General features: G+C 57.1%; 52 protein-coding genes and 1 tRNA gene (1 of these 53 cut by a window edge). 23 read left to right on the top strand and 30 right to left on the bottom strand.

What is annotated here, in order from left to right:
• Positions 1–397, top strand: partial view of a nucleoside permease gene (locus tag AA74_RS0112030; protein WP_025912472.1) — the final stretch only. 860 nt of this gene lie to the left of the window's left edge; the window shows 397 of its 1257 coding nt (coding positions 861–1257); its start codon lies off the left edge, out of view; the stop codon is at positions 395–397.
• Positions 398–476: 79 nt separating this feature from the next.
• On the opposite strand, the gene citG is transcribed toward AA74_RS0112030, so the two are convergent.
• Genes citG through AA74_RS0112070 form a run of 8 tightly spaced genes read right to left on the bottom strand, consistent with a single transcriptional unit; the run spans position 477 to position 7788 of the window.
• Entirely contained in the window at positions 477–1280 is an 804-nt protein-coding gene (citG, locus tag AA74_RS0112035) for a triphosphoribosyl-dephospho-CoA synthase CitG (protein WP_025912473.1), read from the bottom strand.
• Positions 1258–1797: a citrate lyase holo-[acyl-carrier protein] synthase gene (gene citX / locus AA74_RS0112040; RefSeq protein WP_023618643.1), complete on the bottom strand. Its 540-nt coding sequence runs from the start codon at positions 1795–1797 to the stop codon at positions 1258–1260. Before citX ends, citG begins: the two co-directional genes overlap by 23 nt.
• Complete coding sequence (gene citF, locus AA74_RS0112045) at positions 1794–3317, bottom strand: citrate lyase subunit alpha (RefSeq protein WP_025912474.1); 1524 nt, start codon at positions 3315–3317, stop codon at positions 1794–1796. The genes citX and citF overlap by 4 nt, the downstream gene beginning before the upstream one ends.
• A gap of 10 nt (positions 3318–3327) precedes the next feature.
• Positions 3328–4203, bottom strand: a complete 876-nt coding sequence (gene citE / locus AA74_RS0112050) for a citrate (pro-3S)-lyase subunit beta (protein ID WP_021242086.1) — start codon at positions 4201–4203, stop codon at positions 3328–3330.
• Positions 4200–4493: a citrate lyase acyl carrier protein gene (gene citD / locus AA74_RS0112055; RefSeq protein WP_008499773.1), complete on the bottom strand. Its 294-nt coding sequence runs from the start codon at positions 4491–4493 to the stop codon at positions 4200–4202. Before citD ends, citE begins: the two co-directional genes overlap by 4 nt.
• A 16-nt stretch (positions 4494–4509) precedes the next feature.
• Complete coding sequence (gene citC, locus AA74_RS0112060; protein ID WP_025912475.1) at positions 4510–5532, bottom strand: [citrate (pro-3S)-lyase] ligase; 1023 nt, start codon at positions 5530–5532, stop codon at positions 4510–4512.
• A gap of 13 nt (positions 5533–5545) precedes the next feature.
• Positions 5546–6409 carry a fumarylacetoacetate hydrolase family protein gene (locus tag AA74_RS0112065; RefSeq protein WP_021242089.1) on the bottom strand — a complete coding sequence of 288 codons (864 nt, stop codon included), beginning with the start codon at positions 6407–6409 and terminating at the stop codon, positions 5546–5548.
• Between the two features lie 17 nt (positions 6410–6426).
• Positions 6427–7788, bottom strand: a complete 1362-nt coding sequence (locus AA74_RS0112070; RefSeq protein WP_021242090.1) for a 2-hydroxycarboxylate transporter family protein — start codon at positions 7786–7788, stop codon at positions 6427–6429.
• A 344-nt stretch (positions 7789–8132) separates the two neighbouring features.
• Here AA74_RS0112070 and AA74_RS0112075 point away from each other — a divergent pair, with 344 nt between their 5' ends.
• On the top strand, positions 8133–9758 hold the full coding sequence (locus AA74_RS0112075; RefSeq protein ID WP_025912476.1) for a sensor histidine kinase: 1626 nt from the start codon (positions 8133–8135) through the stop codon (positions 9756–9758).
• Positions 9748–10440, top strand: coding sequence for a response regulator (locus AA74_RS0112080; protein ID WP_008499779.1), 693 nt, complete (start codon positions 9748–9750; stop codon positions 10438–10440). Before AA74_RS0112075 ends, AA74_RS0112080 begins: the two co-directional genes overlap by 11 nt.
• Before the next feature lie 88 nt (positions 10441–10528).
• Here AA74_RS0112080 and AA74_RS0112085 read toward each other — a convergent pair whose 3' ends face one another.
• Positions 10529–12664 (bottom strand): ornithine decarboxylase, encoded by a 2136-nt coding sequence (locus AA74_RS0112085; RefSeq protein WP_025912477.1) that lies wholly within the window; start codon positions 12662–12664, stop codon positions 10529–10531.
• 182 nt (positions 12665–12846) lie between these two features.
• Here AA74_RS0112085 and AA74_RS0112090 point away from each other — a divergent pair, with 182 nt between their 5' ends.
• The 3 genes from AA74_RS0112090 to AA74_RS0112100 all read left to right on the top strand — a co-directional run bounded on the left by AA74_RS0112090 (position 12847) and on the right by AA74_RS0112100 (position 15093).
• Entirely contained in the window at positions 12847–13560 is a 714-nt protein-coding gene (locus tag AA74_RS0112090) for a DUF554 domain-containing protein (protein ID WP_008499781.1), read from the top strand.
• 95 nt (positions 13561–13655) lie between these two features.
• Positions 13656–13731: transfer RNA gene (locus AA74_RS0112095), tRNA-Phe, on the top strand.
• A 543-nt stretch (positions 13732–14274) separates the two neighbouring features.
• Complete coding sequence (locus AA74_RS0112100) at positions 14275–15093, top strand: DUF4225 domain-containing protein (RefSeq protein ID WP_023326053.1); 819 nt, start codon at positions 14275–14277, stop codon at positions 15091–15093.
• On the opposite strand, the gene AA74_RS1000000122905 is transcribed toward AA74_RS0112100, so the two are convergent.
• Both AA74_RS1000000122905 and AA74_RS0112105 read right to left on the bottom strand, forming a co-directional pair.
• Positions 15071–15397: a hypothetical protein gene (locus AA74_RS1000000122905; protein ID WP_039265473.1), complete on the bottom strand. Its 327-nt coding sequence runs from the start codon at positions 15395–15397 to the stop codon at positions 15071–15073. The two genes, AA74_RS0112100 and AA74_RS1000000122905, sit on opposite strands and share 23 nt — an antisense overlap.
• Before the next feature lie 257 nt (positions 15398–15654).
• On the bottom strand, positions 15655–16206 hold the full coding sequence (locus AA74_RS0112105) for a LuxR C-terminal-related transcriptional regulator (protein ID WP_050437743.1): 552 nt from the start codon (positions 16204–16206) through the stop codon (positions 15655–15657).
• Between the two features lie 672 nt (positions 16207–16878).
• Here AA74_RS0112105 and pgaA point away from each other — a divergent pair.
• The 4 genes from pgaA to pgaD are packed head-to-tail and all read left to right on the top strand — an operon-like array spanning position 16879 to position 23015.
• Positions 16879–19317, top strand: coding sequence for a poly-beta-1,6 N-acetyl-D-glucosamine export porin PgaA (pgaA, locus tag AA74_RS0112110; protein WP_025912479.1), 2439 nt, complete (start codon positions 16879–16881; stop codon positions 19315–19317).
• Positions 19318–19319: 2 nt separating this feature from the next.
• Positions 19320–21263: a poly-beta-1,6-N-acetyl-D-glucosamine N-deacetylase PgaB gene (gene pgaB / locus AA74_RS0112115; RefSeq protein ID WP_032667494.1), complete on the top strand. Its 1944-nt coding sequence runs from the start codon at positions 19320–19322 to the stop codon at positions 21261–21263.
• Positions 21256–22587: a poly-beta-1,6-N-acetyl-D-glucosamine synthase gene (gene pgaC, locus AA74_RS0112120; RefSeq protein ID WP_025912481.1), complete on the top strand. Its 1332-nt coding sequence runs from the start codon at positions 21256–21258 to the stop codon at positions 22585–22587. Before pgaB ends, pgaC begins: the two co-directional genes overlap by 8 nt.
• Entirely contained in the window at positions 22584–23015 is a 432-nt protein-coding gene (pgaD, locus tag AA74_RS0112125) for a poly-beta-1,6-N-acetyl-D-glucosamine biosynthesis protein PgaD (protein WP_008499789.1), read from the top strand. Before pgaC ends, pgaD begins: the two co-directional genes overlap by 4 nt.
• A 52-nt stretch (positions 23016–23067) precedes the next feature.
• Here pgaD and gss read toward each other — a convergent pair whose 3' ends face one another.
• The 6 genes from gss to AA74_RS0112155 form a co-directional block, all read right to left on the bottom strand.
• Positions 23068–24930 carry a bifunctional glutathionylspermidine amidase/synthase gene (gene gss, locus AA74_RS0112130; protein ID WP_025912482.1) on the bottom strand — a complete coding sequence of 621 codons (1863 nt, stop codon included), beginning with the start codon at positions 24928–24930 and terminating at the stop codon, positions 23068–23070.
• A 183-nt stretch (positions 24931–25113) separates the two neighbouring features.
• Positions 25114–26091, bottom strand: coding sequence for an ABC transporter ATP-binding protein (locus AA74_RS0112135; protein ID WP_025912483.1), 978 nt, complete (start codon positions 26089–26091; stop codon positions 25114–25116).
• On the bottom strand, positions 26088–27065 hold the full coding sequence (locus tag AA74_RS0112140; protein ID WP_025912484.1) for an ABC transporter ATP-binding protein: 978 nt from the start codon (positions 27063–27065) through the stop codon (positions 26088–26090). The genes AA74_RS0112135 and AA74_RS0112140 overlap by 4 nt, the downstream gene beginning before the upstream one ends.
• Positions 27058–27903 carry an ABC transporter permease gene (locus AA74_RS0112145; RefSeq protein ID WP_023294546.1) on the bottom strand — a complete coding sequence of 282 codons (846 nt, stop codon included), beginning with the start codon at positions 27901–27903 and terminating at the stop codon, positions 27058–27060. Before AA74_RS0112145 ends, AA74_RS0112140 begins: the two co-directional genes overlap by 8 nt.
• A 5-nt stretch (positions 27904–27908) precedes the next feature.
• Complete coding sequence (locus AA74_RS0112150) at positions 27909–28862, bottom strand: ABC transporter permease (protein ID WP_025912485.1); 954 nt, start codon at positions 28860–28862, stop codon at positions 27909–27911.
• Between the two features lie 45 nt (positions 28863–28907).
• Positions 28908–30497 (bottom strand): ABC transporter substrate-binding protein, encoded by a 1590-nt coding sequence (locus tag AA74_RS0112155; RefSeq protein WP_025912486.1) that lies wholly within the window; start codon positions 30495–30497, stop codon positions 28908–28910.
• Positions 30498–30742: 245 nt separating this feature from the next.
• Here AA74_RS0112155 and yghU point away from each other — a divergent pair, with 245 nt between their 5' ends.
• From yghU to AA74_RS0112175, 4 genes are all read left to right on the top strand, one after another.
• Positions 30743–31609, top strand: a complete 867-nt coding sequence (gene yghU, locus AA74_RS0112160) for a glutathione-dependent disulfide-bond oxidoreductase (protein ID WP_008499796.1) — start codon at positions 30743–30745, stop codon at positions 31607–31609.
• A 158-nt stretch (positions 31610–31767) separates the two neighbouring features.
• Complete coding sequence (locus AA74_RS0112165) at positions 31768–32100, top strand: glycine zipper domain-containing protein (RefSeq protein WP_008499797.1); 333 nt, start codon at positions 31768–31770, stop codon at positions 32098–32100.
• 192 nt (positions 32101–32292) lie between these two features.
• On the top strand, positions 32293–32625 hold the full coding sequence (locus AA74_RS0112170; RefSeq protein WP_008499798.1) for a type II toxin-antitoxin system RelE/ParE family toxin: 333 nt from the start codon (positions 32293–32295) through the stop codon (positions 32623–32625).
• A gap of 12 nt (positions 32626–32637) precedes the next feature.
• On the top strand, positions 32638–32964 hold the full coding sequence (locus AA74_RS0112175; protein ID WP_008499799.1) for a DNA-binding protein: 327 nt from the start codon (positions 32638–32640) through the stop codon (positions 32962–32964).
• A 44-nt stretch (positions 32965–33008) separates the two neighbouring features.
• On the opposite strand, the gene AA74_RS0112180 is transcribed toward AA74_RS0112175, so the two are convergent.
• The 3 genes from AA74_RS0112180 to AA74_RS0112190 form a co-directional block, all read right to left on the bottom strand.
• Entirely contained in the window at positions 33009–33281 is a 273-nt protein-coding gene (locus AA74_RS0112180; RefSeq protein ID WP_025912488.1) for a hypothetical protein, read from the bottom strand.
• Positions 33282–33483: 202 nt separating this feature from the next.
• Entirely contained in the window at positions 33484–33738 is a 255-nt protein-coding gene (locus AA74_RS0112185; RefSeq protein WP_025912489.1) for a hypothetical protein, read from the bottom strand.
• A gap of 126 nt (positions 33739–33864) precedes the next feature.
• Complete coding sequence (locus AA74_RS0112190) at positions 33865–35412, bottom strand: methyl-accepting chemotaxis protein (protein ID WP_025912490.1); 1548 nt, start codon at positions 35410–35412, stop codon at positions 33865–33867.
• Positions 35413–35962: 550 nt separating this feature from the next.
• Between AA74_RS0112190 and AA74_RS0112195 the strand changes: the two genes are divergently transcribed.
• Positions 35963–38509, top strand: coding sequence for an autotransporter outer membrane beta-barrel domain-containing protein (locus AA74_RS0112195; RefSeq protein ID WP_240186499.1), 2547 nt, complete (start codon positions 35963–35965; stop codon positions 38507–38509).
• 181 nt (positions 38510–38690) lie between these two features.
• Positions 38691–39731 carry an aldo/keto reductase gene (locus tag AA74_RS0112200; RefSeq protein WP_025912492.1) on the top strand — a complete coding sequence of 347 codons (1041 nt, stop codon included), beginning with the start codon at positions 38691–38693 and terminating at the stop codon, positions 39729–39731.
• A 64-nt stretch (positions 39732–39795) separates the two neighbouring features.
• On the opposite strand, the gene AA74_RS0112205 is transcribed toward AA74_RS0112200, so the two are convergent.
• Together AA74_RS0112205 and AA74_RS0112210 are read right to left on the bottom strand one after the other, a co-directional pair.
• Positions 39796–40284 carry a TIGR00645 family protein gene (locus AA74_RS0112205; RefSeq protein WP_008499805.1) on the bottom strand — a complete coding sequence of 163 codons (489 nt, stop codon included), beginning with the start codon at positions 40282–40284 and terminating at the stop codon, positions 39796–39798.
• 82 nt (positions 40285–40366) lie between these two features.
• On the bottom strand, positions 40367–40870 hold the full coding sequence (locus tag AA74_RS0112210; protein WP_008499806.1) for an ESA_00282 family adhesion-associated protein: 504 nt from the start codon (positions 40868–40870) through the stop codon (positions 40367–40369).
• 103 nt (positions 40871–40973) lie between these two features.
• Between AA74_RS0112210 and AA74_RS0112215 the strand changes: the two genes are divergently transcribed.
• Together AA74_RS0112215 and AA74_RS0112220 are read left to right on the top strand one after the other, a co-directional pair.
• Positions 40974–41378 (top strand): hypothetical protein, encoded by a 405-nt coding sequence (locus tag AA74_RS0112215; protein WP_025912493.1) that lies wholly within the window; start codon positions 40974–40976, stop codon positions 41376–41378.
• 1 nt (position 41379) lies between these two features.
• On the top strand, positions 41380–41829 hold the full coding sequence (locus tag AA74_RS0112220) for a hypothetical protein (RefSeq protein ID WP_023294557.1): 450 nt from the start codon (positions 41380–41382) through the stop codon (positions 41827–41829).
• A 43-nt stretch (positions 41830–41872) separates the two neighbouring features.
• Here AA74_RS0112220 and exbD read toward each other — a convergent pair whose 3' ends face one another.
• Together exbD and exbB are read right to left on the bottom strand one after the other, a co-directional pair.
• A complete protein-coding gene (exbD, locus tag AA74_RS0112225; protein ID WP_008499809.1) occupies positions 41873–42298 on the bottom strand; it encodes a TonB system transport protein ExbD in 426 nt (141 codons plus the stop codon).
• Between the two features lie 4 nt (positions 42299–42302).
• The gene (gene exbB / locus AA74_RS0112230; protein ID WP_021242115.1) at positions 42303–43034 is read right to left on the bottom strand and encodes a tol-pal system-associated acyl-CoA thioesterase; all 732 of its coding nucleotides are present in this window, start codon (positions 43032–43034) and stop codon (positions 42303–42305) included.
• Positions 43035–43285: 251 nt separating this feature from the next.
• Here exbB and metC point away from each other — a divergent pair, with 251 nt between their 5' ends.
• Both metC and yghB read left to right on the top strand, forming a co-directional pair.
• Complete coding sequence (gene metC, locus AA74_RS0112235; RefSeq protein ID WP_023344922.1) at positions 43286–44473, top strand: cystathionine beta-lyase; 1188 nt, start codon at positions 43286–43288, stop codon at positions 44471–44473.
• 143 nt (positions 44474–44616) lie between these two features.
• Positions 44617–45276, top strand: a complete 660-nt coding sequence (yghB, locus tag AA74_RS0112240; RefSeq protein WP_008499812.1) for a DedA family general envelope maintenance protein YghB — start codon at positions 44617–44619, stop codon at positions 45274–45276.
• Between the two features lie 48 nt (positions 45277–45324).
• Here the strand turns inward: yghB and AA74_RS0112245 are convergent, their stop codons facing one another.
• A complete protein-coding gene (locus AA74_RS0112245) occupies positions 45325–46224 on the bottom strand; it encodes an AraC family transcriptional regulator (protein WP_008502996.1) in 900 nt (299 codons plus the stop codon).
• Between the two features lie 194 nt (positions 46225–46418).
• Between AA74_RS0112245 and yqhD the strand changes: the two genes are divergently transcribed.
• Both yqhD and dkgA read left to right on the top strand, forming a co-directional pair.
• Positions 46419–47582 carry an alcohol dehydrogenase gene (gene yqhD / locus AA74_RS0112250; RefSeq protein WP_008502995.1) on the top strand — a complete coding sequence of 388 codons (1164 nt, stop codon included), beginning with the start codon at positions 46419–46421 and terminating at the stop codon, positions 47580–47582.
• A 106-nt stretch (positions 47583–47688) separates the two neighbouring features.
• On the top strand, positions 47689–48516 hold the full coding sequence (gene dkgA / locus AA74_RS0112255; RefSeq protein WP_021242117.1) for a 2,5-didehydrogluconate reductase DkgA: 828 nt from the start codon (positions 47689–47691) through the stop codon (positions 48514–48516).
• Between the two features lie 41 nt (positions 48517–48557).
• Here dkgA and AA74_RS0112260 read toward each other — a convergent pair whose 3' ends face one another.
• Together AA74_RS0112260 and AA74_RS0112265 are read right to left on the bottom strand one after the other, a co-directional pair.
• Positions 48558–48959 carry a carboxypeptidase-like regulatory domain-containing protein gene (locus AA74_RS0112260; RefSeq protein WP_025912494.1) on the bottom strand — a complete coding sequence of 134 codons (402 nt, stop codon included), beginning with the start codon at positions 48957–48959 and terminating at the stop codon, positions 48558–48560.
• Positions 48960–49074: 115 nt separating this feature from the next.
• Positions 49075–51249, bottom strand: coding sequence for a YgiQ family radical SAM protein (locus tag AA74_RS0112265; protein ID WP_023344923.1), 2175 nt, complete (start codon positions 51247–51249; stop codon positions 49075–49077).
• Between the two features lie 199 nt (positions 51250–51448).
• Between AA74_RS0112265 and AA74_RS0112270 the strand changes: the two genes are divergently transcribed.
• Positions 51449–52924, top strand: a complete 1476-nt coding sequence (locus AA74_RS0112270; protein WP_008502992.1) for a TrkH family potassium uptake protein — start codon at positions 51449–51451, stop codon at positions 52922–52924.
• Between the two features lie 31 nt (positions 52925–52955).
• Here the strand turns inward: AA74_RS0112270 and ftsP are convergent, their stop codons facing one another.
• From ftsP to parC, 3 genes are all read right to left on the bottom strand, one after another.
• Complete coding sequence (gene ftsP, locus AA74_RS0112275) at positions 52956–54368, bottom strand: cell division protein FtsP (protein ID WP_008502991.1); 1413 nt, start codon at positions 54366–54368, stop codon at positions 52956–52958.
• A 58-nt stretch (positions 54369–54426) separates the two neighbouring features.
• On the bottom strand, positions 54427–55164 hold the full coding sequence (gene plsC / locus AA74_RS0112280) for a 1-acylglycerol-3-phosphate O-acyltransferase (protein WP_008502990.1): 738 nt from the start codon (positions 55162–55164) through the stop codon (positions 54427–54429).
• Positions 55165–55327: 163 nt separating this feature from the next.
• Positions 55328–57586 carry a DNA topoisomerase IV subunit A gene (parC, locus tag AA74_RS0112285; protein WP_008502989.1) on the bottom strand — a complete coding sequence of 753 codons (2259 nt, stop codon included), beginning with the start codon at positions 57584–57586 and terminating at the stop codon, positions 55328–55330.
• Between the last annotated feature and the right edge of the window lie 85 nt (positions 57587–57671).

Here is a 57671-nt window from a genome sequence, read left to right on the forward strand (position 1 = left end):
TATCGCGGCGTGGATGCTGCGCTTCGGTCTGTTCGCCTACGGCGACCCAAGCCCGTTCGGCACGGTGCTGCTGGTGCTGTCGATGATTGTTTACGGCTGCGCCTTCGACTTCTTCAACATCTCCGGCTCGGTGTTTGTGGAAAAAGAGGTTAAACCTGAAATCCGCGCCAGCGCGCAGGGTATGTTCCTGATGATGACCAACGGCTTCGGCTGTATTCTGGGCGGCGTGGTGAGCGGTAAAGTGGTTGAGATGTACACCACCAACGGCATCACCAACTGGCAGCCGGTGTGGCTGATCTTCGCGGCGTACTCGCTGGTGCTGTTCTTCGCGTTCATCGCGCTGTTCAAGTACAAGCACGTGCGTGAGCCGCACGGTGCGCAGCCAATAGCGCATTGATTGTTGTGCCCGGTGGCGCTGCGCTTACCGGGCCTACAAAACCAGACCGTAGGCCGGGTAAGGCGAAGCCGCCACCCGGCTATTTTATTGCAGAAAGCACCCACCCCACCGACAGCAAATCCGCGCTGCCGCCCGGGCTCAGGTTCCGTTCAATCAGTGCGTTATCCATTCTGCTCAACGCCTCGCGGTCCCAGCCGTTATCCAGCAGTTCCCGCGCGTAGCCCTGAACGTAGCGCAACCCTTCCATGCCGGCGCGCGACACGAGATTACTGTCCTGATTGACGGCCATCAGGCGCAACAGCAGGCCGTGAAGCGACTGTCCGTTCCACGAATCTAAAGCCTTACGCACCGTCGCAAAGCCGCTCTCCGCCTCCCCGCGCGCGCCGGTTAAGCCGTACTGCTTAAACTGCCGCTCGCCCGCCGTCGCCTGTCCGCTGCGTGCGGCCAGCTCCCGCGACACCAGCCCGCGGCAGATGTTACTCACCTCACAGCAGAGGTTCTCTGCGGAGACATTTTTCACACGCCCGGCGGCGAAGCACAGTAACCCCAGGGCAAAAATGCCGCCCTTGTGGGTGTTCACTCCGTTCGTCGCGGCATACATCGCCTGCTCGCAGGCCAGCCCCATCGGGCGGAGAAGTCGTAGCTGTTCCCCAGCCGGTTTATCCGCATGCGCGCTGCCCAGCTCGGCAAAACGCGAAAACCACGGCGTAATCGCCGCAATGCTGCGGACAAACAGCGCGTGGTCCATATCGCGATGGGAACCGTTGTTGAGCCTGTCCACCAGCCCCGGCTTGGGCGTCAGCTCCAGCTCCTGCCACAGCGCCGCTTCGGCAAGCGCGGGCACGTCAGCCGGGCGCGGTTTAGTCGCGAGCAAACCAGTCATCGATCGTCTTCTCCACGCGGGAAACCACCTGCTCAACGGGGTGGTTGCGCGAACGGGAACAGGCGTGGGCGGGCGCGTCGCAGATCAGGCAGCGCCTGAGATTCGCCCCCAGCGACTGACGCCCGACGTGGCCGTGCTGAGGGCAAATCACGTCCAGATCCCACAGCCTGCCGAGCGGGTGCGTCTGCTCCAGATCCGCACAGTGCGCTTTGATTTCCACCGCCGGATGGGCCACGCACCACAGGGCTTCGGGCCCGGTCGGGAGCCACAGCACCTGGCGGTCCAGCACCTGCCAGCGGTTTTCCCACAGCAGCTGGTCGCACATCTGCAGCGCCACGCCCATGGTATTGCGGTAGCGCAGGCTGTCCTTGATTTCCCCCGGCGTGACCAGCGTGAGGGAGATCACCGGTTGTTGATAGTGCTCAAGCATGTCAGCCTGGCGCGCTGCGCGGCGCTCTTTCGCCGCCAGCAGTTCGTCAAGGCTGACACCCGCCCGCACGGGTGTCGCTAAAGTCATACGTCCTCCTTCACCTGTCGCACGGTGTCGATCACGCTGCCGTCGCGGTAGCGGATCACCCCGACGATTTTGTCGGTGAACTCAATCGGTTTCGGGACGCCGGTCAGGGAGATCGCCCGTTCATACAGCGCGTTGATATCCACAACCTTCAGCCCGGCTTCCAGCAGCCGCTCGCGGATTTCCGGGCGCGCCGGGTTGACCGCGATGCCGTGATCGGTAACCAGGACATCGATGCTCTCCCCCGGCGTAAGGCGCGTGGTAACGCGCTTCACCACCGTCGGAATGCGGCTGCGCAGCAGCGGCGCGACCACAATGGTCAGATTCGCCGCGGCGGCCACGTCGCAGTGCCCGCCGGACGCGCCGCGCATCACGCCGTCTGAGCCGGTGATGACGTTGACGTTGAACTCGACGTCGATCTCCAGGGCGCTGAGGATCACCACGTCGAGCTGGTCGCAGCTTGCCGCCTTGCTGCCGGGGTTGGCGTAGACGTTGGTGGAGATCTCCACGTGGTTCGGGTTACGCGCCAGCGAGGCCGCCGCCTGACCGTCAAAGCACTGGGTATCGAGCAGCTTTTCGATGAGCCCCTTCTCGTGCAGATCCACCAGGCTGCCGGTGATGCCGCCGAGCGCAAAGCGCGCCTTCACGCCGCTGCGCTCCATCTTCTCTTCCATAAAACGGGTGCAGGCCGTGGCCGCCGCGCCGGAGCCGGTCTGCATCGAGAAGCCCGGTTTAAAGTAGCCGGAATGCTCGATCACATCCGCCGCATAGCGGGCAATCATCAGCTCGCGCGGGTTGCTGGTGACGCGCGCCGCGCCGACGCTGATTTTCGCCGGGTCGCCCACGCTCTCCACCTGCACGATGTAGTCCACCTGGTCCTGCACCAGGCTGGCGGGCATATTGGGGAACGGCACCAGCTCTTCGGTCAGCAGCACCACTTTGCGGGCAAAGTGCGCGTCCACCATGGCGTAGCCCAGCGAGCCGCAGCACGATTTTCCGTGCGTCCCGTTGGCGTTGCCAAACGCATCGCTGCACGGCACGCCGAGAAACGCCACGTCGATATTCAGCTCGCCGTCCTGGAGCAGCTTCACGCGCCCGCCGTGGGAGTGAATTTGCACCGGCTCGTCCATCAGCCCGTGGGAGATGGCGTCTGCCAGCCTGCCGCGCATGCCCGAGGTGTAAATCCGGGTGATGACGCCGCTTTCGATATGCTCGATCAGCGCGTCGTTGCAGGTCATCAGCGAGCTGGAGGCCAGCGTCAGGTTTTTGAAGCCCATCCGCGCCAGCAGCGCCACGACGGTGTTGATCACCCGGTCGCCTTCGCGAAACGCATGGTGGAAGGAGATGGTCATCCCGTCCTGCAGGCCACAGCGTTTAACCGCCTCTTCAATGGAGGCGCAGAGCTTGCGGCTGTGCTTCGCATCGCTGTCCGCCAGCCACGGCGTGGCGCTGTGGGCGGTATCAAACGGTTTTAAGTCCCGCAGATGGGGAAAATTCACGTGAAGAAGTTCAGTCTGATTCATTGTCTTATCCTTACCGACGCACGCCGGAGGCCGCCGCGCGCTCCAGCACCACCTGCGCGTGGTTAATAATCGGTGCATCCACCATTTTGCCGTTGAGCGACACCACGCCCAGGCCGTTACGTTCGCCCTCTTCTGCCGCCTCAATCACCCTTCTGGCGTGATCCACCTCTTCCTGCGTCGGGGCGTAGGCGTTGTGCAACAGGTCAATCTGGCGCGGGTTAATCAGCGATTTGCCGTTGAAGCCCATCTTGCGGATCAGATCGACCTCGCGCAGGAACCCGGCCTCGTCGTTAACGTCTGACCACACCACGTCGAAGGCGTCGATACCCGCCGCGCGGGCGGCGTGCAGCACGGCGCAGCGGGCGTAGAACAGCTCGGTGCCGTCGCCGCGCTCGGTCTGCATATCCATCACGTAGTCAAAGGCGGCCAGCGCAATGCCGATGAGGCGCGGAGAGCTGCGGGCAATCGCCACGGCGTTGATGACGCCAATGGCCGATTCAATCGCCGCCATCACGCGGGTGGAGCCGACCTCGCGGCCGCACGCCTGCTCGATGCGCTCGAGGTGGCCCTCCAGCTCGTAAATGTCGTCCGGGGTATCGGTTTTCGGCAGACGGATCACGTCCACGCCGGCCCGCACGGCGGCTTCCAGATCCAGCAGACCAAACGGCGTGCTCAGCGGGTTAATGCGCACCACGGTTTCGATATCCTGATACATCGGGTGCGACAGCGCGTGGAACACCAGCATGCGCGCCGTATCCTTCTCGCGCAGGGCAACGGCGTCCTCAAGGTCAAACATGATAGAGTCGGGACGGTAGATAAAGGCGGTAGAGAGCATGGCGGCGTTAGCGCCCGGCAGGAACAGCATACTGCGGCGGAGTTTGCTCATTTCAGCGCCCCCCAGTTGATGGCCTGTTCATCGGCGGCACGCATCAGCGCGCTTTGCAGGCGGGCGCGGATCACACAGTCCAGCGCCCCTTTGTCTTCAATAATGATTAATCCCTGGTGCACGTTCATGGCGCGCAATGTGTCGTTGACCACCTGGCGTATTTGCTCGCCAAACTGCTTAATCACTTCGCTGTGGATGACGATCTCCAGCTCGCCGTGAGCGGGAGCGATTTTCACCATCAGGTCGCTGGACTCCTGCGTTCCGGCCAGCGCCTCCCTTACAATTTTCATGATAAATTCCTGGTAGTTAAGCGACTTCCGCACTCGCTCGGTAATGCGTTTCGAGATGCGCGAAGGTGGAGTCCGGGACAATCTCCCGGATCCGGGAAAACTGCTGTGTCTTCAGTAAGCGGCGCACTTCGGACGCCGATATGGCGTTACCGGTGGCCTTGATGCGCGGCATTTCCACCACCTCGATATGCGAGGCCAGCAGGTCGTGCAGCGTCTGGTTGTACTGGCGGGTGATATCGCAGAACGGCTCCGAGCCGATGAAGCGGTGCGTGATGCCGAGCGCCGGGGCGATGAAGTCCCGGAAGATCAGCACGTCGATCTCGCTCCACGCCTGCTGCACCTTGCCGGTCTCCTTCAGGAAGTAGGCCGGAAAGGTGGCGCGAGAGATGATGTACTGCGAGCCCTCATGCACCACCACGTTCGGCAGGTGCGCCACGCCCGCGCGCACCATCTCGAGACGCGCGCTGAACGGGAAGAACGACGCGTCTTCGCGCACCACGAACAGATGCAGGGCGTCACACCGCGCTGCCGCCTGCTCCACCAGATGGCGGTGGCCGAGGGTAAACGGATTGGCGTTCATCACGATGGCGCCAATATTCTCCCCACATTTGCGGCTCGTGCGCAGAGAACGGCAGTAGCGTTCGATCCCCTGCGGCGTGTTTTCCATCAGCACGGCGTTGTTCCCGCTCTGGGCAATCGGCCAGAAGCCGCTGCGGGCAAAGCGCTCCCGGTTGCACGGCCGGGTGCAGAGGAAGAGGTGAAAATGGCCGCGCTCCAGCGCCGCATTTTGCACCTCCGCCAGCAGCCGCGCGCTGAGGTTCTCGCCGCGAAGCTGCTCGTTGACCGCCACACACTTGATGACGTTGGCGGCAAGCCCTGCGCAACCCACCAGCTGCGGGCCGGACCAGGCTTCGACGAACAGCGTGATGTCGTTGTCCAGGCCAAGGCCGCTGTCTGCCAGCAGATAACGGATCTGACTCAAGCGTTCCGGGTGTTTCGCCACCAGCGTGTGGCGAAAATCGATGGGTTGCGATTGCATGCTGCCGCCTTACTTAATGTGCTGCCGCAAGCCCGACGGCTGGCGCTTCCACGATCACGTTGCTGAGATGACCGATATGCTCGATCTCCACCTCAATGCGATCGCCCTCTTTCATAAACAGCGGCGGATTGCGCTTTTTACCCACCCCGCCCGGGGATCCGGTGATGATCACATCGCCAGGACTTAAGCGGGTGAAGGTGCTGATGTACTCGATCAGCTCCGCCACCTTGTGGATCATGCTGCTGGTGTTGTCTTCCTGCACCATGCGGCCATTCAACCAGGTGCGGATTGCCAGTTGGTGCGGATCCGGGATCTCGTCCGCCGTCGCCATCCACGGGCCAAACGCGCCGGTTTTGCGCCAGTTTTTACCGGCGGTAAACCAGGTGTGCTGCCAGTCGCGGGCGGAGCCGTCCATGTAGCAGCTGTAGCCGGCCACGTGGCGCAGGGCGTCGTCGCGGCTGATGTTCTCCCCGCCTTTACCGATGATCACCGCCAGCTCGCCTTCGTAATCGAATTCGCTGGAGTGGCGCGGCTTCAGCACCGGCTCGTTGTGGCCGGTCTGTGAGTCCGGGAAGCGGACAAACAGCGTCGGGGCCGGGTTGTGCTGGTCAAACTCCTTGCGCTTGTCGGCGTAGTTCATGCCCACGCAGAGGATTTTTTCCGGCTGCTCAATCACCGGTAAGAAGGTGATGGCGCTCATCGGCACGTCCACGGCATCGTTCAGGTAGCGGGTGGCCTGCGCCAGCCCGTTGCCCTGCAGCAGCGCCTTAAGGTCGCTGTAGCGGTCGCCCAGACGGCGGCCCAAATCAATCACGCCGTCGGCCTGGACGATGCCGTAGCTGCGTTTTCCCTGGTATAAAAAGCTTGCGAGTTTCATTGTTCTTTCCTGAAAACTTAAACGAGGAAGTTGCCCAGAATCAGCAGAGAGATGGAGACGTTAATCGCCCCGCCGATACGGGTAGCAATCTGGGCGAACGGCATCAGGCTCATGCGGTTGCCTGCGGTCAGGATCGCCACGTCGCCGGTACCGCCCTGGCCGCTCTGGCAGCAGGAGACGATGGCGACATCAATCGGGTGCATGCCAATCTTTTTGCCGACGAAGAACCCGGTCGCCACCAGCGCGGAGACGGTGCTGATAATCACCAGCAGGTTGGTCAGCGTGAAGGCGGCCACCAGTTCATGCCATGGGGTGATGGCCACGCCAACGGCAAAGAGAATCGGGTAGGTCACGGAGGTCTGGAAGAACTTGTACACCACCTGCGAGCCTTCCAGCAGACGTGGAGAAGCACCGTTGCAGAGCTTCACCAGCACCGCCATAAACAGCATGCCGACCGGCGCAGGCAGGCCAATCAGCTTGTGGCCGAGCATGCCCAGCATGTAGAGCAGCACCGCCAGCAGCGCGCCGGAGGCGATGGTAGTGACGTCCGCCTTGCCGGAGAACGCAGGCTGAGAGACGGTGGCATCGGCATTGGCGCGGTTAGGCATCAGCTGACCTTCACCGGTCAGGTGTGGATAACGCTTGCCCAGCTGGTTCAGGCACCCGGAGATAATGATGGCAGTCAGACCGCCGAGCATGACCATCGGCAGCACGCGTCCGAGCGCCACGCCCTGGTCCATATGCAGCAGGGTGGCATAGCCGATGGAAAGCGGGATTGCCCCTTCCCCGACGCCGCCCGCCATGATCGGCAGGATGATAAAGAAGAAGATCTGGAATGGCTCAAGACCCAGCGCCAGGCCGACGCCCATCCCCACCAGCATGCCGACGATTTCGCCGCACAGCATCGGGAAGAAGATGCGCAGGAAGCCCTGAATCAGCACCGTGCGGTTCATGCTCATGATGCTGCCGACAATAATGCAGCAGATATAGAGGTAGAGAATGTTGGTGGATTTGTAGAACTTGGTCGTAGACTCGACCACCACGTCCGGCAGCAGGCCGTAATAGACCAGCGCGGAAGGGATAAAGGTGGCGCAAATCGCCGCCGCACCGAGCTTGCCGACAATCGGCAGGCGTTTGCCAAACTCACCGCAGGCAAAGCCGAAGAAGGCCAGCGTCGCCACCATCACCACGATATCGCTCGGCAGTTTTCCGCCCAGGCAATCAATGGCGATCAGCGCGCCCGCCAGAACGAACAGCGGCAGAGGAATAATCCCGATTTTCCAGGTATCCATAATATGCCACCAGCGCTCTTTAAGCGAAGGCCGCTGAATTTCAATCGGGTCGTGGGTAACAGAGAAAGAATCGTCAGTTGTGCTCATAATAAGCCCCTTGGTTATTTTGTGCGTTCAGCTTAGAGTCACAAAGGCTTACTTTATGTGAGGAATGGCATATTAAAAGCGAAGTTTTAATGGCAGCTATGGTTTTAATGGTTTCTTTTATTTAATGTGATTTACGCCTTATTTATGACCGTGGTTTTTATGGTTTCTTTTCTGAATTGAACAAACAAATAACATTTATTCGTGCAGCCAGAGGCCACCCGTCTTTGGGATAACGCTTTTACAACGCCCGCTGTGCAAGGGATCACAAGTTTTCGGCAAAGCGGACGTCCGCGCGAAAAAAGATGATATATTGGCGTTCTTTGTCGCTACCTTGCGTGAGAGTTATGAAAGTCTCTTTCCAGATAAAGCTGTTTATTTCGCTGGTTGCCTTTTTCTCAGTGCTTTTTGCGTTACTGGGCGGATATTATTATGCCGATGTCGGGAAACAGCTTTATCAGGAAATGAGTACGCGCGCCAAAATACAGGCTGAAGAGATTGCGCTTATTCCAACATTGCGATATGAAGTTGAACAAAAGAATATCGCCGCCATCCATGATTTTATGCAGAAGATTTCTGCGCACAGTGACGCCAGCTTTATTGTGATTGGTGATAATAAGGGCCAGCATCTTTTTCACTCCGTCTTCGCCGACAGAGTGGGCACCACGCTGGTAGGCGGTGACAACGAAGCCGTATTGCAGGGTAAAAGCACCACCACCATCCGCAAAGGCGGGTTGGGTATTTCGCTGCGCAGTAAGGCCCCCATCTTCAACGCTGCCGGACAGGTGGTCGGCATTGTTTCGGTCGGCTATCTCACCAGCTACCTGGACACCATTACCGTCAGTAAAGTGGTCAATATCCTGATTGCCGCGGTGCTGCTGCTGATTGCTCTCTTTATCTTCTCCTGGTTCTTTACCCGCAGTATTAAGAAGCAGATCTTCTCCCTCGAGCCGCGCGAGATCGGCCTGCTGGTGCGCCAGCAGAAGGCGTTGATGGAGTCTATTTATGAAGGCGTAATTGCCATTGACGATCAAAGGCGGATTGAAGTCATCAACCAGGCGGCGCGCAAGCTGCTGGGGCTGAGCCAGCCGGCCCGTGAGCTTCGCGGGCAGCTGATAAGCCAGGTGATCGATCCGGTCCCGTTCTTCGACACGCAGACGATGCTGGCGAAAGATACCCATGATGAGATTTGCCGTTTTAACGATCTCACGGTGATTGCCAGCCGGGTCCACATCATGCTTGAGGGATCGCTGCAGGGCTGGGTGATCACCTTCCGCGATCGCAACGAGATCGACTCGCTGAGCGCCCAGCTCAGCCAGGTCAAACGCTACGTCGATAACCTTCGCATCATGCGCCATGAGCAGTTAAACCGGATGACTACCCTCTCCGGTCTGCTGCATATGGGCCGCTATGAGGAGGCGATTGGCTACATTCAGGCGCAGTCTGAACACGCTCAGGAGCTGCTGGACTTTATCTCTTCGCGCTTCAGCTCCCCGACCCTGTGCGGCCTGCTGCTGGGGAAAGCCGCCCGCGCGCGGGAGAAAGGGGTCGAGCTGAGTTTCGACCCGGCCTGTCGGTTGGACAGGCCGTTCCTGCCGTTGGGGGAACAAGAGCTGATTTCGATTATTGGCAACCTGCTGGATAACGCTATCGAAGCGACGCAGCGGTCGCCGCTTCCCCACGCGCCGGTGGAGGTGCTGATAAAGCTCAGCGAACAGGAGCTGATTATTGAAGTGGCCGACCAGGGCGTTGGCATCAAGCCGGAGATCCGTGAGCGGATCTTTGAGCGCGGCATCACCACCAAAACGCGCGGCGATCATGGGATTGGTCTGTATCTGATCGAAAGCTATGTCACACAGGCTGGCGGCGCGATAGAAGTTGCCGATAATATCCCGCGCGGCGCCATTTTCTCCCTGTTTATCCCGGCCACGGGGACCGCCCGGCAACTGGAAGACACCGACTATGCAACATGAACTTATCGACGTACTGATTGTTGAAGACGAGAACGAGCTGGCGCAACTGCACGCGGAGCTGATAAGCAAGCATCCGCGTCTGAGGCTGGTGGGCATTGCCTCGTCGCTGGCTGCGGCCCAGGCAGAGCTTGCAAGCAAACAGCCGCAGCTGGTGCTGCTGGATAACTATCTGCCCGACGGCAAAGGGATCTCGCTGATCAATAACCCCATGCTGGCCCGCGCCAACTGCTCGGTCATTTTTATTACTGCCGCCAGCGATATGGACACCTGCAGCCAGGCGATCCGCAACGGCGCGTTCGACTACATCCTCAAACCCGTCTCCTGGAAGCGGCTCAGCCAGTCGCTGGAGCGGTTTGTGCAGTTTGCCGAACAGCAGCGCGTCTGGAAGATTGTCGACCAGCAGAACGTCGATTCGCTGTATCAGCTTCAGGCGAAAAACTACCGCCAGGACAACGGCAGCAAGGGCATTGAGGAAAATACCCTGGCGCGGGTGCAGTCGCTGTTTAACGACAAGGCAACGCACTGCTTTACCGTGGATGAGGTGGTGAGCGAGACGGGACTGAGTAAAACCACCACCCGTCGCTATCTGGAGCACTGCGTAGAGACCGGGTTTCTCAGCGTGGAGATGCTGTACGGCAAGATTGGGCACCCGAGGAGGATGTACCGGCGCGCAGAAGCCTGAAGCGATATTGTAGGCCCGGTAAGCTTGCGCCACCGGGCAAATCGCCGGGTGGCGCTGACGCTTACCCGGCCTACGTTCGGGGGAGAGTCTACTTCAACACATATCCATACAGCCGCTTAATCCCGTCGGCATCCTTCTCGCTGTACACGCCCTGCAGCTCCGGCGAAAAGCCCGGCAGCAGGTTGATGCCCTCCTCCAGCGCCAGGAAGTAACGCTGTACCGCCCCGCCCCAGATTTCACCCGGCACCACGCACAGCACGCCCGGCGGATAGGGCAGTGCCCCTTCGGCAGCAATCCGCCCTTCGGCATCCCGTATGCGAACCAGCTCCACGTTCCCGCGAATATACGCCTGATTGGCATCCTGCGGGTTCATCACCACCTCAGGCAGGCTCTCCTTGCGGAACATCGCCTTCTGCAAATCCTTCACGTCGAAGCTGACGTAGAGATCGTGCATCTCCTGGCACAGTTGACGGATCGTGTAGTCGCGGTAACGCACCGGGTATTTTTGGTAGATGGTCGGCAGCACGTCGGCGAGCGGCGTGTCGTCTTCAATATGCTGCTCAAACTGCCCCAGCATTGCCACCAGTTGCGCCAGCTTCTCGCTGCTTTCGGCAGGCGTCAGCAGGAACAGGATCGAGTTAAGGTCGCATTTTTCCGGCACGATGCCGTTTTCACGCAGGTAGTGCGCCAGAATCGTCGCCGGGATCCCGAAATCGGTGTACTCCCCGGTTTCGGCATCAATGCCCGGCGTGGTCAGCAGCAGCTTGCACGGGTCAACAAAGTACTGCTCGCTCGCATAGCCCTCAAATCCGTGCCATTTAGCCCCCGGCTCGAAGCTGAAGAAGCGCAGCTCGCTGGCAATGGCGTGCGTCGGATGATCCTGCCACGGCCGCCCCGCCACCACCGGTGGGATAAACGGCTTGATGATATGGCAGTTGGCGATGATGGCCTTGCGCGCCTCAATGCCCAGCTCCACGCACTCGGCCCACAGCCTGCGCCCGCTTTCCCCTTCGTGGATTTTCGCATTGACATCCAGCGCCGCGAACAGCGGGTAAAACGGGCTGGTGGAGGCATGCAGCATAAAGGCGTTGTTCAGCCGCTTGTGCGGGCAGAAACGCGCCTGGCCGCGAATGTGGTTATCCTTTTTATGGATCTGCGACGTTTGCGAGAACCCGGCCTGCTGTTTGTGCACCGACTGGGTCACGAAAATGCCCGGATCGTTCTCGTTCAGTTCCAGCAACAGCGGGGACGTTTCCGCCATCATTGGAATAAACTGCTCGTAGCCCACCCAGGCGGAGTCAAAGAGGATGTAGTCGCACAGATGACCGATCTTGTCGATCACCTGACGGGCGTTGTAGATCGTCCCGTCGTAGGTGCCAAGCTGAATGATCGCCAGGCGGAACGGACGCGGCTCGTCGGCCTTCTCCGGCGCCGCCTCGCGGATCAGGTCCCGCAGATACGCCTCGTCAAAGCAGTGGTCGTCAATCCCGCCAATAAAGCCAAACGGGTTACGTGCGGCCTCAAGGTAAACCGGCGTGGCGCCCGCCTGGATCAGCGCCCCGTGGTGGTTAGATTTATGGTTGTTGCGGTCGAACAGTACCAGATCGCCGCGGGTGAGCAGCGCGTTGGTCACCACCTTGTTGGCCGCCGACGTGCCGTTCAGCACGAAGTAGGTTTTATCCGCGTTGAAGACCTTCGCCGCGAATTTTTGCGCATGCTTGGCGGACCCTTCGTGGATCAGCAGATCGCCCAGCTTCACGTCGGCATTGCACATGTCGGCGCGGAACACGTTCTCACCGAAGAAATCATAGAACTGCCGCCCTGCCGGATGCTTTTTGAAAAACGCGCCGTGCTGGTGGCCCGGACAGGCGAAAGTGCTGTTGCCCATCTCCACATACTGACTCAGGGTGTCGAAAAACGGCGGCAGCAGGTTCTCTTCGTAACGGCTGGCAGCAGTCTCCAGTTCCAGAAACTCCTGAGCTTTACCCGAGATGACCGCGGTGGCGCCGTCAGGCACCTCCGTTGGCTCCTGAGAGAAAATAAACACCGGTAAATGAAAGCCCGTGCGTTTCAGCAAGGCAAGGATGCCGCTGCGACTCTCTGTCGTCGTCATGACGACGGCTGCCACATCGGTGAAATCCGTGCTGTCCAGCGTCACCTTTTCGCGATGCGTAGACACCGTTGAGAGCAGCTCGCGGCTGACGGCGATTTTCATGGTTTTCATAAGCGCAATTACCCTCACCGAACGGTGAGACAGGGAGGAGAAAATTCGCGCAATAATGTCACCTTTTATTTTGAGGTGCAAGAAGGAATCAGTATGCACTTATATCACCCAAAGCTAAGGCCCGCGCAGCGCTGACGTGCCATAATAATGCAATATCAATGATTAAATAACAGGAGTTAAGCGTGGTTATCGGGCCATTTATCAACGCAGGAGCCGTATTGCTGGGCGGCGTACTCGGCGCAGTGCTGAGCCAGCGGCTGCCGGAGCGTATCCGCTCATCCATGCCCTCGATATTCGGCCTGGCCTCGTTAGGGATCGGTATTCTGTTAGTGGTCAAATGCGCCAACCTGCCGGTGATGGTGTTGGCCACCCTGCTCGGCGCGCTGATTGGCGAGTTTTGCTATCTGGAAAAAGGCATCAATAATGCGGTAGGCAAAGCCAAAAACCTGATAGCCCGACCGGGCAAGGCGAAGCACGGCACGCACGAGACGTTTATTCAGAACTACGTCGCCATCATTATTCTGTTTTGCGCCAGCGGCACCGGGATTTTCGGTTCGATGCAGGAAGGGATGACGGGCGACCCGAGCATTTTGATTGCAAAAGCGTTTCTGGATTTCTTCACCGCCACCATTTTTGCCACCACGCTCGGCATTGCCGTCGCGGCGATTTGCGTGCCGATGCTGCTTATCCAGCTGGCACTGGCTACCTGCGCCACGTTAATTCTCCCGCTCACTACGCCGGCGATGATGGCAGACTTTACCGCCGTCGGCGGCCTGCTGCTGCTGGCAACAGGGCTGCGCATCTGTGGGATCAAGATGTTTGCCGTGGTGAACATGCTGCCCGCGCTGCTGCTCGCCATGCCGCTCTCCGCGCTCTGGACGCACTTTTTCGCTTAAGGATGCGGCGAAATGGTGAGAGATTGCGCAGTCCGTAACGAAAACAACATTTTTCGTTGACGACACCGGGCAGATCGGGTTTAATGCGCCCCGTTGCCCGGATAGCTCAGTCGGTAGAGCAGGGGATTGAAAATCCCCGTGTCCTTGGTTCGATTCCGAGTCCGGGCACCACTATTTAAAGAACCCGCCCTCGTGGCGGGTTTTTGCTTTCTGAGTCAACAACTTGTTGGTTTATAAGTAGTTACCCCTCTTATCTTTCCTCCGGCCCCGCTTCCCGGTGGTACAAAATGGGCATTATGATAAAGCCTACCAAAGACCGAAACGGCACCTACTATACAGTGGACACATGCCGGATTGCCCAGGGCCTCCGAAAACGTCCAGTCGTGCTGCACATCCGGCCTGATTGATGGTGAAATTCCCGACAAAAACGGCTGGCTTTCCGCTGGTGTTGCCCTTTCCCTACTACAGCGGCCACTCAAGCGAGAACGGGCTTCTCATTGATGCCATTGAGCAAAAATCTGGCCTGATACTTTCGGTGATGCCCGGTGAAAGCCGTCTAGTAGGCCGAGGTGTGTAGCTGCAAAAAGCGACTTCTGCTTCAGACCCCGTAACCACATTGCTACTATATTGTGCATGCGTTGGCACGCATGGCAGTCAGAGGGAGCCGTTTATCAGTCTAAACAGACGCCGGTAAAGCAATTGAGAGGAATTACAATGGATGCAGCATTGCTTAACATGATGCAATCAGGTGGAAGAAATAAAGCCTGGGCGGAAACGATGGTGAATATGGAAGCCAGGAAACTGGTAAATACAGCCAACACTCTGTCGGCTTTTCATCTCAGCGATGGTCTGACTCGAATGAAGTTCATTCAGGAAATTCGGGACCTCATAGAACAACAGTTTACGCTAGCTCGTCAGGCTAAATCAGATAAAGAATGCATGGACTGCGTTAAAATACTTCGAGAAGAAAACTATAACCTCCTGGAACAAGCTCGTTTATTACGAACGAAGGCAGCGAAGCTTTACGCGAAAGTCGAGTTCATCCGAGAGAATAACAAAATTGTTGGGTATGTTATCTCGGCAGTTAGTGTTGTCCTGGCCGGTGCTGAAATAGCCGCAGGATTTACACTGATTGGCACGATGACCCCTCTCGGAGTTCTTGCTGGTGCGATTCTGGTTACTGACGGGGCAAACAGCATCAGTAAAGAAGTGGCTCGCTACGCAACGAACAACACTACCAGTGAAGGGCTGGTCGCGAATGCCGCGATGTCTACAGCTGAGTTTATGGGCTTTAGTCGTGAGAATGGTTTAGGTGTCTACAAATCAATCTCACTGGCCGCTAATGCGTATACCATTTTTGGCTTGTTACGGCGACCTGGTACCTGGCGACTGTTTCGTTATCTACCCACAGACTATTACCGAAAGGTGAGCACATTGAGCCGCCCGCAGCTTACAATGAAAATAGCAGGTTACGGCGTGAAAGCTAAGATTATTTTTGATCTGTTGTCCGTCAGCGACCCGTCTCAGAATTAGTCAGCATTTTACGGTAACGCCAGGATTTGTAGCCAAGTTTTGCTGGCGTTATATACCAGATAAAAGGTAGTACAATCAATAACGTGAGCGCAAGTGTCAGACTTGTATCCCTGGATGCAAGTAAAAGAGTTAAAGCCAGTATGATAAAGGCAATAATAGTTATCCACTTCATTGCCTTAAAACGATTGGCCAGATCATGAGTTACGCTATCAAACGAACCACCGTAATTCTCGATATTGTTTTTTAGCTTTTGAAGATCTCGTTTACTAAAACCTGATTTTAAAAGTGCTTCTTCGCTGGTCATTCTACTAACCATCCCATAACTCACTGAAACATGTGACGAAGTTTAACTGAATTTGACGGATAAATCGCTACCTGTCGATATTTGTCAAATTTATATTTATATCAAATAGTTGAAGATATCTTACAGTGGCGGTGACCAGACTCTTCAATCGTGTCCATGACAACGTCCTTGTGTCGTTTTGAGCCAGAGTAAATCCAAACCCAAGGCCAGGAAGTTGTCCTCATCCAGCGTTCTCAAACCCAGAATACCGCCCGCAATTATGCTTTTGATCTCTCCCCAACCCAGGGATCGTTCCCACCTGCGCCCAGCAGTTTGTTTTTGAAGATAAACAAACACGCCTCGTTGAAGTTCTCCGCCCCCAGCCGTTCCGAGAGCGCCATTCGTTTGCGATAGAGACTTTTCACCGACGTATTCAGCTCGCCTGCAATCTCCTCCATTGACATCCCTGCTCTCAGCAACCGCAACATGATCGTTTCATGCGTGCTCAGCCGTAAATTCAGCAGCCACTTCGTGGTCAGGCGACGGCCCTTCATATTGAGCACCAGGTTAAACAGCGAGGCCATGTCCGGCGCCGTCAGCGACGTGTTCATAAACAGCTTCATACTGAGCAGATTCTCCTCGCGATGGCGCATATCAAGCATAACGCAGCAGATCGGTTTTTTCGTTCTGGCCGGATGGCGTATCAGATAATCATATAGACGGAGCGGCGCACGACTATCAATCAATACAGAATATTCATCTGCACCGTTATCAAATATGTTTCTGTCAATCGAATCGAGCAGGATAATATCCGGAAAAAATATCCGCATCCCCCTGACAAGGTAGCGGTCCTGAGTCACTAACACTATTGAAGTTGCCACTAACCATCCCTTTTAGATTAAAGCAAGAACGATCCTGCGAAAAGAAGACCGCCTTCGTTTTATAGCGCTGTTATATTAACGATAGATGTATTCTGGCTTTAGACATCCCTCAATACACACATTGATGAGTAAGACTTCCTGTAGACTATCATTCAATGTCTGTCTTTAATTATAAATAAAAAACAATCGCAGAAAAGTCACTTCTCTAAACATTAAGAATTTTTGTCATGAAACTTCCCAAACATGCACCAGAAAGTACTTTAATTGAGGCTGACAAGCGTCATTAAAAATATATACAAAACTGTCACAATAAAAATAAAACCATTATATTTCAATTAATTACAATTAATCACTCAATTCAAAATAAACACAAAAATCTGCTCATTACAGAATTATCTCAAAACGACACAGCCGCTTTTCAGCATATTTATCGGGCAACATATCGGGTGTACATTACCTCCCATCCAGTCCACTAAGATGAGGCGCCATAATTACCTTTAAGTAAGTACCCCTTAACGTTACTGCATTCAGATTTAATGTTCTCATTTATGGCCTTTAACGCAGAGTTAAAAGGCAGCCGTGTTATGCAATGGATTCATGATAAACAAATGGCAAATAGATATGGAAAGATCGCTTCGCTTCAGTACATTATTCTTTTATCGCACCCCAACATTATTGTTTCTGTTATTACTCTTTCCTGTTCTGGTTCAGGCGACGGAATCCGTTTATGAGCAACAGATTCAACAGGCGCGTAACGGTAATTACACGTCGTTTCTCGATTATCTTCAGCGTTATCAGCAGCAGCATGCCCTGACGCCTGAGCACGTTGCGGACTGGTTACAGGTGGCTGCCTGGGCAGGTCATGATGACGAGGTTATTCAGGTCTGGCAGCGCTACAGCATTTATATGCCGCTGCCCGCCCGCGGCGTTGCGGCTGTCGCGCAGGCCAGACGAAATCAGAAAGCGTGGGAGCCCGCTCTGGCGCTCTGGAAAGAAGCGCGCAGCCTTGCGCCGGATAACGACGATTATCGTATCGGCTACATCAAAACCCTGGCCGATGCCCGTAAAGATACGCTTGCCCTTCAGGAGGCCCGACGGCTGGTGGCGGAGGCCCCCTCTCAGGCGCATCTTCAGACGCTGGCATACGTCTGGCTACGCCAGGGAAAAAGCTGGGATCGGCTTTTAGCCGACACGCGCGCGCTGTATGTCGCGCCAGAAAATCACGCGCTTCTCCGCGAGCGGGTCGACGCGCTAACGGATAACCGGGTCAATACCCCCGCGCTCCTGCTTTCACAAAAGGTGGCGCTAGCCCCCGCGGAGCGTCGTCGTCTTGAGCTGAATGCCGCCGCCGAAAGCGTTCGCCTTGCAGACGTGCCGGGCAGAACAGAAAAGGAGCGCCTGCAGCTTGCGCAATCCGCGCTGAATCGTTACGACGCGCTGCTGTCTCGCTGGCAGAGCGAGCCGCAGGCCGCGGAAGACGTCGTGCTTGCGCGTATCGACCGGCTCGGCGCGCTGTATGCCCATGCCGATTACCCACAGGTCATCAGCGAATATCAGGATCTGACGGCAGCCCGGCATCCGGTGCCGGGCTGGGCAATCGGCTGGGTGATCTCCGCATATCTGCAGGAGAAAAACGCTTCCGCCGCCTTCGCGCTTCTGCAACGCTATCCGCAGTACGCATCCGATCCGCAGGACGAGGAGCACGCGCTTTTCTACGCCTGGCTGGATACGGGAGAGTATCCGTCCGCCCGCCGGTATGCAGAGCGCCACACCCGCAACGTTCCCTGGACCCGTTACGATTTCGGTTCCCCGACCCCTCAACCGAACGATCGGTGGCTTACCGGTCAGTCGCTCCGTTTTAACTATTTGCTGGCGACGAATGCCCTGCCGGAAGCCGAAAAGCTGGTGCGACGTCTGGCGACAACGGCACCGGGCAATCAGGGTTTGCAGATTGACTACGCTACCCTGCTGCAGGCGCGAGGTCTGCCGCGCGCGGCCGAGCAAACGCTGAAAATGGCGGAGGCGCTGGAGCCCTCGAATCTGGAGCTTGAGCAGCAGCAGGCTTACGTCGCCATGGATCTGCAGGAGTGGCGGCAGATGGATTTACTGGCCGACGACGTCGTTGCCCGCGCGCCGCGCGATCGCAGCGCAAGGCGTCTGGACAGGCTCCGCACCGTCCACCATATGTCCGAGCTGCGCCTCAACGCGAGCAAGGGTTTGCACTCCGATAACCCTGTCAGTGGGACGCACGACCTCAACTGGGACGCCACGCTCTATGGCCCGCCCGTAGCGGATAACTGGCGGCTGTTTGCCGGCACCCGCTATGCAGAGGGCAATTTCGATGAAGGCAAAGGCACCAGCCGTCACCTGTTGGGCGGCATCGAATGGCGGCCACGCGATCTCCAGCTCGAAGCCGAGCTCTCAAGCAACCGCTATCACGGCGCGAACAAGCCGGGCGCTCGCCTCTCAACGACGTACAGCCTCACCGATAGCTGGCAGGTCAGCGGCAGCCTTGAGCGCCTGTCGCGCAACACGCCCCTGCGGGCGTTACGCAACGGGATCAGCGCCAACCGGGGGGAAGGCGGCGTGCGCTGGTATCAAAACGAGCGCCGTGAGTATCAGTTCAGCGCCGCCCTCAGCCGCTTCTCGGACCATAACCGCCGACAGGAATACACCCTCACGGGCAAGGAGCGTCTCTGGCAGACCCCATCCCTGACGCTGGATCTCGAGCCGGGGATCGCTGCCAGCAAAAACAGCCTGCAGGACACCCTCTATTACAACCCGGCGCGGGATCTCTCCGTGACGGCCGCCCTGGCCGTTGACCATGAGATGTATCGCCATTACGACACCCTCTGGAGCCAGCAGTTCGTGGCGGGAGGCGGCCGCTACTGGCAGAAAAATCAGTCCGCTGGTGCCATCGCTCTGCTGGGTTACGGACAACGCGTTCAGTGGAACAACGTCATGGATACCGGCGTGATGCTGAACTGGGACAAGCGCCCTTACGACGGCAAACGCGAGAGCAACCTCTCCGTCACGTTTGATGCGACTTTACGCTTTTAAGGATGATGAAGATGAACACACGTTTTTCCACGAGCCTGATACTCATCGGCTGGCTCTGCCTCAGCGCGAGCGTCTGCGCGCAGGCACTCTCGTTTATTGCGCCCCGCGCGCGGCCGCAGCTGGAGGCGAGCAAACCCTGGCCGCAGAACCAGTTTCTGGTGCTGGCCTACCACGACGTCGAAGACGATGCCGCCGATCAGCGCTACCTCTCCGTGCGCACCAGCGCGCTAAACGAGCAGATCGGCTGGCTGCTGCACAACGGTTATCACGTCATCAGCGTGCAGGACATTCTGGATGCCCATGACGGAAAAAAAACGCTGCCGCCCAAAGCCGTTCTGCTCAGCTTTGACGACGGCTACAGCAGCTTTTACACCCGCGTCTGGCCACTGCTTCAGGCGTGGAACGTCCCTGCGCTCTGGGCGCCGGTGGGCAGCTGGGTGGATACGCCGGAAAATCAAAAAGTTAACTTCGGCGGCCTGATGACGCCCCGCGATCGCTTCGCGACGTGGGACATGGTGCGCGAGCTCAGCCGGTCTCCGCTGATTGAGATCGGGTCGCACACCTGGGCCTCGCATTACGGCATTGTTGCCAACCCGCAGGGCAGCCGCGAACCCGCCATCGCCAACCGCTTTTACGATAAAGCGACGGGCCGCTATGAAACCGATCGGCAGTTCAACCAGCGGATCGGCGATGACGTTCGCAAAGTGACTGAAAAAATCACGCAGGTGACGGGCAAGGCGCCGCGCGCCTGGGTCTGGCCCTATGGCGCCGCCAACGGCACGTCGCTCGCCATCGCCAGACAGCAGGGTTATCAGCTGGCCTTTACCCTTGAGGACGGGCTGGGGAACGTGCAGGAGCTGGGCAACATCCCCCGGCTGCTGATCGCCGGCAATCCCTCGCTCAAGGCGTTTGCCAGTACGGTCAGCCAGGTTCAGGAGCGCGAACCCGTGCGCGTCATGCACGTCGATCTCGACTACGTTTACGATCCCAATCCAGCCCAGCAGACGCAAAATATCAACAGGCTGATCCAGCGGGTCTACGACATGAAAATCAGCCATGTTTTCCTGCAGGCGTTTGCCGACCCGCAGGGCGACGGCAGGATCAAGGCGCTCTATTTCCCCAACCGCCAGCTGCCGGTCCGGGCCGATCTCTTTAATTTTGTCTCCTGGCAGCTGCAAACCCGGGCGGGCGTGAAAGTCTTCGCATGGATGCCGGTGCTCTCGTTCGATCTCGATCCTGCCCTGCCGCGCGTGCAGCGTCGGGACCGCTCGTCAGGCCAGCGACGCGAAGCCACCGATCCCTATATTCGGCTCTCCCCGTGGGACCCGCAGGTGCGCGAGCAGGTGACGGATCTCTATGAAGATCTGGCCCGCTATGCCAGCTTCAACGGGATCTTGTTCCATGACGATGCGGTGCTGACCGACGTGGACGATGGCCCTCAGAGCACAACACGTCAGAAAAGCCAGACGCTTATCGGGTTTACCCACGCCCTGAGCCTCGCGGTGAAGCATATCCGTGGCCCGCAGATAAAAACCGCGCGCAACATGTTCGCCTTGCCCATTCTGCAGCCCGAAAGCGAAGCGTGGTTCGCGCAGAATCTTGACGATTTTCTGGCGGAGTATGACTGGACGGTGCCGATGGCTATGCCGCTGATGGAGTCCGTCCCGGCAGACGAAAGTGATGCCTGGCTGACGCGTCTGGTTAACGCGGTCGCCGCGCGTCCCGGCGCGCTCGATAAAACCATTTTCGAGCTGCAGGCCCGGGACTGGGAGCGGAAACCGCAGCGCGCCGTCTCCGACAGCCAGCTGGCACAGTGGATGCGCGTGCTCCAGCTGAACGGCGTCAAAAACTATGCCTACTACCCCGACGATTTTATCAACAACCAACCTGATATCTCACACATCAGGCCTGTATTTTCTTCGTACTGGTACCCTGACAATGACTGATCGCATTATCGCCTTTTCCATTTTATGTCTGGTATTCGGGTTGCCGTTAGGCGTGGCCGCCCTCTTTACCGGCGAGCTGATTCTGGATTTTGTGTTCTTCTGGCCGCTGTTCATGTCGGTGCTCTGGATAACCGGCGGGCTCTATTTCTGGTTTCAGCTTGAACGCCACTGGTCGTGGGATAAAGAGACGCCCGCCCCGACGCTCGCCGGTGAGCCGCTTATCTCCATTCTGATCCCCTGCTTCAACGAGGAACGAAATGCCCGGGAGACGATTGGCGCCGCGCTGGATCAGCGGTATGAAAATATCGAGGTTATCGCCATCAACGACGGCTCGTCTGACAACACCGCGCAGGTGCTGCAGGCGCTGGCGCAGGAGCAGCCGCGCCTGCGGGTAATTAATCTCGCGGAAAACCAGGGGAAAGCGCTGGCGCTCAAAGCCGGGGCAGCGGCGGCCCGGGGCGATCTGCTGGTCTGCATTGACGGAGACGCCCTGCTCGACCGCGATACGGCAGCGTATCTGGTGGCCCCGCTGATTCAGTATCCCCACGTCGGGGCGGTCACCGGGAATCCGCGTATCCGCACGCGCTCCACGCTGATTGGCCGCATTCAGGTGGGCGAGTTCTCATCGATTATCGGGCTCATCAAGCGGACGCAGCGGATCTATGGCCGGGTCTTTACCGTCTCGGGCGTCATCGCCGCCTTTCGCCGACAGGCGCTGGCGGACGTCGGGTACTGGAGCCCGGACATGATCACCGAAGACATCGACATCAGCTGGAAGCTGCAGCTGCGCCACTGGGATATCTTTTTCGAGCCGCGGGCGCTGTGCTGGATCCTGATGCCGGAGACGCTGAAGGGCCTGTGGAAACAGCGTCTGCGCTGGGCCCAGGGCGGTGCGGAGGTGTTTCTGGTCAACCTTCGCAAGATAGTGCGCTGGGAGCATCACCGCATGTGGCCCCTGTTTCTCGAATATGCCCTGTCAACGCTGTGGGCCTTCGCGTACGCCATGACGGTGCTGCTGTTCATCCTCAGCCATATCACGCCGATTCCCGCCAGGCTGACCGTGGAGAGCCTCTTTCCACCGGAGTTTACCGGGCTGCTGCTGGGGGTGATGTGCCTGCTGCAGTTCCTTGTCAGCCTGTACATCGAGCGGCGCTATGAACGGCAGGTGGCCAGCTCGCTTTTCTGGGTGATCTGGTTCCCGATGGTGTACTGGATGATCGGCCTGTTCACCACCCTCGTCGCGTTTCCAAAAGTCATGCTTAAACGCCAGCGCTCCCGCGCGCGCTGGATCAGTCCGGACCGGGGAAAAGGAAGCCTTCAATGAACGAAAATACCTTAATTCTGACCGAACATCGGCTGTTGCCACGTCTTTTCGATGCCGCGTTAACGCTGGTGGCGTGGGGAGGCTTTCTGTTTTTCCTGTATGCCCGGCTCTGGATGCAGCTCACCGAGGAGAGCGACCACCGCTGGAGCGTGATTATTGCGTCCTTTAATACAGTGCTGCTCTACCTGCTCTTCGCCGCGCTCAACGGCTGGCTGCTGATTTTGTGGTATCAGTACAATCGCCGTCGGGCCCACGCGAGGCGGCGTCAGCCGGGCTATTTTCATCAGGAGGAGCTGGCCCGCAGCTTTAATGTTTCACCGCAGATCATCTCTGAGATGAGCCAGTACAACCTGCTGACGGTCTATCATGACCAGATTGGCCGCATCATCGATCTGAAGATCAACGGGCAGGAAGAGGAAGAACAGTAACGAAAAGCCCCCGCAGGATACCCTGCGGGGGCTTTTTTATTGCGGGTAAGAGCTACTTATCTTTAACCACGATCAGCGGCTCAATATCGCTCTCTTTCTTCACCACCAGCGAGTCATCGCCGCGCAGGCAGGTCCCACCGTAGTTCCCGCCCACGGTAAAGGTACAGACCTGTATGTACTTGCCGTCGACCTTCGGCAGGCACCACAGCTGCTGGTAGATGTTTTTACGGTCGACAAACTTGCCGCTGGATTTATCCAGCAGTTCGTCCTGGGCGCTGATCAGATCGATATTGCTGCCGCAGCGTCCGGCAATCGGCTTAACGGCGTATCCGGTCTGCTTCAGCAGATCGTTGACCTCAAAATCGGTGTCGAGCAGGTAACGGTGATTCGGGAACAGTTGCCACAGCACCGGAAGAATCGCCTTGTTGCCGGGAATAACGGTCCACAGGGGTTCAAAGACCAGCACCTCCGGGCGCAGCAGGACGTCAATCAGGCGCACTTCGCCTTCAGGATGCCCGGTGCGGATTGGCACCGCCGCGTATTCGGTTTCGCTGACCTCGCGGATCTGCTCAATCGCCGTCTCCCACGCCCAGGTTTTCCACACGCAGTTGACGTGGCGACCCTCGTCGTCAATCAGCTGTCCGGCGGCATCCCAGCTGAGCGCCCCCAGACCGTGGAGGATTTTGGTCTCGAACCCGGCCTGCAGCAGAGAACGCTGGATAAAGAGCGCGTGATAGTCCTCTTCGACATCGTTGTCCTGCATGATGTGCACGAACGGCCGGGCGTGGCTGTGCTTCCACGCGCCGGTCAGCTCTTCCAGCAGGCCTTCCGCCGGGTTATGCCCGTTGCCGCGATAGCCGTTTTTCACCCACTCCTCAAGGATAAGCCCGCCCTCGGTATGACAGGACGCGGAGTCCGCGTTGTACTCGTAGACCTTGATGCCGCGCTCATCCATGCAGAAATCCATACGACCGGTGATCATATGGTGACGACGCCACTGCCAGGAGAGGCGCAGGCGCGGCCAGAGGATTTTCGGGATGTCGAAAAGCGCCAGCAGGCTGTCGTCTTTCAGCACCTTATCCGTGGCGTGCAGGTACATCAGGTGCAGCTCGTTGGTGGCTTTGATCAGCTCCTGCTCGGCGCTTTCGGTAATGGTGAAGTACTGGCAGGGATCTTTGTTGATCACGTGACCGTTGGCGCGAATATACGCCTGCTGCAGCGCGTCATTTTCGTTGAGCCATTTCCCGTCGAACTGACGTGTGTTTTTCAGCCGCGCGCCGCTGATTTTCAGCAGTTCGCCGTCGATTTCCGGCTGCGGAATGCTGTGTTCTGTGTCGTCGGTCTGGATCATCCAGCCGAGAATTTCCGTGTCGCTGAAGGTGTCGTGGAGGGTGTAACACCCGTTCTCCACGCTCAGGCGCAGCTCGCGCGTCCACTGCTGCCCGAGCGGCAGCGGGGAGTGAATCACGTTCTGCTCGGCGATACGCACCTTATCGTCCAGAAGCTGGGTGATCACCGCCACGTGGCCGGTCTCGTGAAACTCGCCGCCCTTTTGCCAGATCAGCAGCGCCCCGGCGCGCGGCGCGCGTTTTGAGCCGTTGGCAAACGCCTGAAGGGGCAAAATGTTATCGTTCACCACCTGACGCAAAAAGCGCAGAGAGAAAATTTCCCACGCCATACCGACGTCGGTAAACACGAAGCCATAGTTGAGGAACAGGAAACGGCGGGCAAACTCAACGCACTGCCACTTGTGGCCCATGTATTCGTTGCCGATGTAGCTGCGGAAATCCGCATCTTCCGGATAGTTTCGCGGGTCCAGACTGCCGTAATTTGAAGAGTAAATCGCCACGCCACCGGGCGCATAGCCTAACAACGTCCCGAATGGCGCATCACTGCTTAACGTTCCTTTACGCATGTATCCAACCTAAAACAGGCAGGCGGCAATTTTTATGGGTTGTCGTCGTCTGCACGTTGTAATTAACCTGACAGAGGAGCGTTTATCATACACCTGCGTGGTAAATAATTCGCCTTACCCGGCCGACAAAACGCAAAACCCTGTAGGTCGGGTAAGCGAAGCGCCACCCGACACGTTTAAGGCTCACATCTTAAACAGCCAGCACGCCGCGAAATGCCCTGGCGCGATCTCCTGCATCACTGGCTCCTGCGTCTGGCAAACCGGCATGGCGTGCGGGCAGCGGCTGCAGAACTTACAGCCCGGCAGCGCGGACGTAGGGCCGGGCATTTCGCCGCGCAGGGTGGCGTCTTCGAGGTTGCGAATCCGCGGGTCGGGCTGGGGAACCGCCGCCAGCAGCGCGCGGGTATAAGGGTGCGCCGGACGCTGATACAGCTCATTCGCCGGGGCTACCTCCACCAGCTTACCGAGATACATCACCCCAATGCGGCTGGAGATATGACGCACCATCGAGAGATCGTGGGCGATGAACAGATAGGTCAGCCCCAGCTCCTGCTGAAGATCCTGCAGAATATTCACCACCTGCGCCTGCACCGAGACGTCCAGCGCCGAGAGCGGCTCATCGCACAGCACAAATTCGGGACGCACGGACAACGCGCGGGCAATACTGATGCGCTGGCGCTGCCCGCCGCTGAACTCATGCGGAAACCGCTCAAGGTGTTCCTGCTTCAGCCCCACTTTGTAGAGCAGCGTTTCCGTCCGTTCGCGCTGTTCTTCACGGCTGTAGCCGTGGATCTGCATCGGCTCGGCCACCAGCTGTCGCACGGTCATACCGGGGTTGAGCGAGGAGTAAGGGTCCTGAAAAATCGCCTGCATCCGCTTACGCAGCGGCTTGAGCTCTTTTTCGCGGGCGTGGGCAATCGCCTGTCCGGCAAAGTGGATCTCGCCCGCGGTGATATCGAAAAGGCGCAGGATGGCGCGCCCGAGGGTGGATTTCCCGCAGCCGGACTCGCCCACCAGGCCAAACGTCTCGCCGGGCTGGATATCAAAGCTCACGCCATCAACCGCCTTCACCGCCGCGCCTTTACGCAGCAAACCGCCGCTAAGCGGGTAGTGCTTGCGCAGATCGCGCACGCTCACTAAGGGCACCTGTTGTTCACTCATGCCTGAATCTCCTTATCGGCCCATAGCCAGCAGGCGGCGCGATGGCCCTCTCCCATGGCGTAAAAGGCAGGCTGCCGCTCACACTGGGGCATGCGTTTCGGGCAGCGTTCGGCGAACGGACAGCCCGGCGGCGGGTTAAGCAGGCCAGGCGGCGCGCCTTCAATGGGCGATAAACGTTGATTGACCTCATCCGGGCGCGGCAGCGAGGCCAGCAGCCCCTGGGTGTAAGGATGCGCAGGGCGATAAAAAATGTCCTCCACGCTCCCCTCCTCCATCACCAGCCCGCCGTACATCACCACCACGCGGCTGCAGACCTGCGCCACCACGCCGAGATCGTGGGTGATCAGCAGAATCGCGGTTTGGGTCTGCTGTTGCAGGCTTTTCAGCAGACGCAGGATCTGCGCCTGAATGGTAACGTCCAGCGCGGTGGTCGGCTCATCGGCAATAAGAAGCTTCGGGTTGCAGGAGAGCGCAATGGCGATCATTACCCGCTGGCGCATCCCGCCGCTGAACTCGTGGGGATACTGGTCGTATCGGCGTTCCGCCTCGGCAATCCCCACCTGTTCCAGCATGGCGATCGCCGCCGCTTTGGCCGCTTTTTTGGTGAGTCCTTTGTTGCGCATCAGGATCTCGGTCATCTGTTTGCCGATGGTCAGCACCGGGTTCAGGGCAGTCATCGGATCCTGGAAAATCATCGCGATCTCGTTGCCGCGAATGGCGCGCATCTGCGCGGGCGTTTTCTGCGCCAGATCGTCATTCTGGAAGCGAATGCTGCCGCCGGTTATCCGTCCGTTGCTCCCCAGAAGCTGAATGATCGACTTACAGGTGACGCTTTTCCCGCAGCCCGACTCGCCGACGATGCCGACAAGTTCCCCCGGCTGTACCTGAAAGCTCACGCCACGCACCGCGTGAACCTCGCCCTCGCGGGTGCGGAAGGTGGTTTGCAGGTTCTCAAGCGCTAATAAGCTACTCATCGCGATTCGCTCCTGGCTCAAAGGCGGTACGGAACACATCGCCCAGCACGTTAAAGCTGAACACCGTCAGCAGGATAAGAATGCCGGGGAACATCGCCAGCCACGACGCTTCGCCAATATAAGACTGGGCGTTGTTAAGCATGCTTCCCCACGACGCCGCCGGTGCCTGCACGCCGAGCCCTAAGAAGCTGAGCGTCGACTCCATCAGAATGGCCGAGGCGATATTGAGCGTGGCGGCCACGATAATGGTCGGCAGCACGCCGGGAATAATGTGGCGAACGATAATGCGCAGCGGGTGCTCCCCCGACGCGCGGGCATAAAGCACATACTCGCGCTCTTTCACCGACAGGGTTTCTGCGCGCACCAGCCGCGACATGTTCATCCACGTCAGCAGGCTGATGATCAGAATGATGTTATCCACGCCCGGCTTGAGGTACGCATTCACCACCAGCAGCAGGAAGAAGGCCGGGATGGCCATCAGGATATCCACGGCGCGCATCATCAGGTTGTCCAGCCAGCCGCCAAAGTAGCCGCTCACCGTTCCCACCACCGTGCCGATAAGCGTGGAAAAGAGCATGGCGAGAAAACCGACCATCAGGGAGATCTGGCCGCCATACAGCGCGCGGGTGAAGTAGTCGCGCCCGTACTCGTCGGTGCCAAACCAGTGTGCGGCATCCGGCGGCAGCGTGCGTGCGCCGAGCGCCATCCGATCCGGATCGTACGGACTTAACCCCGCACAGAGCGCGGCGACAACGAAAATAAAAAGCACAAACAGGGAGAACTGCGCCGGACGGTTGCGGCGCAGCTGGTGACGAACCTGCTGCCAGCGTCTGCTCATGCGGGTTACCTCAGCGTACGAATGCGGGGATCGGCGAAGCGATAAAGCAGATCGGCGATCAGGTTACCGACGATCAGCATCATCGACGAGAGCATGATGATCGCCATGATCAGCGGGTAGTCCAGCGAAGCGATCGACTGGATCCCGAGCAGCCCCATCCCCGGCCAGGAGAAGACGCTTTCCGTCACGTAGGCCCCCACAATCAGCTCACCGAACGACAGCCCAAACAGGGTGATCACCGGCAGCAGCACGTTTTTCAGCACGTGGCGGAACAGAATGCTGGAACGCGTGGCGCCGTAAGCCAGCTGGGTCTGCACGTAGTCGGCCGAGAGCTGCGAGATGGTGTTGGAGCGGATGTAGCGCACGTAGCTGGAGAGGTTGTAGAACGTGAGGGCAATACACGGCAGCACGCCGTGGCGCAGCACGTCCAGCGTATTATCCTCCATGCCGATGGTGCGCATCCCCATGCTGGGGAACCAGTTAAGCTGCACGGCAAAGACCGTAATGAGTAAGATGCCGAACCAGAAAATCGGCACCGAGATGCCGATATAGGCGAACAGGTTCAGCAGGTGATCCAGCCAGCGGTGCTTAAATGCCCCCGCCAGCAGGCCCAGCGGGATCGCCAGCACGATCGCCAGCAGCAGCGACGCGCCCATCAGCCCCAGGGTGGCCGGAATGCGTTCGCCGATCATCTCCAGCACCGGGCGGTGGTAAATCAGCGAATAGCCGAGATCGCCCCGCAGGACGTTCTTCAGCCACAGAACGTACTGCGTGACCAGCGGCTTATCCAGCCCCAGGCTCTGGCGAATACGTTCGATATCTTCCGGAGCCATACGCGGCGTGATGTACGCCGCCACCGGATCGCCGGGCGCGAGCTTGACCAGCAAAAACGCCACCAGCGAAATGAAGAAAAGCATCGGCAGCAGCTGCAGCAGCCGACGCGTGAGGAGTGTGTTCACGACGTGCCCTTACCAAGGCCCCGACCCGACGGCCGGGGCAATCGCTTATTTCTGATAGATTTTTGACAGATCCTGGAACAGATAGACCGGTTTCGGCTCCGCTTCCTGGGTGCCGCCGAAACGCTTGTCTACCGCGACGGTCGCATTGGTATAGGCGATCGGGTAGTACGTCATGTCGTTCGCCACGATCTGCTGAATTTGCTTGTAGATATCGGCACGTTTCGCGGCGTCGGTTTCCACGGCGCCTTTATCCCACAGGGCATCAAACTGCGGATTTTTGTAGTGCGCGTAGTTATAGGCTTCGTTGCTCATGAACAGCGATTTGTAGCCGTCCGGCTCTGAGCCCATGATGTAGCCGCCCAGGTTCAGCTCCCACGCGGTGTTGTTCATATCGAGGCTGCGCTGGGACATGGCGTTGGAGTCCAGCGGCATCAGCTCCACGTTCACCCCAATGCCCTTCAGCGCCTGCTGAATGTAGAGCGCCATGCTCTCCTGGGTTTTGTTGGTATTCACATACGCCAGGCGCAGCTTGAGGTTGTCCGGCGCGCCGGACGCTTTAAGCCGCTCTTTAGCTTTTTGCAGGTCGAATGTGTATTGCTCGACGTCATCCGTCTTGTAAAGCGTATCGGGCGTCAGGAAGGACGTCGCGGGTTTGGCGTAGTCCAGCGAGGTAAAGGCGGTCTGGGTCAGCTCGTCTTTGTTGATGGCGTACGCAATGGCCTGACGCAATTCTTTGCTCTTCATTACCGGCACGTTCTGGTTGAACGTCATATAGGCCAGACGGCCTTCCGGATAGACCACGAAGTCAAACTTACCGGTATTTTTCAGGCGGTTCACATCCTGCGGGTCAACCATCTTGAGGTTGATTTCACCGTTTTGCAGCGCAAGGTTGGCGGCGTTACTGTCTTTGGCGAAACGGTAGGTCACCGAATCTAGCTTCGCTTTGCCGTTCCAGTAATCGTCAAAACGGGTCAGGGCGTAATATTGTCCGGCGCGGTACTCTTTAAATTTGAACGGCCCGGAGCCGACCGGTGCATCGTTTTTGCTGCTCTTTTCCAGGTCGCCTTCGCCGGCGAACACGTGCTGCGGGATCGGGTAGATCTGTACCAGCGTGCCGGTAAAGGCCGCGCTGACCTGCGGTAAGGTGAACTTAACGGTGCGGTCGTCAACCTTGCTCACCTGTACCGGCTTATCGCCGTAGGTGAACATGCTGCGGAAGAAGCTGTGCTGTTTGGCATCGAGCAACTTGTTGAACGTAAAGACCACGTCGTCCGCCGTCAGCGGCTGGCCGTCCTGCCATTTCAGGTTCGGTTTTAACGTCAGGGTGTAGCTGAGGTTGTCGGCAGAGGGCGTCAGGCTTTCCGCCAGGCCCCATTCGATCTTACCGTTGTTGAAGCTATAGAGCGGGGCATAGAGCGCCTGCATGATCGTCAACGTGGTACGGTCGCTGGCGTAGAGCGGATTTACAGCTAACGGGTCGCCGGAGGTAATACCGATAATCAGCGAACCGCCCGCTTTTGGCGCATCGCTTTTTGCCGCTGAGGGCGTATTTGTCTCTTTATTTTTCGCATCATCACAGCCCGCCAGGCCTAACGCGAGCGAAACAACCACTGCCGATAACAGAAGCTTGCGCATCTCACTAACTCCTTGCCTTATAAAGTGTTTATGACTGCATCTTTTATTTATGTTGAAGCATCATATGCAGCTTTATCCGTTTACGCATTAATTATGAAAATGCGATTTTCGATTAAGCTTATGCCGGATTTGATATATATAAGCGCCGGAAGGAATAGCGGCAGATCGATTACGCTCAGTTCGTTAAACGCTTCACAAATCTCCTGCTACACTGCCTCAACACATCACTCAAAAGGCAGGCCAACATGTCAGACAACACGTATCAGCCACCCAAAGTGTGGGAATGGAAAAAGAACAACGGCGGCGCGTTCGCCAATATCAACCGCCCGATTTCCGGCGCGACCCATGAGAAAGATCTTCCTGTCGGTTCGCACCCGCTGCAGCTTTACTCGCTCGGCACACCGAACGGCCAGAAGGTGACGATCATGCTCGAAGAGCTGCTGGCGCTGGGCGTAACGGGCGCGGAGTACGACGCGTGGTTGATCCGCATCGGCGAGGGCGATCAGTTCTCCAGCGGCTTCGTGGAGGTGAACCCGAACTCGAAAATACCGGCGCTGCGTGACCACTCCACGAACCCGCCAACGCGCGTCTTTGAATCCGGCAATATCCTGCTCTATCTGGCGGAGAAATTCGGCCACTTCCTGCCGAAAGATCCGGCGGGACGCACCGAGACGCTGAACTGGCTGTTCTGGCTGCAGGGCGCGGCGCCGTTCCTCGGCGGCGGCTTTGGCCACTTCTATAACTATGCCCCGGTGAAAATTGAGTACGCGATTGACCGCTTTACCATGGAAGCCAAACGCCTGTTCGACGTGCTGGATAAACAGCTGGCGCGCGGTCGCTACGTGGCGGGTGAGGAGTACACCATTGCCGATATCGCCATCTGGCCATGGTTCGGCTGCGTGGCGCTGGGCAGCGTGTACAACGCCGCTGAGTTCCTCGACGCAGAAAAGTACACCAACGTGCAGCGCTGGGCGAAAGACGTGGCGAACCGCCATGCCGTTAAGCGCGGACGCATCGTTAACCGCACCAGCGGCGAGCTGAACGAGCAGCTTCACGAACGCCACGCGGCGAGCGACTTCGAGACCAATACGGAAGATAAGCGTCAGGCGTAATGTTCTGCCGGGCGGATCGCCGCCCGGCAACCGAGATCCTTTCGCAGGGCATGATTGGCCTAAAGGTTGAGCCGGTATTGCTGGCACTATCTGTGCGTTTTTCTCACCTCAGAGTGAGAAGCGACGTATCAACCGACAGCAGTCACAAAGGATCTGTTATGAAACTGATTAAAACAACGCTGGTTATCAGCGCCCTCATTTTTTCCACCTCGGGAATGGCCATCGATAAAACCGCCGCTGGCGCGGTAGCAGGTGCTGCCATTGGCGCGGCCACGGGCAAAGATCTGAAATCCACCGTTGGCGGTGCCGTTGTTGGCGCAGGCACGGGTGCCATGTTCAAAAACGGCGACAAAGGTAAAGCCGCGCGTAAAGGCGGCGCCGTAGGGGCTGCCGTGGGCGCAGGCGCCGCGGCGGTTACCGGCAAGAGCGTGCTGAAAGGTGCAGCCGTTGGCGCGGGCACGGGCGCGCTGATTGGTGAAGCGACGCACTGATAAACTTCGCCGGGCGTCGCAGCGCGTGCCCGGCCTCATGGCTGTTCAGTAATAACCCCGCACCCAATCTCGCATTTTTGCGAGCCGCTTTCCGAAATAGCATTTCCCCTCTGTCGCAGCGATGTTAACAATTGCCAGTCGTAGCCTGAAGATTACAATGCATTTGCTTATCGTAAACTACAGGCTACAATAATGGCTAAGGTTAAACACTACATCACAGCTGATGGGTATGACCCTTTTGATGCATATCTAAGAAGTGTGAAAGATCCCATAGCAAAAGCCATGATTGCCACGCGTGTCGCCAGAATGTCAACGGGTAACTATGGTGATTGTAAACCATGCAGAGAGAGCGTTTCAGAGCTCAGAATTAACCAGGGGCCGGGTTACCGTGTCTATTTCAGCGAAGTCTCCGATCCGGCAGATGGCGCAGTGAGTCTGGTGCTACTGACTGGAACGAAAAAAAAGCAAAGTGCAGATATTGAAAGAGCCGTTGAGTACCTCAACGACTACAAGCGCAGGATATAAAAGGAAATCGCAATGGCTAAATCAGTACTCCATGATGACGCAATGGTACAACTCCTGAAAGATTCTCCGGATTTCGCGCCCGTATATCTTCATCAGGCTTTCATTGAAATTGACGAGCCCGGAGGCTATGAGGCATTCATGCTGGCTTTACGACATGTTATAGAAGCCTCCGGCGGGATGACTGTCATTGCAAAACGCGCAGGCATTTCTCGCGAATCACTCTACAAATCACTTTCACCAAACGGTAATCCCTCATTTAAGCGTATCGCCGAAGTGGCATCTGCAACGGGATACCCAATATCCCGAATTGCAACAGCAGGATTAAACACAACAGCGTGAGAGCCACTCCAAAATAGGCCCGGATATGCGACCCGGGCAATACATCAATGGTGATCGTCATACTGATGCTCAATCACCATTCCTTCCGCCACGCTCGCCACATGGCGTGCACGCGGATGATAGACCGGAGCAGGGGCGGCATACGTTGTTTGTACAGGTGCAGGCGCAACGCTTACCGCCTCAGGAACCGTGGCTGACTGCGGAACAATCACGACCTTATACCCGGCAGGAACATCGACCGTGACGCTCTGGGCCATCGCTATATTGACCACGGCAAAACCTGCCAGGGCAGCAAATAAAATAATACGGTTTTTCATAAATTGAATTATTTCCGGCTTCAAGTAGATAATTCATTATGTCGGCGAATCCTTAAGACAATATTAATTTTCATGTTCTGGAATGTGCAGAAAATGCCAAATATATTGTTACAAGCGAATATTTTAATATTTGAAATATATTGACTTACGCTTTTTAAAAAGGCGGCAAGAAACATGCTTGCATGCCGCCTCGCCTGTTATGTTAATACTTTATATCCCGCGCTTTTTGCCGCCCGGCCTGTTTCATCTGACGTTTATCCTGGCGGCAGTCGTGATTACTCTGGTTATTGTTCGCCACGCAGGTCTGTTTCACCTGCCGTGACGCGTCGCGGGTTTCCTGCCTGACATCACGCGCCACGCGCCGCTCCTGCGCCTGCTGGGTCGCGCTGGTGGAAACCGAGAAAAACGTCAGAAAAATGAGAGAAAGGACAGGGATAAAAGATAACGATCTGTTCATAGCAACACCTCGTAGAAGAGAGTCCAGAACGTCAGGGGTTAGCAAAAGAATAGCAGTTTCAGAGCACGCGGAATGGGGAAGGCGTTAATAATGTAAGGCCGCTCAAGGCGGCCTTATAACGTTGCGTTATGCCGTCAGGCGGAACTTCTGCACCGAGCGCTGAAGATCTTCGGTCTGACGCTCCAGCGCCGAAGCCGCCGCGGAAACCTCCTCCACCAGCGAGGCGTTTTGCTGGGTGACGCCGTCCATCTGCGTAATGGCGATACCGACCTGCGAAATGCCCTTACTCTGCTCCTCAGAGGCAGAGGCGATTTGCTTCATAATGGTCGTCACTTCCGTCACGTCCCGCAAAATCGCATCCATGGTCGTACCCGTGTCGCTTACCAGCTTTGCCCCCTGCTCGACGCGGGAAACGGAGTCGGTAATCAGCCCCTCAATCTCTTTCGCCGCGTTGGCGCTGCGGCTTGCCAGGTTGCGGACTTCGCCCGCGACGACGGCGAAGCCGCGCCCCTGTTCGCCCGCGCGTGCTGCTTCAACCGCCGCGTTAAGTGCCAGAATATTGGTCTGGAAGGCAATGCTGTTAATGACGTTGGTGATTTCAGCAATTTTCTTCGAGCTTTCCGAAATACCGCTCATGGTGCTTACCACCTCTTCCACCAGCGAACCGCCGCGGCTGGCGGTGGTTGAGGCCACATCGGCCAGCTGGCTTGCCTGACGGGCGCTCTCCGCGTTCAGTTTCACCGTAGCGGTCAGCTGTTCCATGCTGGCTGCCGTCTCTTCCAGTGCCGCCGCCTGCTCTTCGGTACGGGAGGAGAGATCGTTGTTACCGCTGGAAATCTCCGTCGCCCCGCGCCAGATATTTTCACTGCCGGAGCGGATCGTGCTGACCGCCTCGCGCAGGCTGTCCTGCATGGCACTCAGCAGCGGCACCAGCTGTCCCACGCAGTTGCGGCCGAACGGCTCAATGGGCTGGCTGAGATCGCCCTGAGCAATCTGGCGGAACTGCTGGCGAATGCGGTCCAGCGGTTTGACCAGCATCGCGACCAGGTAACGGTCGGTGAAGAGCAGGATCAGCAGACCGACGATCGTGGCGACGATAATCACCGTACGGGTCATGCTGGTCAGGCCGTCCACCACCACGCGGGTGCTGTCGAGCGATTTCGCGGCAGCACTGTTGAACTCTTCAGCCGCCGCGCCGAACGCGCGGCTCAGCGTTGGCGTGACGTTATTGGCCTGCTGACGATAGCCGTCCAGCGCGCCCAGTTTCGCCTGCTGCATTTGCGGCGTCACGCCCTGTTCGAGCAGCGCCTGCCAGGCACCGATCACCCGGGAAGAGACCTGGGGGTCCATTGGGCCTGGGGAGATCGCTTTCATCTCGGCCAGCTTCTTGCCCATGTTATCCAGCGCCTGCTGGGCAGACGCCAGATCCGGCGTGCCGCCTGCGGCTTTGACTTCCATTGCGCGGCTCAGACGGGTCACAAAGCGGAAATACTGATCGTTGCCCTGGCTGAGCACCGTCATCTGCTTGACCAGCTGGCGGTCCACCTCGTTGCCATCAGAAACGCGAGACAGAGACCAGGTGCTGTACAGCCCAACACCCGCCCACATTAAACAAAAGATCCCGAGAATCGCCAGCATGACGAAACGGATCGTGAAATTACGGAGCATATTCATAAGTCTTCCTTGCCGTGAGGGTGAATTCGCCCAGAGGCGAGTCTTACCCTCGTTATCGGCAGAAACTGACGAAGTTATACTATTTCGCGCGTAATTTTATAAAAATCTTCACTACCCTGCCGTTCGCCGGAAAAGGATAATCACTGCGGGGAAAATCTTACTGCTCAATACATGTTTTCATATTTCAGCAGCCGTCTAAATGTAAAACAGACAAACAGTTAATTAACCTCACAACCCGAAAGGATGAATACCCTGATGAATAAGACGGTCAAAGAACCGCACGACCGGTCAAGAAACCCTTTAATTTGTATGCAAATCATTCCAAAGCATTTAGCTCATGAATTAAATTAAATTTATTAATCAGATTTAATTATTTAAACGCTAATTATTGTGCAGGATATTTTTTTAGATTTCATTACATCCTTACCTGCTGAGGAAGTTCTTATTTTAAATAAATTCATTTAAAAAGAGCCGGACAATTTTCGACTCATCCAGAGAACTTCAAATGCGCAAATTAATGAATCGCACATTGCTTTCGCAATGTGTATTAGTGGCTTTAACGTCATTTGGCGCCCAGGCTAACGTAACGCCCGCTACGCCCTGCCAGCCGGGCGTGACATCGCAGACCTGCGGCTTAACGAAATATGTAGATAATAGTTTTTATGAAGATCCCGGCGTGACTAATGCCATTATGGCCGACACCACCGCAAATAATATCTTTATGGATGGAAGCCGTGAATCAGGGGATACCCAGTCATTAACCGTTTCTGGTACCGACATGTCCGGCCATTATATTCAGGGCAGCAACGGGGGGACGGCTAATATTACGGTGAATAACGGCGCCACCGTCGATATGATCGAAGTGGGCAATACCGGTGCAACCACCAATACGACGGTGACCATCGATGACGCCACGCTGAATGGCGAAAATGACGCCGGAAGCTACGAGGGCAAGAAAGCCTATATGATGGGTTCCGCCATTTATCTCGACCCCATGGATAAAGGTTACCACACCGTCAACGTTGAGGACGGCAGCATGCTGCACGGCAGTATTCTCAGTGCGGGAGCCGGTGCACAAAATATTGCCATCAGCAACAGCACGATGGATAAAGGCGGTATTTACGCGGGTAGCGATAAATCTGATACCAATATTACGCTGACTAACGCTTCCGTGGATGCCTCGCAGAGCGAAATCGCGCAGAACATCGACACGCTGGCGGTAAAACTGAGCGAATACAAGCCCTTCAGCGACATCAACCTGGATGCCTTTGGCGATGTCGCCATCGCGATGTACGGAACGAAGGCTGATTCGCTGGCGCTGGATAACAGTACGGTCACCGGCGACATTGGGGCCTTTAACGAAAACGGCACCACGCTGATTTCATTGACCAATAACAGCGTGGTAAATGGCAATGTGACCGTCGATGGTAACGCCGCAAATTCCGTTCTGGTGGATAACAGCACCGTGAACGGCGAGATAAATACCAGCCAGAGTACGGGCAATAGCACAATTACGCTGCAGAACAACGCGACCGTCAACGGTGATATTACAACGGGTGCAGGTGATGATACGGTCGTGCTGACCAATGATTCACATGTCAATGGCAATGTTAACGGTGGTGACGGCAGCGATACTCTGTCAATGGATGCGGGCAGTTCCATATCCGGACAAATAAGCCAGTTTGAAACGGTAAATACCACCAGCGATAACAGCATTGACATTGATAAAATTAACGATGCAACCAGCTGGAGTTTGCAAAACGGTTCAACCCTGATTGCCAATACCACCGGCAGCAATGCGCTGGTTACCATGAGCACCGACAGCTACGTGAATTTCGGTAATATTACCGGCGCCAATAACGCCGTGGTGGTGAACAGCATTACGCCGTCTGCGCAAAATCAGCAGGGGATAGTCCTGGGGACCTTCACCACGTCGGGCAGCAGTGCGCCGCAGAATTATGCAGCAGCCACGTTTACCAACGGCGACCAGACCGTGGAGAATCGTAGCGGCGCGTATAACTACAACAACAGTCTGAATATTGTTGCGGCCGACAGCGCGCCTCAGGCTCAGCTGACTGCAGATAATAGCCAGAGCTGGAATATTGAATTTAACAGCCAGAAGGGCAACCTTGCGAGCGACGTTCAGGGGCTGGTAGCCGGCCTGGATGCAGCGGAACAGGCCGGGCATCAGGTAGCGGATGACATCAGCAACCACATGAACCAGGTGCATCTGGCAAACCTGCTGGGAGAACAGCAGGACGGTGCGCAGGTCTGGGGCGATTTCCTTTATCAGAACGGTAATTTCAGCAACGACGTCGACTACAAAAGCATCACTCAGGGTGCGCAGGGCGGCGTAGACTGGACGGCGCATCTGGACAACGGCGACAGCGTCACCGGCGGTATCGCGCTGGCGTGGACGCGCAGCCGCGTGCAGGACACCAGCGACGGCGCGGATAGCTTCAAAGACAGCGTTTACGGTAGCTACTACAGCCTTTATGGCGGCTGGCAGCAGGCGCTGAACGGCCGAACCTGGGGTCTGTTTGCTGACGGCAGCTTCAGCTACGGCGATATGCGTTACTCGCTGTCTGCCAACAACGTGACGGGCGATACCAGCGGCATGACGGAAGCGCTGCACGGCTCCACCGATGGCAGTCTGTATCTGGCGCAGGCCCGCACCGGGGTGAACGTGTTGCTGCCAGGCGAAACGCTGCTGCAACCCTACGCCACTCTTGGCTGGGATCAGACCAAAGCGAACGGCTTCTCTGACAGCGAAGTCACCTTTGCCGACAGCCAGGTCTCTTCCTGGAACGGCGGCGCGGGCGTGAGGCTCACCACCACCCTTCGCGATTTGAACAAGAACGTGAAGGTGATGCCGTGGATCGACGCGCGCTTCCAGAAAGAGTTCAGCGATGACACCGACATTCAGGCGGCGGATTATCACAACACCTCCGGTCACAACAACACCATGGGCATCTTTGGGGCAGGTATCAACGCCACCATCGCCCATAACTTCACCCTGACTACCGGCGTCTATGTCGGTACTGGCGATGTGGATAACGATGCCAGCGTACAGGCGGGGATGAGCTATAGCTTCTGATTGTCGTCTGATTGCCCGGTGACCTGCGTGTACCGGGCAGTGCGGGACTCAACGTCTGACGCATCCCGGGGAAAATTGCTGGCAGGGAGTTCTGCCATCGCTTCTCCCCGGGATTTGTGTTTTGATAAGGACAGAATGAAAACGCCGTTTCAAAAATTCATCGATAAGAAAAGGAGACATCATGTCCTGGTACCCTGCCCCTGACCGCTACGAGAACATGCAGTACCGCCACTGTGGCAAGAGCGGCCTTCGCCTGCCCGCGCTGTCGCTTGGGCTGTGGCATAGCTTCGGCCACGTTCAGCCTCTTGATGCCCAGCGGGCGCTGCTGCGTAAAGCCTTCGACCTCGGCATTACCCATTTCGACCTTGCCAACAACTACGGCCCGCCAGCAGGCAGCGCGGAAGAGAATTTTGGCCGTCTGCTGCGGGAGGACTTTGCCGCGTATCGCGACGAGCTGGTTATCTCCACCAAGGCGGGTTACGACATGTGGCCCGGGCCATACGGCTCAGGCGGATCGCGCAAATATCTGCTCGCCAGCCTCGATCAGAGCCTGAAACGACTGGGCGTCGACTACGTGGATATTTTCTATTCCCACCGCGTGGATGAAACCACGCCGATGGAAGAGACGGCCTCTGCGCTTGCCCACGCCGTGCAGAGCGGCAAGGCGCTGTATGTAGGCATTTCCTCCTATTCAACCGAGCGCACGCAAAAAATGGCCGAGCTGCTGCGCGAGTGGAAGATCCCCCTGCTGATCCACCAGCCGTCCTATAACCTGCTCAACCGCTGGGTCGATAAGACCGGTTTGCTGGATGCGCTGGCGGCCAACGGTACCGGGTGCATCGCCTTTACCCCGCTGGCGCAGGGGCTGCTGACCGGAAAATACCTGAACGGTATTCCTGAAGATTCACGCATGCAGCGTGAAGGCAAGAAAGTCCGCGGTCTGAACGAAAAAATGCTGACCGAAGCCAACCTGAACAGCCTGCGTCTGCTGAGTGAAATGGCGCAGGCGCGCGGTCAGACCATGGCGCAGATGGCGTTGAGCTGGCTGCTGAAAGATGCGCGCGTGACGTCAGTGCTGATTGGCGCAAGCCGCCCGGAACAGATTGAGGAGAACGTTCGGGCGCTGGATAACCTGCGCTTTACTGAGGACGAACTCAAGCGGATTGACCAGCATGTTGCGGATGGGGAGTTGAACCTGTGGCAGGCGTCGTCTGATAAATAATACCGCACCGAGCAGTCCCCTCTCCCCTTTGGGGAGAGGGTTGGGGTGAGGGGTAAGGCGTACTTTACTTCTTACTGATCTTATCCAGATACCCCATCACAAACGCAGACAGCACAAACGTCAGATGGATAATGACGTACCACATCAGTTTGTTATCCGGCACGTTCTTCGCGTCCATAAACACGCGTAGCAGGTGGATAGAAGAGATCGCCACAATCGACGCGGCCACTTTATTCTTCAGCGACGAGGCATCCATTTTGCCCAACCAGCTGAGCTTCTCTTTGCGCTCGTCGATATCCAGCTGAGAGACGAAATTCTCGTAGCCGGAGAACATCACCATTACCAGCAGCCCGCCCACCAGGGTCATATCCACCAGCGACAGCAGAACCAGAATCAAATCCGCCTCGGCAATGGAAAAGATATTCGGCAGAACGTGCAGGATTTCCTGAAAGAACTTAATCGTCAGCGCGATAAGCGCCAGCGAAAGGCCAAAATAGACGGGAGCCAGTATCCAGCGAGAGGCGTACATGGCATTTTCAAAAAAGCGTTCCATAAAGTCCTGTTTGCAAAAGAAACCAGCGCCCAGTATATCCCAATGGCGCTGACTGTTTGCAATAGCTTACCAGTATGGTCACTCAGACGTTGTCGGGGTTAACCTCGGGACGGGCGTATTCCGGCCAGACCAGCACCACCAGCTCCGGGTAGGCTTCAAGGCTGAACTCACGAAAACACTGACGCAAATTTAATACGTCCAGATCGGAATAAGAGACCTTCTCGCCGTTAAGGCAGCGTTTTTTGATATTGTCATAATATTTATACACGGCTGAATTGAGATCGCTACAGCGACGCTGTGCTTCAAACAGTCCGGGCGTGTCATTAATTTCCGACATTTTCATGCGTTTAATTGTCGCGTGTAAAAAGTCGATATATTCATGGTTCACCCGCCAGTACCAGACAGGCGTAACGGAGTTCATCAATACAGAGAAATGGTCTTCCCCTTCCTCTTTTGTCATGAGTTCCGGTTGCGGCGGTTCACTGGTGTCTTTCGACACTTTCGTTTTATTGAACTCCTGCATCAATAAAAGCACACCAGCGGTCAGTAATAGTAATGTGATGACCGTAAAAAAGATGCTGTTCATGGGTAGGCTCCATTTTTTTTGATTTTAAATTTGCCTCATGATATTGTCAACGAATCTCACGCCTTTACCAACCCCACCCTGTTGAAATTAAAGGAAATTAAAAATGCTGCCCGACTATCTCGTCCCGGCTAAGTACCACATTACGCCTGTGGAACAGCAACCGACGGAAGCAGAAAAAGAGGTCAGTTTCACTCAGGGGAAAAGAAAGCTCTCTGATTACGAGCCTGATATATTAATTGGTGTTTCCCGTACCGGCAAATCCCGTAATATGTTGCTGGAAGAGCACGATCGTCATATAAAAGACCGCTTATTTCGCGCCATAAAAATTGAAGCCTTTGTCCACCTGCTGAATGATCTGCAGGCCGAAGGTGAAATAGATGCCCAGAAACTAAGTCAAATATTGGCCGAAAAAACCAAAGAAATTAACGAAGCGGGCAATGAAATTTGGCTTAACTTAATTACGCGCGAAAAAAACAACCCAATTTTTTATAGCCTGGGGGAGGATTAACGTGAAGGAAGTTAAAAATAACGACGTTTATTTGACTTTGGATGATAAAAAAAGTGATGAATTTATCTTAAAGCAAAATCTCGACGCACTGCGAAACACAAAAAATGACGAGATGACGCGCATTACACAAGACCTGGTATCGATCCCGGCGACGCTGGTGCGGCTGAAATGGCAGAATCGCCGTGAGATTTATCCGCTGCAGGTCAAAGAAGAAATTTACGGTGCCGTGATGAACGCCATCATGGAACAGCGGCCAGAGCTAAAAGAGAAGCTTCTGGGACGCCTTGAGGCCAACTACCAGTACCTGCTTGCCAGAGAGATCGCCACCCTGCGTCTGACGCGCAAACTGTCAGACGGCGAGTACCGTACCTCAAACGTCACCTGCGTTGCGCTTGATGAGGACGCGCTGGCAACCCCCTCTACCGCACCGACGGAAAATAAGAACGCATAAACCCAACAGGCATAAAAAAAGCCGGCTTTCGCCAGCTTCTTTATCACTTCGCGGCCGCTTTCTCTTCGCCGACCAGCCCAATCTTCAGATAACCCGCCTGATGCAGCGTGTCCATTACCTTCATCATGGTTTCATAATCCACGGTTTTATCCGCACGGAAGAAGACCGTGGTGTCTTTTTTACCGCCGGTAAGCTGATCCAGCGCCGGGATAACAGAGTCGGCCGTTACCGGGTCGTTCCCGAGGAACATCGATTTATCGGCCTTCACGGACAGATAAACAGGCTTTTCCGGGCGCGGCTGCGGCTGGCTGGACGAGGCTGGCAGATTCACCTTCACGTCCACCGTCGCCAGCGGCGCGGCCACCATGAAGATGATCAGCAGAACCAGCATGACGTCGATAAACGGCGTCACGTTGATCTCATGCATTTCGCCGTTATCGTCCAGATTTTCGTTTAGACGCATCGCCATAATATCAACCTACGCGCAGTTTGGACGCCGCGTGCACCGGCTTAACGGCGCTGGCATTCAGGTCGAGATCGCGGCTCTGCAGCAGCAGAACCTGCGCGGCAACGTCACCGAGGGTGGCTTTGTAGCTGCCAATCATGCGCGCGAAGATGTTGTAGATAACCACCGCCGGAATCGCCGCGACCAGACCAATCGCCGTTGCCAGCAGCGCTTCGGCGATACCCGGCGCAACGACCGCCAGGTTGGTGGTTTGGGTCTGCGCGATACCGATAAAGCTGTTCATGATGCCCCAGACCGTACCGAAAAGACCGATGAACGGCGAAATCGCGCCGATGGTGGCCAGATAACCATTGCCACGCCCCATGTGTCGGCCAACTGCCGCCACGCGACGTTCCAGACGGAAACCGGTACGCTCTTTTATGCCTTCGTTATCTTCACTGCCCGCGGAGAGTTCCAGCTCGTTCTGTGCTTCATTCACGAGCAGGGTAGTCAGGCTTTTCGCGTGGAAGGATGAGGTCATATCTGAGGCCTGATCCAGAGAGCGGGCTTCTGCCAGCTGTTGCTGTTCCCGCTTGAGGCGACGCTTCTGCGAAAGCAGCTCGGCGCTCTTGCTGAAGAAGATAGCCCAGGTGACAACGGACGCCAGAATCAGGCCGATCATCACAATCTTAACCACGATGTCAGCATGCTGATACATGCCCCAAACGGAGAGATCCGCCTGCATCAAATTATTACCCACTCTGTATCTCCAGGACGCAAATCACAAAATCTGAACGTAATAATATCAAAACATCGTCGAATTGATAGTAGTTCTCATTAGTATTTGCATAGTGCCGCAATTTTCGTTCACTTTCCTTGCGCTTACGCAGTAAAAATTTCTTATGCGCTTTTTTGCTAATATTTTCTGCTTATTCGATAAGCCTGCGGGTGCAGTTTTTTCCAATCGTGGTAGTCTGGACGTCCAGACGTATAAAAACAGGGTTAGCGAACATGACAACGAAGCATCTTGATACCACGCTGGTACAGGCAGGACGCAGCAAAAAATATACTCAGGGATCGGTCAACAGCGTGATTCAACGCGCCTCCTCGCTGGTGTTTGACACCGTTGAGGAGAAAAAAAACGCCACGCGCAACCGCGCAAAAGGCGGGCTGTTTTATGGCCGTCGCGGCACGCTAACCCACTTTTCTCTGCAGGAAGCGATGTGCGAACTGGAAGGCGGCGCAGGCTGCGCGCTGTTCCCGTGCGGCGCGGCGGCGGTCGCCAACACCATTCTGGCGTTTGTGGAACAGGGCGACCATATCCTGATGACCAACACCGCCTATGAACCCAGCCAGGACTTCTGTACCAAAATCCTCAGCAAGCTTGGCGTGACGACCGGCTGGTTCGACCCGCTGATTGGTGAAGGTATTGCCGAACTTATTCAGCCAAACACGCGCATTGTGTTCCTGGAATCGCCGGGGTCACTCACCATGGAAGTTCACGACGTGCCGGCTATCGTCAAGGCCGTGCGCAGCAAAGCGCCAGAGGCGATCATTATGATCGACAACACCTGGGCGGCAGGCGTGCTGTTTAAAGCGCTGGAATTCGACATTGATATTTCCATCCAGGCGGCGACGAAATACCTGATTGGCCACTCTGACGGCATGATTGGTACTGCGGTTTCCAACGCGCGCTGCTGGGATCAGCTGCGTGAAAACGCCTATCTGATGGGCCAGATGGTGGATGCCGACACGGCGTACATGACCAGCCGCGGAATCCGCACGCTGGGCGTTCGCCTGCGTCAGCACCACGAAAGCAGCCTGAAGGTGGCCGAATGGCTGGCTCAGCATCCGCAGGTTGAGCGCGTAAACCATCCGGCGCTGCCGGGCAGTAAGGGGCATGAATTCTGGCAACGTGACTTTACGGGCAGCAGCGGTTTGTTCTCGTTTGTGCTGAAAAAACGGCTGAATAATGACGAGCTGGCAAGCTATCTGGATAATTTTAGCCTCTTCAGCATGGCCTACTCCTGGGGCGGTTTTGAATCCCTGATCCTGGCTAACCAGCCGGAGCAGATCGCGGCCCTGCGCCCCGGCGGTGAAGTGGACTTCAGCGGTACCCTAATACGACTGCATATCGGTTTAGAAAATGTTGACGATCTGATTGCGGATTTAGCAGCAGGGTTCGAGCGTATCGTGTAGAGTGCTGGCTTAAAATGTACTCTCTGGACGCTTTTGTGGACACCGCAAGCAGAAAAGTCTGCATGAGTTGCGCCCGGGATCAAACCCGACGGGCGAATTAGGGAGTACAATAGCGCTATATCTGCTGTTCCACAGGAAAGTCCATGGCTGTTATTCAAGATATTATCGCGGCGCTCTGGCAACATGATTTTGCCGCCCTGGCGGATCCTCACGTCATAGGCGTCGTCTATTTCGTGATGTTCGCAACGCTGTTTCTGGAAAATGGATTACTGCCAGCTTCGTTTTTACCCGGTGACAGTCTGCTTTTGCTTGCCGGGGCGTTGATCGGCAAAGGCGTCATGGACTTTACGCCCACGATGGTTATCCTCACTTCCGCAGCCAGCCTGGGCTGCTGGCTGAGCTATCTGCAGGGCCGCTGGCTCGGCAACACGCGCGTGGTCAAAAGCTGGCTGGCGCAGTTACCCCATAAATACCATCAGCGTGCAACCTGCATGTTTGACCGGCACGGCCTGCTTGCGCTGCTGGCCGGGCGTTTTCTGGCGTTCGTTCGCACCCTTCTGCCGACGATGGCGGGCATTTCCGGTTTGTCGAACCGCCGATTTCAGTTCTTCAACTGGCTGAGCGCCCTGCTTTGGGTTGGCGTGGTGACGACATTCGGCTACGCGCTGAATATGATCCCCTTCGTGAAACACCACGAAGATCAGGTGATGACCTTCCTGATGGTGCTGCCGATGTTCCTGCTGGTGGCGGGCCTGGTGGGAACCATCGCGGTAGTGATTAAGAAGAAGTACTGCAGCGCATAATTCAACAAAGCCGGGTGGCGCTATCGCTTACCCGGCCTACGTTTTTCGTCAGGCTCCCTGCATCGTTCTTATACGTGACGCATCCTCTCCCGGCGTGACGCCGAAATAGCGCTTAAACTCCCGACTGAACTGCGACGCACTTTCATAGCCCACCCGCATCGCCGCCGCGCTGGCCTTCATGCCGTCGTGGATCATCAGCATCCGCGCCTTATGCAGCCGGTAGGTTTTGAGGTACTGCAGCGGCGAAGTGCTGGTCACCGATTTAAAGTTATGGTGAAACGCCGAGACGCTCATATTGGCTTCCGCCGCCAGCTGGTCGACGCTGAGGTTTTCGGTGTACTGGCTTTCGATACGCTTGAGCACGCGGCTTATCAGGCTGAAGTGGGTCTGTCGGCTCACCAGGGCAAGTAACGCGCCGCCGCCCGGGCCCAGCAGCACGTGGTACAGAATTTCTCGGATAATCTGCTTGCCCAGTATGCGCGCGTCCAGCGGCCTCTCCATGACGTCCAGCAGACGCTCAATGGCGCAGAGGATCTCTTCCGACAGCGTTGCCGAGTTGATCCCGCTTGAGGCCATCGAAGGCTGGAAGAGTTCGTCTTCGCCAATCTCCATCAGCAACTCCTGCAGCTGGAGGATATCAACATTGACGCGGATCCCCGCCAGCGGAACCGCCTCTGTCGCGAAGGTTTCACATTCGAAGGGTAAAGGTACTGTCAGCAGCAGATATTCATTGGTGTCGTAGCGGAACACGCGCTCGTTGATATAGCCAATTTTATGGCCTGAAAAGAGAAAAACGATGCCCGGCTGGTACATGACCGGCGTACGCGTTCCGGGCTGCGTGCCGTAGAGCAGGCGAATGTCCGGCAGCAGATCGCTGGCACGATTTTCATTATCTATCAATCTCTTAATCTGCGCAGTGAGCTGCTGGCAGATAGCCTCACGGTTCATCTTGCGTTACTCCGGGTGCGGTTTTCGACGTTGACAGTGTGCGTTGTTTTCCGCGCTTTCTCCAGCGCTCTGTAGAAATGGGCAAGACATCGGCAGGAATGTGCATTGAGGGCGTAGCCCCGGACGGCCACAATGAGCAGCATCAGGTCGCCCTCTGCGCACCACGGTTTTTCACCCACTAAAGGGAACGAGCAATGAACAACTTTAATCTTCACACCCCAACCCGCATTCTGTTTGGTAAAGACGCTATCGCTGACCTGCGCGCACAGATCCCTGCTGACGCCCGCGTGCTGATCACCTACGGTGGCGGCAGCGTGAAAAAAACCGGCGTGCTGGATCAGGTTTACAGCGCGCTGGACGGTCTGGACGTGCGTGAGTTCGGCGGCATTGAGCCAAACCCGTCCTACGAAACGCTGATGAACGCGGTGAAAATCGCCCGCGAAGAAAACATCACCTTCCTGCTGGCGGTCGGCGGCGGCTCCGTGCTGGACGGCACCAAATTCATCGCGGCGGCAGCGCACTATGCTGACGGCATCGATCCGTGGCACATTCTGGAAACCCGCGGCAGCGACATCAAAAGCGCCATCCCGATGGGCTCCGTGCTGACCCTGCCGGCCACCGGTTCTGAATCCAACAAGGGCGCGGTGATCTCCCGCAAAACCACCGGCGACAAGCAGGCCTTCATGAACGAACACGTTCAGCCTGTCTTCGCCATCCTGGACCCGGTTTACACCTACACCCTGCCTGCGCGTCAGGTCGCGAACGGCGTGGTCGATGCCTTTGTTCATACCGTTGAGCAGTACGTCACGTATCCGGTGAATGCCAAAATTCAGGATCGTTTTGCGGAAGGCATTCTGCTGACGCTGATTGAAGAAGGTCCGAAAGCGCTGAAAGAGCCGGAAAACTATGACGTTCGCGCCAACGTGATGTGGGCCGCCACCCAGGCGCTGAATGGCCTGATCGGTGCTGGCGTGCCCCAGGACTGGGCGACCCACATGCTGGGCCACGAGCTGACGGCGATGCACGGTCTGGATCATGCGCAGACGCTGGCCGTTGTGCTGCCTGCGCTGTGGAATGAAAAACGTGATACCAAACGCGCCAAACTGCTGCAGTACGCTGAGCGCGTGTGGAACATCACCGAGGGTTCTGACGATGCGCGTATTGATGCCGCCATCGAAGCGACCCGCAGCTTCTTTGAAGGTCTGGGTGTGCCAACGCGTCTGTCTGGCTACGGTCTGGACGGCAGCTCTATCCCTGCCCTGCTGGCGAAACTCGAAGAGCACGGCATGACCCATCTGGGCGAGCACGGCGACATCACCCTGGACGTCAGCCGCCGTATTTACGAGGCGGCACGCTAAGCGTTTTTGTCCCCCCCGACTTTCGTTTTTTGACATTTCGTCCAGACTTAATGCACACCCCATCGCCGGAGTCTCCCTCCGGCGATGCGCACCTGAAGGAGGAAAAATGGCAAACCAAACCGTAATCAAGCTGCAGGACGGCAACGTGATGCCCCAGCTGGGGCTAGGTGTATGGAAAGCCGGTAACGACGAGGTCGTCTCCGCCATTCATAAAGCCCTGGAAGTCGGCTACCGGTCGATTGACACCGCCGCCGCGTACAAAAACGAGGACGGCGTGGGGACCGCTCTGGCCAGCGCCGGTGTCCCCCGCGATGAGTTATTCATCACCACGAAACTGTGGAATGACGATCAAAAGCGTCCCCGTGAGGCCCTGCAGGAGAGTCTGGAGAAGCTCCAGCTCGATTTCGTCGACCTTTATCTCATGCACTGGCCGGTTCCGGCCATCGACCATTACGTTGATGCCTGGAAAGGGATGATTGAGCTGCAAAAAGAGGGGCTGGTGAAAAGCATCGGCGTCTGCAACTTCCAGGTTCATCACCTGCAGCGGCTGATTGACGAGACGGGCGTCGCGCCTGTGATTAACCAGATCGAACTGCACCCGCTGTTGCAGCAGCGCCAGCTTCACGCGTGGAACGCCACGCATAAGATTCAGACCGAATCCTGGAGCCCGCTGGCTCAGGGTGGTGAAGGGGTATTCGATCAGAAAATTATCCGCGACCTGGCGGATAAATACGGCAAAACCCCGGCGCAGATCGTCATTCGCTGGCATCTGGACAACGGCCTGGTGGTGATCCCGAAATCGGTCACGCCATCGCGCATCGCCGAGAACTTCGACGTCTGGGATTTCCGTCTGGACAAAGATGAGCTGGGGGAAATTGCGAAGCTGGATAAGGGCAAGCGGCTTGGGCCAGACCCGGATCAGTTTGGCGGATAATACTTAAAACGAGCCCGGTCTTCCGCCGGGCTCGTTTTAATTTATAAACCGGACTGACATCTCGCTTCTCCGGGAAGATCAGGTAATGTGCAAATAACGTTGTACGCTTTCCCTTCCAGTTTATGTGGCCCACCGAGACCGCCGCCTACTTCTGCACCATATTCCTTTCCGTTGACGCTTATCTGGAGCGGGGTGTGATAAATCCAGTCCATCGGACCTATTGGCAGAAAAAAGATCCACTCATGCTGGCTCTGAAAAGCAAAACGACCGTTGTCGTCAGAAAGCGTTTGCTCCCTCTCTAATGTTATTTTAGCGCCCGGGACTGGCTTACCTGCGCTGTCGATTAGACGTCCTTCCACTTCTGGCTGTGTCTGGCGGTGCATTACACAACCGCATAACGTAAGGCCAATCAGCATCGCTCCTGTTAACTTCCTAATTTTCATTTTGGGCCTCCTACCCTTATGCAGAAAAAAGCCGGGTGGCGGCTGCGCCTTACCCGGCCTACGCGCTGGCCTGTAGGCCCGGTAAGCGCTAGCGCCACCGGGCTTTGTTACAGGTTTAACCGATCTTACGTTTTACGGTCTTCTTCGTTCCCGCTCCACCGTTCGAACGCTGATGCACAATCGGCGTGTGCTTCGTCAGCGCCGGGCGCGTATTGCGGTTCTGGCGACGCGCTTCGCGCATCTCCTCCAGCGTCGGGGCCGGTACCAGACAGTCGCGGCGCGAGCCGATCAGATGCTTTTTGCCCATCTCTTCCAGCGCCTGGCGGATCAGCGGCCAGTTGGCCGGATCGTGGTAGCGCAGCAGCGCTTTGTGCAGACGACGCTGTTTATCCCCTTTCGGCACCACCACGTCTTCACTCTTATAGCCAATCTTACTCAGCGGGTTCTTGCCGGTGTAGTACATGGTCGTCGAGTTGGCGAGCGGTGACGGATAGAAGTTCTGCACCTGATCCAGGCGGAAGCGGCGCTGCTTCAGCCACAGCGCCAGGTTCACCATGTCCTCATCACGCGTGCCCGGGTGGGCGGAGATGAAGTACGGGATCAGATACTGCTCTTTGCCCGCCTGCTTCGAGTAGGTGTCGAACAGCTGTTTAAAACGATCGTAGCTGCCCATGCCCGGCTTCATCATCTTCGACAGCGGGCCTTCTTCGGTGTGCTCCGGCGCAATCTTGAGATAGCCACCCACGTGGTGCGTCGCCAGCTCTTTGATGTAGCGCGGATCTTCCACGGCGATGTCATAACGCACCCCGGACGCGATGAGGATCTTCTTGATGCCTTTCAGATCGCGCGCGCGGCGGTAGAGGTTGATCGTCGGCTCGTGGTTGGTGTCCATGTGCTCACAAATGCTCGGATAGACGCAGGAGAGGCGACGACAGGTTTGTTCCGCGCGCGGTGATTTGCAGCGCAGCATATACATGTTGGCGGTTGGGCCGCCAAGATCGGAAATCACGCCGGTAAAGCCCGGCACGGAGTCGCGAATGGCTTCGATCTCATTGATGATTGAATCTTCAGAGCGGCTCTGAATAATGCGCCCTTCGTGCTCGGTAATGGAGCAGAAGGAACAGCCACCGAAGCAGCCGCGCATGATGTTGATCGAGAAGCGGATCATCTCATACGCCGGGATGCGGGCGTTGCCGTACGCCGGGTGCGGCACGCGCTTGTACGGCAGCGCAAAGACGCTGTCCATCTCTTCGGTGGAGAGCGGGATCGCTGGCGGGTTGATCCAGATAAAGCGCTCGCCGTGCTTCTGCATCAGCGCGCGGGCGCAGCCCGGGTTGGTTTCATGGTGCAGAATACGGGACGCGTGCGCGTAGAGCACCTTGTCGGCTTTCACCTTCTCGTAGGAGGGCAGCAGTACGTAGGTCTTTTCCCACGGCTTCGGGCGCGGCGGCTGCACGACAATCGCCTTCGCTTCCGCCTTCTTTGGCTCTACCGGTTTGTTATCGGCACACGGCAGATCGTCGCCGTACGGATGTGGGATCGGGTCGATTTTGCCCGGCATATCGATGATGCGGGAATCTACCCCGCGCCAGCCCGGCAGCGCCTCTTTCACCATGATCGCAGTATTGCGCACGTCGCGGATGCTGCTCACCGGCTCGCCCTGCGACAGGCGGTGCGCCACTTCCACCAGCGGACGCTCGCCGTTTCCGTAAATCAGCATGTCGGCCTTGGAATCCACCAGCACCGAGCGGCGCACGGTATCTGACCAGTAGTCGTAGTGTGCGGTACGGCGCAGGCTCGCCTCGATGCCGCCCAGGATCACCGGCACGTCTTTCCAGGCTTCTTTGCAGCGCTGGGTGTAGACGAGGGTTGCGCGGTCCGGACGTTTGCCCGCCACGTTATCCGGCGTGTAGGCGTCGTCATGGCGCAGCTTACGGTCGGCGGTATAGCGGTTGATCATCGAGTCCATGTTGCCTGCGGTCACGCCGAAGAACAGGTTCGGTTTACCCAGACGCATGAAGTCGTCTTTGCTGTTCCAGTCGGGCTGGGAGATGATCCCCACGCGGAAGCCCTGCGCTTCGAGCATACGGCCACAGATGGCCATGCCGAAGCTCGGGTGGTCAACGTAGGCATCGCCCGTGACCAGAATGATGTCGCAGCTGTCCCAGCCCAGTTGGTCCATCTCTTCCCGGGACATCGGCAGGAACGGCGCCGGTCCAAAGCAGGCCGCCCAGTACTGGGGCCAGGAGAAGAGGTCACGATCCGGCTGGATCAGGGAAATTGCGCTCATAATGCTTCCGAAGAAAAAATAAACAAAAGGAGCGGGATTATACGCTGTTCATCCGCCAGATTTGAAGAAAAGGATGCAGGAAGCAGGCAGATATTCACGGAAGTCGTTAAAATATGCCGCCCTGATAATTTTGGATCATAATATTCACTCTATTTTCCGGTGATTTGCCCCGGAATGCGTGTTTGTGCGGAGCTCAGTTGTGAAGCCCAACGATTCGTTACATGTCTCCCAGCTGCGGGTTGTCCTGCACCTCTGCGGTTTCCTTGTGCTGCTGTACAGCCTTTCCATGTTGCCGCCGATGGTTATCGCCCTGCTGAACAAAGAGCGGACCTACTTTGCCTTCCTGACCACTTTTTTAACCTTTTTTAGTCTCGGAGGCTTAACCTGGCGGGCAACCCGCCACGCCGGCATCCAGCTGCGCACCCGCGACGGTTTCGTGATTATCGTGCTGTTCTGGCTGCTTTTTTCATTGATTAGCGCCATGCCGCTCTGGATGGATGACGGGCTTCAGCTCTCCTTTGCCGACGCGCTCTTTGAGGGGGTTTCCGGGATCACCACTACCGGAGCGACGGTGATCGGGGACGTCAGCGCCCTGCCTAAGTCGTACCTGTATTACCGCGCTCAGCTGAATTTCATTGGCGGGTTAGGCGTCATCGTGCTGGCCGTCGCGGTCCTGCCGCTGCTGGGCATTGGCGGCATGAAGCTTTATCAGTCAGAGATGCCGGGGCCGTTCAAGGAGGAGCGTCTGACGCCCCGCCTTGCCGATACCGCGCGCACGCTGTGGGTGACCTACTTCGCGCTGGGCGTGGCCTGCACTCTGGCCTACTGGCTGGCGGGAATGTCCTTTTTTGACGCCGTCTGTCACGGGCTTTCGACCGTGTCACTGGGCGGCTTCTCCACCCGCAGCGAGAGCATTGGTTTTTATGACAGCCACGCAATCGAGCTGGTTGCCGGGGCGTTTTCGCTGCTCTCCGCGTTTAACTTCACCCTCTGGTACGTCGCCATTGTCCGACGCACCCTGAAGCCGATTCGTCGCAGCCCGGAGGTTAAATTCTTCCTGAGCGCCGCTGCGGCGATTATCCTCATCACCGCCTGGCAGGTCTGGCATGCAGGCATGTACAGCCCCACGGATAGCCTGGTGCACGCCTTCTTCCTTGCCAGTTCGATGATGACCGATAACGGCCTGTCGACCGCCGACTACGCCCAATGGCCCACGCACACCATCTTCCTGCTATTGAGCGCCAGCTTTTTTGGCGGCTGCGTAGGCTCGACCTGCGGCGGGATCAAAGCCCTGCGTTTTTTGATTATGTTCAAGCAGAGTATTCAGGAGATGAACCAGCTGGCGCATCCGCGCGCGCTGCTGAGCATTAAGGTGGGCAAAAGCGTGGTGAATGAACGCGTCCTGCGCTCGGTCTGGAGCTTCTTCTTTCTCTACGTGATGATCACGGGCTTTTTTGTCTGGGCGCTTAATCTGATGGGCTACGATCTGTTTACGTCATTCGCGACGGTCGCCGCCTGTATCAACAACATGGGGCTGGGATTTGGCGAGACGGCGTCGACGTTCGGCACGTTAACAGAAGGGGCTAAGCTGTTGATGTGCGCGGCGATGATCTTAGGGCGTCTGGAAATTTACCCGGTGCTGATTCTGTTCTCGCGCTTTTTCTGGCGGGCATAAACCATTCCCGGCGAACCGGGAATGTCAGAGGTTATGGCGCGGGGTTGATCAGCATTTGCCCTACGGACCCCCTGTCCATCATCTCCAGCGTCTGGCTGTGGAACAGGAACGGGAAGTGCGGCCACGAAGGCTGGCCGTAATAGACGAGCAGTTCAACCTGACCGTCCACCCAGACGGTATCTTTCCAGCCGCGATCTTCCGGGAACGGCATCGCGCCGTTAACGTTGCGGATCAGGAAGCTTACCCCTTCAATATGGAACGACTGCGGCATATCTGAACGCACCGTCCAGCGCTCCCAGGTGCCCTGTTGCGCGGTGATGTCGATGCGGTTGACGTCCCACAGCGCACCGTTGATGCCCGGATCGTCGCCCAGGCTGATATCACGGCTGCGCACCGGGGAGCCGCTCATGATCTCCTGCGGCAGCAGGCGCATGGGCAGGCTATCGGTCACCAGCGGCAGCAGGCCGGTTGGACGCAGGGTCAGCACCAGGGTCGAGACAAGAATGCTCGACGGTTCAAAGAACCCGCGAATACGGTCAACAATGCTTGCCGCTTCGCCGCAGGTCACAGAGACTTCATCCCCGTTGGTCATATCAATGAGAATTTCGCGACGCTCACCCGGCGCGAGCGCCAGCTGTTTGACGGACACCGGTGCCGGTAAAAAGCCCTGATCGCCGGAGATGACGTGCAGCGGACGGCCATCGCTCATCTGCAGCTGATAGCGGCGCGAGTTAGACGCGTTGAGCAGGCGCAGGCGCACCCAGCCACGGGACACTTCGACATACGGGCTCTGCGCGCCGTTAACCAGCAGCGTATCGCCAACGAAGCCACCGCTCCCCGGTTCGCTGTATTCCGGCGTACCGAAATTATCCAGACGTTTGTCCTGGATGATAATCGGGAAGTCATCCACGCCGTAGTGGTTTGGGATCGGCAGGGATTTGCTGACTTCATCTTCCACCAGCCACATGCCGGCCAGGCCGTTATAGACCTGCTGCGCCGTGCGGTTAGGGGTGTTGGCGTGATACCACAGGGTTGCCGCGCTCTGGCGAATCGGCAGAACGGGCGCCCAGTCGGCGCTGGGTGACATCATGCGCGCCGCGCCGCCAATCAGCGGGCCAGGGACCTGCAGGCCGCTGATGGTCATGGCGACATTTTCAGGGGTACGGTTACTGTAGATGAGCTTTACGTCATCGCCATTCCACACGCGTATGGTCGGCCCAAGGTAACGTCCGTTAATGCCCCAGACCGGCGCACGCGTCCCCTGGGTAAAGGACCAGTGGCTGCGCTGCAGCGTCAGGAAAAGCGGCTGGCCGCGACGGGATTCAATGAGTGGCGGAATAGGCAGCGGCTGTTGCTGCCCGGCGGCGCTGGCTGTCAGCGGCATCGCACCCGCACAAAGGGCGATCCCCGAAGCCTGAATAAACTGACGCCGACTGAGTGACATATAAGCTCCATCTGAAACGACTAACAACGCGGGAATTCGTTTTCCCTTCAACGCCGGGTTAGATCTTACCGGCGGCTTCTCTCTCTGCGACTTCTTTGTCGAGCAGCGCAATATGCTCAGCCATCAGATCACGGCAGTGCGCTGCCAGCTCGCGCACCTGATCTTTACCGTATTTGCTGGTATCGACGGGTGGCAGCATTTCGACAATCACCAGCCCGTTATTCAGGCGGTTAAGATTAATCTTATTCGAAGTATTGGAAACGCACACAGGAATAATTGGAACACCTGCCGCAATTGCGGCATGAAACGCACCGGTTTTAAACGGCAGCAGGCCGCGGCCGCGGCTGCGCGTCCCTTCCGGGAACATCCAGATTGAGATCCTGCGCTTTTTAAAATGATTCACCACTTCTGCAATGGTGCCGTGCGCTTTTGCACGGTTATTACGGTCAATCAGCAGGTTACCGGTAAGCCAGTACAGCTGACCAAAAAACGGGATCCACAGCAGGCTTTTTTTGCCCACCGTCACGGTCGGTGGAAGCACGATATTGGAGGCCGTCACCATATCGTAGTTGTTCTGATGGTTGGCGATATAGATGGCGTTACCGAAATTCTCCGCTCCTTCCGGCAGGCGTTTTTCAACTTTCAGACCAAACAGCGGCGCAAGACGCCCGAACATATGGCCAAAGGTGGCGACATGCTTCGGATTACGCGGGCTGAACAGGCAATAAATAGAGCCGAAAATACAGACCAGAATACAGTAGATAACGGTAAGAATAAGACGAACAATATATAGCATAGCGACCTCTGAAGCCCTGACAGCTGACAATTATACTTCACCTGTGGCCAGGTAAGGACTTTATTACGAGCGCGTATTGTTAATCGCAACGCACGAATTAACAACGATTTTACGGGAAATTTTATTGAAATTCCCCCTCCGGACAGAGGGGGATATCACGACATTACTCTTCGCTGTCACCCGCCGCGCTGCGTGCAGGAGAGTCAATCTCCACGCGGTCGATACGCTGCAGGCCGCGCATCAGCGAGCCGCGGCGACCGCGCTCGCCCACCACCTTCTGCAGCTCTTCCGGACGAAGCTTGATTTTGCGCTTGCCGACGTGAATGGTCAGCGTGCTCTGCGGCGGCAGCAGGAAGAGGTGCGCCAGGCCATCTTCGCCTTTCGCGGCCTCCGCCGACGGGATGTTGATGATCTTGTTGCCCTTGCCTTTTGACAGCTCCGGCAGATCGCTGACCGGGAACATCAGCATACGTCCGGCGGTGGTGATCGCCAGCAGCATGTCGCTTTCGTTCTCGATCACCAGCGGTGCCATTACGTGAGCGTTGTCCGGCAGGCTAATCAGCGCCTTACCGGCACGGTTGCGGGAAACCAGATCGTTGAAGGTACAGATAAAACCGTAGCCCGCGTCAGACGCCAGCAGCAGCTTCTGGTCATCGGCTTCCATCAGCATATGGTCAACCGTCGCGCCCGGCGGCAGCGTCAGCTTGCCGGTCAGCGGTTCACCCTGCCCGCGCGCGGAAGGCAGCGTGATCGGGTCAATGGCATAGCTGCGACCGGTGGAGTCGATAAACGCCACCGGCTGGTTGCTCTTGCCTTTCACCGCCGCTTTGAAGCTGTCGCCCGCTTTGTAGCTGAGCCCCGGCGCGTCGATATCGTGGCCTTTGGCGCTGCGCACCCAGCCGCTCTGCGACAGGACAATGGTCACCGGCTCGGACGGCTGCATGTCGTGCTCGTTCATCGCCTTCGCTTCTTCGCGCTCGTGCAGCGGAGAACGACGGTCGTCACCAAACGCGTCGGCATCAGCCTGCAGCTCTTTCTTCAGCAGGGTGTTCATCTTGCGTTCGGACGCGAGGATCGCCTGCAGCTGATCGCGCTCTTTTTCCAGCTCGTTCTGCTCGCCGCGGATCTTCATCTCTTCCAGTTTGGCGAGATGGCGCAGCTTCAGCTCGAGGATCGCTTCGGCCTGGGTTTCGCTGATGCCAAAGCGCGACATCAGGGCGGGCTTCGGCTCGTCCTCGGTACGGATGATCTCAATCACCTCGTCGATATTGAGGAACGCCACCAGCAAACCTTCGAGGATATGCAGGCGCTTAAGCACTTTCTCGAGACGATGGTTCAGACGACGGCGTACCGTATCGCGGCGGAACGTCAGCCATTCGGTGAGGATCTCCAGCAGGTTTTTCACCGCCGGGCGTCCGTCGAGGCCGATCATGTTCAGGTTAATGCGGTAGCTTTTTTCCAGATCGGTGGTGGCGAACAGGTGGTTCATCACCTGCTCCATGTCCACGCGGTTAGAACGCGGCACGATCACCAGACGGGTCGGGTTCTCGTGGTCAGATTCGTCACGCAGGTCGTCCACCATCGGCAGCTTTTTATTGCGCATCTGGGAGGCGATCTGCTCCAGCACTTTGGCACCGGATACCTGATGCGGCAGCGCGGTGATCACCACGGCGCCGTCTTCTTTATTCCACACCGCGCGCATGCGCACGGAGCCGCGACCGTTCTGGTAGATTTTGCGGATTTCCGCACGAGAAGTGATGATCTCAGCTTCGGTCGGGAAGTCCGGGCCCTGCACGATATCCAGCAGATCGTCGAGCGAGGTTTTCGGCTGCTCAATCAGGGTGATGGCGGCTTTCGCCACTTCACGCAGGTTGTGCGGCGGAATGTCCGTCGCCATACCGACCGCAATCCCGGTGGTGCCGTTCAGCAGGATGTTCGGCAGACGCGCGGGCAGCATCTTCGGCTCCTGCAGCGTACCGTCGAAGTTCGGTACCCAGTCAACGGTCCCCTGACCCAGCTCGCCCAGCAGCACTTCGGCATATTTAGAGAGGCGGGACTCGGTATAACGCATTGCCGCGAAGGATTTCGGGTCGTCCGGTGCCCCCCAGTTCCCCTGACCATCCACCAGCGGGTAACGGTAAGAGAACGGCTGCGCCATCAGCACCATCGCTTCATAACAGGCGCTGTCGCCGTGCGGATGGTATTTACCCAGCACGTCACCGACGGTACGGGCGGATTTCTTGAACTTGGCGGTGGCGTTCAGCCCCAGTTCGGACATCGCATACACGATGCGGCGCTGAACGGGCTTCAGGCCATCCCCGATAAACGGCAACGCCCTGTCCATGATGACGTACATGGAGTAGTTCAGGTAGGCGTTTTCCGTGAATTCATGTAGCGCGAGGCGCTCTGCCATATCGCTCATTACGTGTGATTCCTCAACTCAGAAACCGAAGGGTTTCAGGCAATATTGCCGCAGATACTACCCTATCTGACGAGTTGAGTCACAA

Origin of the sequence: Enterobacter sp. 5-4 (genome assembly GCF_000612205.1) — a bacterium.
In the GTDB taxonomy this organism is placed as follows: domain Bacteria; phylum Pseudomonadota; class Gammaproteobacteria; order Enterobacterales; family Enterobacteriaceae; genus Enterobacter; species Enterobacter roggenkampii.

What these genes read in the sequence shown, in the direction of transcription:
- exbD (WP_008499809.1), bottom strand. Translation starts at nt 42,298, where the DNA reads ATGGCGATGCGTCTAAACGAAAATCTGGACGATAACGGCGAAATGCAT.
- AA74_RS0112205 (WP_008499805.1), bottom strand. Translation starts at nt 40,284, where the DNA reads ATGGAACGCTTTTTTGAAAATGCCATGTACGCCTCTCGCTGGATACTG.
- yghB (WP_008499812.1), top strand. Translation starts at nt 44,617, where the DNA reads ATGGCTGTTATTCAAGATATTATCGCGGCGCTCTGGCAACATGATTTT.
- citG (WP_025912473.1), bottom strand. Translation starts at nt 1,280, where the DNA reads ATGACTGGTTTGCTCGCGACTAAACCGCGCCCGGCTGACGTGCCCGCG.
- AA74_RS0112170 (WP_008499798.1), top strand. Translation starts at nt 32,293, where the DNA reads ATGGCTAAGGTTAAACACTACATCACAGCTGATGGGTATGACCCTTTT.
- AA74_RS0112175 (WP_008499799.1), top strand. Translation starts at nt 32,638, where the DNA reads ATGGCTAAATCAGTACTCCATGATGACGCAATGGTACAACTCCTGAAA.
- pgaB (WP_032667494.1), top strand. Translation starts at nt 19,320, where the DNA reads ATGATGAAGATGAACACACGTTTTTCCACGAGCCTGATACTCATCGGC.
- metC (WP_023344922.1), top strand. Translation starts at nt 43,286, where the DNA reads ATGACAACGAAGCATCTTGATACCACGCTGGTACAGGCAGGACGCAGC.
- yqhD (WP_008502995.1), top strand. Translation starts at nt 46,419, where the DNA reads ATGAACAACTTTAATCTTCACACCCCAACCCGCATTCTGTTTGGTAAA.
- AA74_RS0112085 (WP_025912477.1), bottom strand. Translation starts at nt 12,664, where the DNA reads ATGAAAACCATGAAAATCGCCGTCAGCCGCGAGCTGCTCTCAACGGTG.
- AA74_RS0112100 (WP_023326053.1), top strand. Translation starts at nt 14,275, where the DNA reads ATGGATGCAGCATTGCTTAACATGATGCAATCAGGTGGAAGAAATAAA.
- AA74_RS0112245 (WP_008502996.1), bottom strand. Translation starts at nt 46,224, where the DNA reads ATGAACCGTGAGGCTATCTGCCAGCAGCTCACTGCGCAGATTAAGAGA.
- citD (WP_008499773.1), bottom strand. Translation starts at nt 4,493, where the DNA reads ATGAAAATTGTAAGGGAGGCGCTGGCCGGAACGCAGGAGTCCAGCGAC.
- AA74_RS0112185 (WP_025912489.1), bottom strand. Translation starts at nt 33,738, where the DNA reads ATGAACAGATCGTTATCTTTTATCCCTGTCCTTTCTCTCATTTTTCTG.
- AA74_RS0112260 (WP_025912494.1), bottom strand. Translation starts at nt 48,959, where the DNA reads ATGAAAATTAGGAAGTTAACAGGAGCGATGCTGATTGGCCTTACGTTA.
- AA74_RS0112265 (WP_023344923.1), bottom strand. Translation starts at nt 51,249, where the DNA reads ATGAGCGCAATTTCCCTGATCCAGCCGGATCGTGACCTCTTCTCCTGG.
- AA74_RS0112155 (WP_025912486.1), bottom strand. Translation starts at nt 30,497, where the DNA reads ATGCGCAAGCTTCTGTTATCGGCAGTGGTTGTTTCGCTCGCGTTAGGC.
- AA74_RS0112065 (WP_021242089.1), bottom strand. Translation starts at nt 6,409, where the DNA reads ATGAAACTCGCAAGCTTTTTATACCAGGGAAAACGCAGCTACGGCATC.
- dkgA (WP_021242117.1), top strand. Translation starts at nt 47,689, where the DNA reads ATGGCAAACCAAACCGTAATCAAGCTGCAGGACGGCAACGTGATGCCC.
- citF (WP_025912474.1), bottom strand. Translation starts at nt 3,317, where the DNA reads ATGAATCAGACTGAACTTCTTCACGTGAATTTTCCCCATCTGCGGGAC.
- citE (WP_021242086.1), bottom strand. Translation starts at nt 4,203, where the DNA reads ATGAGCAAACTCCGCCGCAGTATGCTGTTCCTGCCGGGCGCTAACGCC.
- AA74_RS0112190 (WP_025912490.1), bottom strand. Translation starts at nt 35,412, where the DNA reads ATGAATATGCTCCGTAATTTCACGATCCGTTTCGTCATGCTGGCGATT.
- AA74_RS0112105 (WP_050437743.1), bottom strand. Translation starts at nt 16,206, where the DNA reads ATGCGGATATTTTTTCCGGATATTATCCTGCTCGATTCGATTGACAGA.
- citX (WP_023618643.1), bottom strand. Translation starts at nt 1,797, where the DNA reads ATGACTTTAGCGACACCCGTGCGGGCGGGTGTCAGCCTTGACGAACTG.
- pgaA (WP_025912479.1), top strand. Translation starts at nt 16,879, where the DNA reads ATGGAAAGATCGCTTCGCTTCAGTACATTATTCTTTTATCGCACCCCA.
- AA74_RS0112135 (WP_025912483.1), bottom strand. Translation starts at nt 26,091, where the DNA reads ATGAGTGAACAACAGGTGCCCTTAGTGAGCGTGCGCGATCTGCGCAAG.
- AA74_RS0112200 (WP_025912492.1), top strand. Translation starts at nt 38,691, where the DNA reads ATGTCCTGGTACCCTGCCCCTGACCGCTACGAGAACATGCAGTACCGC.
- AA74_RS1000000122905 (WP_039265473.1), bottom strand. Translation starts at nt 15,397, where the DNA reads ATGACCAGCGAAGAAGCACTTTTAAAATCAGGTTTTAGTAAACGAGAT.
- citC (WP_025912475.1), bottom strand. Translation starts at nt 5,532, where the DNA reads ATGCAATCGCAACCCATCGATTTTCGCCACACGCTGGTGGCGAAACAC.
- AA74_RS0112070 (WP_021242090.1), bottom strand. Translation starts at nt 7,788, where the DNA reads ATGAGCACAACTGACGATTCTTTCTCTGTTACCCACGACCCGATTGAA.
- AA74_RS0112140 (WP_025912484.1), bottom strand. Translation starts at nt 27,065, where the DNA reads ATGAGTAGCTTATTAGCGCTTGAGAACCTGCAAACCACCTTCCGCACC.
- AA74_RS0112165 (WP_008499797.1), top strand. Translation starts at nt 31,768, where the DNA reads ATGAAACTGATTAAAACAACGCTGGTTATCAGCGCCCTCATTTTTTCC.
- AA74_RS0112080 (WP_008499779.1), top strand. Translation starts at nt 9,748, where the DNA reads ATGCAACATGAACTTATCGACGTACTGATTGTTGAAGACGAGAACGAG.
- AA74_RS0112215 (WP_025912493.1), top strand. Translation starts at nt 40,974, where the DNA reads ATGCTGCCCGACTATCTCGTCCCGGCTAAGTACCACATTACGCCTGTG.
- AA74_RS0112145 (WP_023294546.1), bottom strand. Translation starts at nt 27,903, where the DNA reads ATGAGCAGACGCTGGCAGCAGGTTCGTCACCAGCTGCGCCGCAACCGT.
- pgaD (WP_008499789.1), top strand. Translation starts at nt 22,584, where the DNA reads ATGAACGAAAATACCTTAATTCTGACCGAACATCGGCTGTTGCCACGT.
- plsC (WP_008502990.1), bottom strand. Translation starts at nt 55,164, where the DNA reads ATGCTATATATTGTTCGTCTTATTCTTACCGTTATCTACTGTATTCTG.
- AA74_RS0112210 (WP_008499806.1), bottom strand. Translation starts at nt 40,870, where the DNA reads ATGAACAGCATCTTTTTTACGGTCATCACATTACTATTACTGACCGCT.
- AA74_RS0112180 (WP_025912488.1), bottom strand. Translation starts at nt 33,281, where the DNA reads ATGAAAAACCGTATTATTTTATTTGCTGCCCTGGCAGGTTTTGCCGTG.
- parC (WP_008502989.1), bottom strand. Translation starts at nt 57,586, where the DNA reads ATGAGCGATATGGCAGAGCGCCTCGCGCTACATGAATTCACGGAAAAC.
- yghU (WP_008499796.1), top strand. Translation starts at nt 30,743, where the DNA reads ATGTCAGACAACACGTATCAGCCACCCAAAGTGTGGGAATGGAAAAAG.
- gss (WP_025912482.1), bottom strand. Translation starts at nt 24,930, where the DNA reads ATGCGTAAAGGAACGTTAAGCAGTGATGCGCCATTCGGGACGTTGTTA.
- ftsP (WP_008502991.1), bottom strand. Translation starts at nt 54,368, where the DNA reads ATGTCACTCAGTCGGCGTCAGTTTATTCAGGCTTCGGGGATCGCCCTT.
- AA74_RS0112075 (WP_025912476.1), top strand. Translation starts at nt 8,133, where the DNA reads ATGAAAGTCTCTTTCCAGATAAAGCTGTTTATTTCGCTGGTTGCCTTT.
- pgaC (WP_025912481.1), top strand. Translation starts at nt 21,256, where the DNA reads ATGACTGATCGCATTATCGCCTTTTCCATTTTATGTCTGGTATTCGGG.